The following is a 57,012-nucleotide window of genomic DNA, read 5'->3' on the forward strand; positions in this document are numbered from 1 at the left end:
AACGACTATCTCGGCCTCGCGAGCGATCCGCGCATCGCCGCCGCCGCGAGCGCCGCGCTGGCGACGTCCGGCACCGGCAGCGGCGCTGCTGCCCTGGTCTCCGGCTACAACCGCGAACACCGCGCGCTGGAAGAAGCGCTCGCGGCATTCACCGGACGTCCGCGTGCCTTGCTGTTTTCCAGCGGCTGGGCGGTCAACCTCGGTGTGTTGCGTGCGCTGCTCGGCAAGGGCGACACGCTGATCGCCGATGAACTCAATCATGCGTCGCTCATCGACGGCGGGCGCCTTTGCGGCGCGAACTATCGGCGCGTTGCGCATGCGAGTGTCGACCATTACGCCGAAGCGCTCGCGCAGCCGCGCAGTGGCGAGACGCTGGTCGTCACCGACGGCGTGTTCAGCATGGACGGCGATATCGCGCCGCTGCCGGAATTGGCCGCGCTGTGTGCGGCGGGCGGCGCGAGTCTGATGATCGACGACGCGCACGGCTTCGGCGTGCTCGGTCGGCAGGGGCGTGGCGCCTTGGAAGCGGTCGGGCTTGGCAATGACGATGTGCCGGTCTACGTCGCCACCCTGGGTAAGTCGCTCGGTGCTGCCGGCGCCTTCGTGGCCGGCAGCGACAACCTGATCGAGTACCTGATCCAGCGCGCGCGCAGCTGGGTCTTCTCGACCGCGCCGCCGCCGTCCATCGCGGCCGCTGCACGCGCCGCGTTGGCGATCGTCGCCGGCGAAGAAGGTGCACAGCGCCGCGCGCGCCTGCAGCACAACATCCGGCGCTTGCGCAGTGCCTGCGCGCAGCTGGCGATTCCGCTCGGCGATTCGAACACCGCGATCCAGCCGCTGATCATCGGTCCGGAAGAGCCCACGCTCGCGCTGTCGCGCAAGCTGCTCGACGCCGGCATCTGGGTCGCGGCTATCCGTCCGCCGACGGTGCCGCTGGGGACTTCGCGTCTGCGCATCACGCTGTCTGCCGCGCACGACGACGAGCAGATCGATCGCCTCGTCGAGGCGCTTGCCGCGGCGCTGCGTGGCTAAGTCGGATTTCAATGCGGCTGCCGTCGCGAGCAGCACGCTGTTCGTGACCGGCACCGATACCGGCGTCGGCAAGACCCTGATCAGCTGCGCGTTGCTGCGGCAGGCGCGTGCGCGCGGATTCAGCGCAGCGGGATACAAACCGGTTGCTTCCGGCTGTGAGCGCAGCAGCGAGGGTTTGCGCAACGACGATGCGCGGGCCTTGCTCGCCGAATCGAGTCCGGGACTGGCGTATGCGGCGGTCAATCCGGTCGCGCTGGAGCCGGCCATTGCACCACACCTCGCCGCACGGCAGATCGGTCTTTCGATCGATCCGCTGATGCTGACCGGAGGGTACGTTGCACTTGCGCAGCAGCATCAACGCATCGTGGTCGAAGGTGCCGGCGGCTGGCGCGTGCCGCTGGGCGATCAGCTGGGTTTCGATGACTGGGTCGCCGCCCGCCAGTGGCCGGTGCTGCTGGTCGTCGGCATGCGTCTGGGCTGCATCAACCATGCCTTGCTGAGCGCGGATGCGATCCTGCGTCGTACGCGGCTCGCGGGCTGGGTCGCCAACGTCCTGCCGCCGCAGCAGGAGAACTGGCAGGACAACGTCGAGACGTTGAAGGCGCGGATGCCGGCACCCTTGTGCGGCATTGTGCCTGCAGGCGCGGATGTCAGCGCCGCCGCCGCGGCGCTGAGCGTTGCGGATTTCCTGTAGCGCTTACTTCGGTGCCGCGCCCGCAGCGGGCAGCTGCGGAATCATCACGAACTCTTCGCGCTTGTAGCCGGCAGCTTCCAGGCGCTTGAACATCGCCTCGAGCCGTTCCGCGTCGATCTGCGGCGTGCGTGCGTAGATCCAGCCTAGCCCGCGATCCGGATGGCCGACCAGCGCAGTCTGGTAGTCGGCATCGACGTAGAGGATGTTGAAGCCGAACCACAGCGGCCACAGGAACTGCGCACGCCAGGCGGCGCCGGTTTTCTTGTCGACCACTTCGGCAACGCCCTCGTTGCTCTCCAGCGGCGCGCTGAGTTCCTCGTCGCGATAGAAGTAGAGGTCCTGGATCCGACCGTCCTTGCGCGGGTGGTACTCGACGTAGGTGCCGACCTTGCCGCGCTCGAAGAAGTACGGAATGTTGGCGATCACATACCAGCGTCCGAGAAACCGTTCGACCTGCACGGGCGGGTCCGGCACCGGCAGTGGCTGCGTCGGCGCGCCGGCGCAGGCGCCGAGCACTGCGGTGGACAGCAGCAACGGCAACAGCCGAGTCCAGATCGAAACCCTGTTCGTCATTGATGCGCTCCTTGCCTGGCCATTCATCGAGGCGCCGATGGCGCCCGAAATTCTCAGGCCGCAACGATAGCGCAAGGGATTGCGCATCGCGTAGCGCGGAAGGCGCCTTATGAACGCAGCTGCGGCAGCGGCTCGCCGGCGGCGACAAACTGCAGCGCGACGCCGTTGTTGCAATAGCGCAGGCCGGTAGGCTGCGGGCCGTCATCGAATACATGTCCCTGGTGGCCGCCGCAGCGCGCACAGTGATACTCGGTGCGCGGGATGATCAGCTTGAAGTCGCGCTTCGTCGCGATGGCGCCGTCCAGCGGTTTCCAGAAGCTGGGCCAGCCGGTGCCGGAGTCGTATTTCGCCTTCGCGCTGAACAGCGGTTGCAGGCAGGCGGCGCAGAGGAAGCTGCCGTCGCGCTTCTCGCGATTGAGTGGACTGCTGCCGGCGCGTTCGGTGTCTTCGTTGAAGAGCACGCCGTAGGCCGCCTCGCTGACCAGCGGCTTCCAGTGGCCGGCCGGCAGTCCGAGCGCACCGAGCTTCTGTTCGCCGGCATGTGCCCAGCGAGGCGCGGCGAGGCCGAAGCCAGCGGCGGCGCCGAGGAGGGTGAGCAGTTGACGTCGGTTCATCGATCAGTCCTGGGGATTGCCAGCTGCAAAAGGTTCTGGCGTCAGACTCTATATGCAGTAATCCCGCGATTGGATGCGGGCGATCGGCGCCGTTCCCGTCACGGCCCAGAAAAATCCGGCGTCGCTACCCGAAATCGGCTTTGCGTGGCTTTCCAGCCATGGACTACAATTCCGCGGCTCTGACCGCCCCCTTTTGGCGGGTGCGTCGGGTCTCGTCGCCGGTCCAAGCTTCGCGTTGCAGCCAAGTACTTGTCTTGCCGCATGTTTTTGCGGCGGGGCCACTTTGCGATGCGACGTCGGCAAGGCGGTCTTGAGGATGCCGTGCAGCGCTGAAAAGCGCCGGGGCAGCGCAGCGGGGCAGGCTGGTGGTCAAGGCTTGACCAAATTGGAATGAGAGGATCGCGTGCGGTGGCTGGCGCGCGTTGGACTTTGCAGATACCTGCCGGCGGATCACGGGGCCGGTAGCGACGGGCAACTGCCCGTGTACGAGTTGCCTTTGGGAGATTGATGATGTCGATGAAGGGATGGCTGTCCAGGCTGGCGGCAGGTACCGGTGCAGCACTCGCGGCGATGGCTGCGCAGGCGTACACGGACACCAGCGGCGGCTACAACGTGCCGACCGGCGTGACCGAGATCAGCCGCGAAGTCCATGGCCTGCACATGGACATCTTCTGGATCTGCGTGGCGATCGCGGTGGTGGTGTTCGGCGTGATGATCTGGTCGATCATCTTCCATCGCCGTTCCAAGCACCCGAAGCCGGCCGACTTCCATGAGTCGACCCTGGTCGAAATCATCTGGACCACGCTGCCCTTCGTCATCCTGATCGCGATCGCGATTCCGGCCGCGAAGACGCTGATCCGCATGGAAGACACCCGCGGTGCCGACATGACCATCAAGATCACCGGCTACCAGTGGAAGTGGCAGTACGAATACATGGGCGAGGACGTCAGCTTCTTCTCGACGCTCTCCGCCGAATCGAACAAGGCGCGTCAGCTGAAGTCCGGCGTCGACGTGACCCAGGTGCCGAACTATCTGGTCGACGTCGACAATCCGCTGGTGCTGCCGGTCGGCAAGCGCATCCGCTTCCTGCTGACCTCGAACGACGTGATCCACGCCTGGTGGGTTGCCGAACTGGCGGTGAAGAAGGACGCGATCCCGGGCTACATCAACGAAATGTGGACCAAGATCGACCAGCCGGGCACCTACCGCGGCGTCTGCGCCGAACTCTGCGGCCGCGACCACGGCTACATGCCGATCGTCGTCAAGGCGCTGCCGGAAGCCGAATACAACGCCTGGCTTGCCCAGCAGAAGGGTGGCGAAGCCGCTCCGGCGACCGCTGCCGCCGCACCGGCTGCCGTTGAAGCCGCCGCTCCCGCCGAAGCTGCCCCGGCTGCCGCTGAAGAAGCCAAGCCGGCCGAAGCCGCCGCTGCCGGCCTCAGCAAGGAGGAGCTGATCGCCAAGGGCGAGACCGCCTACAAGGCCAACTGCGCCGCCTGCCACCAGGCCAACGGCGAAGGCCTGGCGCCGACGTTCCCGTCGCTGGTCAAGAGCCAGTGGGTCACGAACAGCGATCCGGCCCACCAGATCGATCAAGTGCTCAAGGGCAAGAATCTGATGCCGCCGCTGAGCCAGCTGTCAGATGTCGAAATCGCCGCGGCCATCACCTATACCCGCAACGCTTGGGGCCATAGCAGTGGTGTTGTTCAACCCGCCCAGGTCGCCGCTCGGCGCTGAAACAGCAGATTCCGGAGTTCATTCAAATGGCCCACACGCACGCACACGCCGACCACGCCGACCACGCTGACCACCACGGTCACGACGATCACCATGGCCCCGACAAGGGGATCATGCGCTGGATCAAGACGACCAACCACAAGGACCTGGGTACGCTGTACCTGTTCTTCTCGTTCACGATGTTCTTCATCGGCGGCCTGATGTCGCTGGTGATCCGTGCCGAGCTGTTCCATCCGGGCCTGCAGTTCGTCGATCCTGAGTTCTTCAACCAGATGACGACGATGCACGCGCTGGTGATGATCTTCGGCGGCGTCATGCCGGGCTTCGTCGGCCTTGCGAACTGGATGGTGCCGATGATGATCGGCTGCTCCGACCTCGCGCTGCCGCGCGTCAACAACTGGGGCTTCTGGATCCTGCCGTTCGCCTTCACGATGCTGATCGGTACGCTGCTGATGCCGGGCGGCGCGCCGGCCGGCGGCTGGACGATGTATCCGCCCCTCGTGCTGCAGACCGGCAATGCCTTCCCGTTCCTGATCTTCGCCGTGCACTTGATGGGTATCTCGTCGATCACCGGCGCGATCAACGTCGTCGTGACGATCCTCAACATGCGCACGCCGGGCATGTCGCTGCTGAAGATGCCGCTGTTCGTCTGGACCTGGCTGATCACGGCGTACCTGCTGATCGCGGTCATGCCGGTGCTCGCCGGCGCGGTGACGATGCTGCTGACCGACAAGTACTTCCACACCAGCTTCTTCTCGGCGGCGGGTGGCGGCGACCCGGTGATGTTCCAGCACATCTTCTGGTTCTTCGGTCACCCCGAGGTCTACATCATGATTCTGCCGGCGTTCGGTATCGTCAGCACGATCATCCCGACCTTCGCCCGCAAGTCGCTGTTCGGCTATGACTCGATGGTGTACGCCACCGCGTCGATTGCGTTCCTGTCGTTCATCGTCTGGGCGCACCACATGTTCACGGTCGGCATGCCGCTCGCCGGCGAGCTGTTCTTCATGTTCGCGACGATGCTGATCGCGGTGCCGACCGGCGTGAAGGTGTTCAACTGGGTTGCGACGATGTGGCGCGGCTCGATGACCTTCGAGACGCCGATGCTGTTCGCGCTCGGCTTTGTGTTCCTGTTCTCGATCGGCGGCTTCTCGGGTCTGATGCTCGCGATCACCCCGGTCGACTTCCAGTACCACGACACCTACTTCGTCGTTGCGCACTTCCACTACGTGCTGGTGCCGGGCGCGGTGTTCTCGATCATCGCCGCCGTGTACTACTGGATCCCGAAGTGGACCGGTCGCATGTACAACGAATTCCTCGGCAAGACCCACTTCTGGCTGTCGACGATCTTCATCAACCTGACGTTCTTCCCGCAGCACTTCTCGGGTTTGGCCGGCATGCAGCGCCGCGTTCCCGACTACGCGGTGCAGTTCACCGACTTCAACGTCTGGTCGACGGTCGGCGCGTTCGGCTTCTTCCTCGCGCAGTTCATCTTCATCTACAACATGCTCGCCAGCTGCTACGGCTGGGGCGGTCGCAAGCGCGATCTACCGAACCGTGTCTGGGAAGGCGCGCACGGTCTGGAATGGACGGTTGCCTCGCCGGCGCCGTACCACACCTTCGAAGATCCGCCGCCGCTGCCGGAGTCCGAGTCGACCGCGGTGCATGACGAGCACAAGAAGCACTAAGTTCTTTGCATGAGCGAAGCCATGAACGCACCCGCCAAGATTGACGAGCAGCAGCGCAGCCGCAACAACCGCATCCTGTTCGCGGTGCATGTGCTGCTGGCGTTCATCATTCTTGGCGGTTTCGTCTACAAGGTGACGCACTCGTGATCGGCCGCAGCAAGCTGCATCTGGTGCAGCTGCTGGCGCTGACGGCGGGGATGTTCGGCTTCGGCTTCGCGCTGGTGCCGCTGTACGAAATGATGTGCGAGGCCTTCGGCCTCAACGGCAAGGTCGCACTGGAGGCTGTTTCGGCAGAAGCCGCTGCGATGACGGTGGATACCAGCCGCACCGTGACGGTCGAGTTCACGACGACGGTCAACGGCGGCAGGAACTGGAAATTTCATCCGGAGCAGTCGAGTGTCGCGGTGCATCCGGGACAGATGACGACGGTGAATTTTTTCGCGACCAACACCGAAGGTCACGATCTGGTTGCACAGGCGGTTCCGCAGGTGGCGCCCTGGGATGCCGCGAAGTATCTGAAGAAGACCGAATGCTTCTGCTTCAACAACCAGACCTTCAAGGCTGGTGAGGAAAAGAAGATGCCGGTGGTGTTCACGATAGACCCGGAACTGCCGACGTTTATCGATCGCGTCACGTTGTCCTATACGTTTTTCGGCGTCTCGGACGTCGCCATGAAGCAGAATTGATTAAGGCTTTAGGAGCAGAAAATGGGTAGCCCCGCCGCTCATAGCAATGACCGCTACTTTGTCCCGGCCCCGAGCGTCTGGCCGTTCGCACTGACCGTCTTCCTGGTCGCGCTGCTGGTCGGCGTGTCCGGCTTCCTCGAGGACAACCACGTCGGCCCGGCGCCGATCTGGATCGGTGCGCTCGGTTCGTTCGTCATCATCTACCTGTGGTTCCGCGGCATTGCCCGCGAGAGCGAAGGCGGCCTCTACGGCGCGCAGGTCGATCGGACCTACCGCTGGGGCATGTCCTGGTTCATCTTCTCCGAGGTCATGTTCTTCGCCGCCTTCTTCGGCGCGCTGTTCTATGCCCGTGGCCTGTCGCTGCCCTGGCTCGCCGGTGAGGGCGCCAAGCTGTCGACCCATATCAACCTGTGGCCGGCCTTTGAAGCCGTGTGGCCGTCAAACGGTCCGGCGGCGCTCGGCGGCGACTTCGAAACCATCCCGGCGTTCAGCGTCCCGCTCGTCAACACGCTGCTGCTGCTGACCTCGGGCGTCACGATCACGCTTGCCCACCACGCCCTGAAAGAAGGCAAGCGCACGGCTTGCATCGTCTGGATGTGGGCCACCGTCGCCCTCGGCGCGACCTTCCTGTACTTCCAGGTCCATGAGTACATGGAGGCCTACAACGAGCTGAACCTGACCATGGGTTCGGGCATCTACGGTTCGACGTTCTTCATGCTCACCGGCTTCCACGGCATGCACGTGACGCTCGGTACGCTGATGCTGATCATCATCACGCTGCGTCTGATGAAGGGCCACTTCAAGCCGGAATCGCATTTCGGTTTCGAAGGCGTGGCCTGGTACTGGCACTTCGTGGACGTGGTCTGGATCGGCCTGTTCATCGTCGTCTACTGGATCTAAGCCAGGCAGACGAAAAAAGGCGGCCACTGGCCGCCTTTTTTATTGCCTCAATTTCGGCCTACGGTGCCGCTGAAGGCGTCGGCAGCGGTGTGCGCATCATCGCGTGAGGTTGGATCCAGCCCTGATGCCAGGACAGCAGCACGAACAGGATCAGCGTGATCGACAGCGCGACGCGAACCTTGAGCCCGGTCAGCGTGCGCTTGCGATCCGAACGGTCGCGGACCAGGAATACCATGCTGGTCATCAGCGAGGTCAGAATTGCAAGCAGAAGAACGACGATGATGACTTTGGCGAACATGCGGCAGCGGCGACAGGGCAGGAATTTGGGTGCATCATAGCCTCCGGGACGGGGCGGCGGCCGGTGAGAGCGCCGGTAACGTGTGCGAATCGGGGGATTTGAAATGAGCGACAAGGCATTCAAGCCGAACCTTTGGGCGGCGATCGGAACCTTGGTGATCTGCGGTCTGTTCTGCACGCTCGGCGCCTGGCAGCTGCAGCGCGGCATGGAAAAAGCCGAAATCATTCAGCGCTTCGACAAGGCAGCCGCCAAGACGCCGCGCGCGATTTCCGCCGGCAGCTGGGCTGAGGAAGGCGTGGTCGAGACCGCGCAGACCAGCGGCACCTACGAAGCGGAAAAGCAGTTGCTGCTCGATGGGCAAAGCCACGACAGCACGCCCGGTTATCGCGTCTGGACGCCGATGCGGCTCGCCGAGGGCGGCGGAATCCTGATGGTCGATCGCGGCTGGATTCCGGCCAGCGGCGACCGTTCGCAGCTGCCGCCGCTGCCGGCTCCGGCCGGTGTGCAGAACGTCAGCGGGTATTTCCGGACCTTCCCGGTGCCGGGCATGCGTACCGATGTGAACAATTGCGCCGAAGGTCCCTGGCCGCGCATCGTCCAGTATCCGACGATCGAGGATCTGCGCTGCCTGTATGGGCAGTCGACCACGGTCGGTTTGCTGCTGCTGTCGGCCGAAGCCGAGGGCGGCTTTGTGCGTGAGTGGTCGAGCGGGCCGGAGATGTCGCCGACCAAGCACTACGGTTATGCCGGGCAGTGGTTCCTGTTTGCAGTAGTATTGCTGGTGCTGTTCATACGCTTCAGTTTCAAACCTAAAACATGACTCAAACCCCTGGCCGCGGTCGCCTGCAGCTCGTGCTGCTGGCAGCCCTCTTCTTTGCGCCGCTGTTTGCCGCAATCGTCCTCTATTTCTTTGCGCCGGACTGGCGGCCTCAAGGGCACGTCAACTACGGCCAGCTGGTCGAGCCCGCGCGGCCGATTCCGACCGCGGAACTGTTCGATGTCGCGGGCCACAGCGCCGGTCCCGGCGCCCTGCGCGGCAAGTGGAGCTTCGTCTATCTGGGCAACGGCAGTTGCGACCCGACCTGCTCGGCGAAGCTGATCGAGATTCGCCAGATCCGCACCCTGCTCAACGAAAAGCGTCTGCGCGTGCAGCGCGTGTATATCGCGGCGACGCCAGCCGACGCTGCGGCGGCCGAGGCCGAGCTGAAGGCCAACCATCCCGATCTGGTCTTCCTGTCCGACACGGTCGAGGCGGACTACCGGCGCTTCTTCGGCGGCCAGGATGCGCAGGCGCTGTATCTGGTCGATCCCCTTGGCAACTGGCTGATGGTTTACCCGGCCGATGCCGAGTACAAGGGCATCCTCAAGGACATCAAGCGGCTGCTGCGCATCTCGCAGATCGGATAAAGCCGCGCTCGGCTAAAATGCGCGCGCGCTGAGGCCGCCCCTCCGCACCCTGCCGCTGCCGTCCCGGATGCCATGCCCCTGTTCCGTACTCTCAACCTGCTGACGCTGCTGCTGTGCTTCTGCGTCATTGTGTTCGGCGCCTACGTGCGTCTGTCCGACGCCGGCCTCGGCTGTCCCGACTGGCCGGGCTGCTATGGCCATCTGACGGTGCCCAGCGACGAGCAGCATGTCGCTGCTGCGAACGCCGCTTATCCCGAGCGTCCGGTCGAGGCGCACAAGGGCTGGAAGGAGATGATCCACCGCTATCTGGCATCGACGCTCGGCTTGCTGATCGTCGCGCTCGCGGTGCTGTCGCTGCGCCTGCGCAAGCAGGGCGTGCCGCGATTCCTGCCATGGCTGCTGGTTGCCATGGTGATCTTCCAGGGCATTCTCGGCATGTGGACGGTGACCTGGCAGCTCAAGCCGCTGGTGGTGACCGGGCATCTGCTCGGCGGCATGACGACGTTTGCGATGCTGCTGTGGCTGTACTGGTCGTCGCGCGCCGTCGCCGCGGCGAAGCCAGACACCCCAACCGTTTCGGAACGCGCTTATCGCAGCGAGCGTCACGCGTCGTTTGCCTTCCAGAACGATCTGCGCACCGACGCAGCCGACGATGTCGCCGCCGCGCCGCCGCGCATCCGTCTGTTCGCCACGCTGGGCCTGCTGTTGCTGGTGCTGCAGATCTTCCTCGGCGGCTGGACCAGCACCAACTACGCGGCGCTGGCCTGCCCGGATCTGCCGACCTGTCATGGCAGCTTCTGGCCGCAGACCGATATCCCGACTGCCTATACGCTGTGGCACGGGCTGGGCATCAACTACGAGTACGGCATTCTCGATGCGCGTGCGCGCGTGACGATTCACCACTTCCATCGCGTCGGTGCCGTCGTCGTGACCGTTGCGCTGCTGCTGCTTGGGATCTCTCTGCTGAAGCGCGGACAGTCGCGACGCTGGCGCCTGTTCGGCGTTGCCGTGATCGCGGCATTAGCGCTGCAGGTCACGATCGGCATCAGCGTCGTGTTCTTCCAGCTGCCGCTGCTGCTGGCTGCCGCGCACAACGCCGGAGCGGCCATCCTGCTCGCGGTGATGATCTCGCTGAACCATGCCGCATGGAGTCGACGCTGACGTGAGCAAGACCAAGACGCCAGGCGAGCAGCCCAGCTCATTGCTCAACGAGTACTACGAGCTGTGCAAGCCGCGCGTGGTCATGCTGATCGTGTTCACCGCGGTTGTCGGCATGTTCCTCGCGGTCCCCGGCCTGCCGCCGCTTGCTGCGCTGCTGTGGGGCACGCTCGGCATCGCCCTGCAGGCTGCTTCCGCAGCCGCGGTGAATCAGATCATTGATCGCAACATCGATGCGCGCATGGCGCGCACCTGCGGCCGTCCGCTGGTCACCGGGCGTTTGTCGATGACCGAATCGATTGCCTTCGCGACCCTCCTCGGGCTTGTCGGCTTTGCGGTGCTGTGGTTCCTCGTCAACCCGCTGACCGCGGTGCTGACGCAGTTCACGCTTATCGGCTATGCCGGCATCTATACGCTTTACCTGAAGCGTGCGACGCCGCAGAACATCGTCATCGGCGGCGCCGCCGGTGCAGCGCCGCCGGTACTCGGCTGGGTCGCCGTGACCGGCGAAATTCACGCCCATGCACTGATCCTGTTCGCGATCATCTTCATCTGGACGCCGCCGCATTTCTGGGCGCTGGCGATCGACCGTCGCGACGACTACGCGAAGGCCGATATCCCGATGCTGCCGGTCACGCACGGCATCGAGTTCACGCGCACGCAGGTGCTGCTGTACACCGTGCTGCTGACGGCCGTGACCGTGCTGCCGTTCGCGATGGGCATGTCCGGCTGGCTGTATCTGGTCGGCGCGCTGATCCTTGACGGTGTGTTCCTGTACTACGCACTGCGCCTGAAATGGTGGCCGGTTGCCGGCCTGCCGATGCGCACCTTCGGCTATTCGATTGTTTATCTGATGGGGATATTCACGCTGCTGCTGGTCGATCACTATGTCGCGCCGCTGATCGGTTTTTAATCGGGCAGCGCCCATGAAAAAGCCCGCTTGCGCGGGCTTTTTTGTTGCAGCGGCCAATCAGGCTTCGACTTCGATCGCCTTGCGCAGCTTCTTCATCGCGGCGGCTTCGATCTGGCGGATGCGTTCGGCAGACACGCCGTACTCGTCGGCGAGTTCCTGCAGACCGGTCTTCTCGCCGTCGCTGAGCCAGCGACGCTGAAGGATGTCGCGAGCGCGATCGTCGAGCGACAGCAGTGCCTCGCGCATCAGCGCTTCGCGCGAATCCTGCCACTCGGCCTGTTCGATATCGGCGATCTCGTCATGCCCGTCGCTGAGATAATCCTCAGGCATGTAGTGACCGTCGTCGTCGTCGCTCGGCGTCGCGCTGAACGACACGTCGTGGCCGCTGAGGCGGGCTTCCATCTGCAGCACTTCTTCCGGCTTGACCTTGAGATCGGCGGCGATGGCGTTGGCCTGCTCTAGGTTGAGCCAGCCGAGGCCGCGCTTGGCCGAGCGCAGGTTGAAGAACAGCTTGCGCTGCGCCTTGGTCGTCGCGATCTTCACGATGCGCCAGTTCTTCAGCACGTACTCGTGAATTTCCGCCTTGATCCAATGCACCGCGAAGGAAATCAGGCGCACGCCGACGCCGGGGTCGAAGCGCTTGACCGCCTTCATCAGGCCGATGTTGCCTTCCTGGATGAGGTCGGCCAGCGGCAGGCCGTAGCCCATGTAGCCACGGGCGATATGAACGACGTGGCGCAGGTTGGACAGCACCAGCTTCTGGGCGGCGCCCAGATCCTGCTCGGCCGTCAGCTTCTCGGCCAGCTCGCGCTCGGCATCGGCGTCCAGGGCGGGAATCTGATTGACGTGCGCGATGTAGGCATCCAGGTTTCCGGTGAGGGGAACCAGGCCCGTCGGCTGTCGCAGCGCCAAGCTCGTCGCGGTACTCATCTTTACGTCTCCCATGTGCAAAATATTAGCACTCGGGTAAATGGAGTGCTAAGTATTGCGCAAAGTTCCGTGCCGATGGGGCTTGCTTGAAACTGCCATAAGGATATGCCTGAACCTCCGCTATCCTTGTCCAGCAAACATAAATAAAACAATAAGTTGCTTTACTTGGGTTCGATCTGGGCGAGACGCCGGCTGACGGTCAGAAACGCCCCGGCCCAGCCGAGGACGATACCGGCGCCCACCAGGGACAAACCGTCCCGAAGACTCAGGCCGCTGATCCGGTAATCGCTGCCATAGAGAGCGGCCAGTTGGGCACTGGGTTCCGCCAGCATGCCGGTGCCGACGCCGACCAGAATCCAGGCCAGCACGCCACCGCCGAGACCGAACCAGAAGCCGCTGTAGAGGAAAGGCCGCCGCACGAAGCTGCCGGGCGCGCCGATCAGCTTCATGACCTCGATCTCCTCGCGCCGGCTTTCGATGTCGAGGCGGATCGTGTTGCCGATGATCACCATCACCGCGAGGCCGAGCAGCAGCGCGATGATGCCGACCGCGCGTTCGGCGATCGCCAGCAGGGCGTATAGGCGTTCCAGCCATTGCTGGTCGAGCTTCGCGAGTTCGACTTCGCTGAGCTTGGACAGACGGTCCAGCAAGGTCTGCACTTCTGCCTTGGACTGGCCGCGCTGCGGACTGACCGAAATCACCGCCGGCAGCGGATTGCCCTGCAGCAGATCCAATGCATCGCCGAAACCGGACAGCTCGCGGAATTCGGCGAGCGACTGTTCGCGCGAGATGAACTGGGTCCGCGCGACGCCCGGCTCGTTGCCGATGTCGCGCGCCAGCGCCGCGCCGCGTTCGGCCGACACCGTGTCCTTGAGGAACAGCGACAGCTGCAGCGACTCCTGCCAGGAGTAGCTGACCGTCGACAGATTGTTGACCGCGACATAAAGCCCGGCGGGTAACGCGAGCGCAATGCCGATGACCATCGCCGTCAGCATTGCCGCCAACGGCGTGCGCACGATCTTGCCGAGCGAGAACAGCAGCACGCGCAGATGCTCCTGCACCCAGCGCGTCAGCCAGTTCGGCCGGTCGAGCCCCGCTTCAACGAAGGCCATGCGGGTGGCCTCCCTTCAGGTGCGAGGCGGCGGTCGGGCGCTTGTCGGTGATGTGGCCGTGTTCGAGGTGAATGATCCGATGCGGCAGCGCATCGATCAGGTCGATCGCGTGCGTCGCGATCATCACGGTGACGCCGGCATCGTTGAAGCGCTGGAAGCCGCGCATGACCTCGAGCGCCATTTCCGGATCGAGATTGCCGGTCGGCTCGTCGGCGAGGATCAATGCCGGCTTGGTGACGATCGCGCGGGCGATGCCGACGCGCTGCTGCTCGCCGCCGGACAGCGTCAGCGGCAGCACGCGCTCCTTCTTCAGCAGGCCGACCGAGTCGAGGGCAGCGCGTACGCGACGGCCGACGTCCTCGTGCGAATAGCCGCGGATGACCAACGGCAGCGCGACGTTATCGAACACCGTGCGGTCGTGCAGCAGGTTGAAATTCTGGAACACCATGCCGATGCGCTGGCGAAACGCCGGCACGCGGCGCGGCTTGAGCGCCGACAGGTTCTGACCCATGACGAGAATCTGCCCGCGGTTGGCGCGGCACAGCACGGCGATCAGGCGCAGCAACGTGGTCTTGCCGGCGCCGCTGGGCCCGGTGACGTAGACCATCTCGCCCTGCGCGATCGAGAAGCCGACGTCGCTGAGGACGTCCTGGCCGCCGGGATAGCGGTAGCTGACCTGATCGAAGCGGATGAGCTCGGTCATCGCGCGCGCTCAGGTCCGCAGATGGATGTCGCCACAGCCTGACAGGTCACGAACGTCATCCCCCGATGAGTGCGTCTGCAAATGCTTCGGCGTCGAAGACCTGCAGATCTTCGACCGCTTCGCCGATGCCGATGAAGCGCACCGGCAGCGCCATGCGCCGCGCGATAGCCAGCAGGATACCGCCCTTGGCGGTGCCGTCCAACTTGGTGATCGCGATACCGGTCAGGCCGATGGCCTCGTGGAACTGTACGGCCTGCACCAGCGCATTGCCGCCGGTGGTCGCATCGACGACGAGCAGCACCTCATGCGGTGCGTAGGGATCATGCTTCTGGACGACACGCTTGATCTTGCGCAGCTCGTCCATCAGATGCGCCTGCGTATGCAGGCGCCCGGCGGTATCGGCGATGACGACGTCGATGCCGCGCGCCTTCGCCGACTGCACGGCGTCGAAGATCACGCTGGCGGAATCCGCGCCTTCGCCCTGCGACAGGATCGGCACGTCGGCGCGTTCGGACCAGGTGCGCAGCTGTTCGGTCGCGGCGGCGCGGAAGGTATCGCCGGCGGCGAGCAGCACGCTCTTGCCCTCGCGCTTGAGGCGCAGCGCCAGCTTGCCGATCGTCGTCGTCTTGCCGACGCCGTTCACGCCGGCAACGAACAGAATGTAGGGGCGGATGAAGTCGGGAATCTTCAGCGGCTTGGAGACCGGTGCCAGCAACTCCAGCAGCGCGGCCTTCAGCACGGCGCGCAGCTGCTGCGCATTGCGCACGCGGCCGGCGCCAACCTCCGACTGCAGGCGCTGCATCAGCCATGCGGTCGCTTCGACGCCAGCGTCCGCCATCAGCAGGCGCGTCTCGATCTCCTCCAGCGCATCGGGACCGAGCTGATCGCCGCGGAACAGCGTGCCGATGTCGCGCGTCAGCCAGGAGTCGCCCTTGTTCAGGCGAGCACGAAGTTTGCCAAGCATTCCGCTGTCGGACATGGAGCTACAGGACGTATGAGGCCGGGAAGATGAGGTCTGGGTGCTTTACGGTTGCACCGGCCGTGGTGCGAAGGATAACAGCCAGACCTCGCCGCGCCGGTTCCACTGGAGATTGGGCATCGCGGTCAGGGCCGTCTGCGGATCGGCGACCGGGGCAATGCCGATCGGATAACGGAACATCCGGTATACCGTGCGCGCCTCGACGCGGCTGATCGAGCCGAGCCATACGCGGCGGCCGTCATCAAGTTGCAGTCGCGTCGGCCACAGGCGCAGCAGCTCGGCGTGACTCTCGTCGCTGACATGGTAGAGACTCAGCGCCGGATGACGGCCGGCATGCACCTGCGGCAACACCGGCAGCTCGGCGACGCTGGTCGTGCCGGTCAGCCAGCGCAACGTATGAAGGGGGTTGAGGCTCGGCGGCGCAATCCAGCCTGCATCGAGCAGGCTCCTGGTGATTTCGTCGAGCGAGCCGGCCCATTGCACCGACAGCGGCTGCTTGTCGCGGCCGGCGATGTCGATGCGGCTGTGCGACATGTCGCGCCAGGCGCCGTCCATCCACTGCGCGGTGCTGATTTCGCGCGGCGGAGCCGCGCTTGCACGGCTGGGTTCCGGCACGGACCAGGCGAGACTCAACGACAGGACGAACACCGCAAGCAGCGGCAGCATCAGCTGGCGTCCCGGTAACAGCTCCTGTCCATGCCGGCGATAGCCGAGGCCGAGCAGCGCGGACCAGATCAGGCCGACGATGATCGAGAACACCGAGACGCTGGCCCATTGCACGCCGAGATAAAGCCGCGCCAGCAGGACCACGGTCAGGATGGTCACGGCGGCGGCGCGCAGCACGCTGCGCAGACGCGGCCTGCGATCGGGCGCCAGGAACATCGGCAGGAAGCTGTAGATCACCGTCGCAATCACCAGGTCGCGACCGATGTGGCCGTGCGGCGGCGTGGTGCCGAAGAAGGTGTAGGGCGCCGGCAGCGTCGGAACCAGGTACAGACCCAGCGACAGCAGCGCGCCGAAGGCAAGCGCGGCCGCCCAGTGCGCAGCGGCGCGTGTGCGGCGCAGGAACAGCAGATAGACCAGCATGACCAGCGACATCGGCCCGTAGACGGTCCAGTGGCCGAGCTGCAGCAGGTGATGCGCGAGTTCGAGGCCCCATGGCGTATGGAGATCGCGCATCCACTGGAAGATCGCGGCATCCAGTGCGGACGGATGTTCGTGCAACGCCGCGCCGGCCCATAGCCACAACCACAGCGCACTGATGACCAGCAACAGCAGCGCGAGGCCGGCCAATACCGGGGTTTCCGGCTGCTCCGGGTCGGCCAGCGCGGCGCCGAATTTGCCGAGGCGGCGATGGCGCCGGCTCCAGTCGAGCATCTGGCCAACCCAATCTTCGGCACGGTGCTGCACGGCGCGGCTGACGATGGCGGTCAGCCAGATCATGCAGGCGACGGTGACCAGCAGTGCGAGCAGCAACAAGGCGAGGCGGCCGGCGACTTCGGAGGCCAGACCCAGCGACGCACCGAATGCGACGCCCGGCAGGATGAAAGCGAAAGCCCACAGCGTCGCCGCGATGCTGTCGGCCACCAGAAAGCCGACAGTGCCCAGGCCCGAGGCGCCGCCGAGCGCCGGCACAATCGCGCGCATCGGCCCGAGGAAGCGCGCCATCGCGACGCTCATCGCGCCATAGCGGGCGAAGAACTTGCGGCCATTGGTCAGCAGATCGGGATAGCGGTTGAGCACGCGGTTGGCGAACAGGTGCTCGCCATAGCGCCGGCCCAGCCAGAACGACAGGCCGTCGCCGCCGACGGCACCGGCTGCGGCGGCAACGACCGCCTGCCACAGTTCGATCGATCCCAGCGCGACCAGTGCACCGCCGGCAAACAGCACGATGCCGGCCGGCACGAAGGCGCCGACGATGAAGATTGCATCGAGTAGCGCGGTCGCGAACAGCAGCAGCAGCGACCACTGCGGATGCAGCGTGATCCAGTCCAGGCAGGCCTGCAGCGCAGCGATCATGCGATCAGGGCGAAGGCTTCGCTGGCGGCGGCAAAGGTCAGGCGGATTTCCTCGGCGCCGTGCGCGGCGGAGACAAAGCCGGCTTCGAATGCCGACGGCGCGAGGTAGACGCCGCGATCGAGCATCGCGTGGAAGAAGCGGCCGAAGATCGCGGCGTCGCAACGCATCACTTCGGCGAAGGACTGCGGCGCGTCCGCGCGGGTGAAGTACAGGCCGAACATGCTGCCGACCTGCGTCGTCGTGAAACCGACGCCGGCCTGCGCCGCTGCGGTGCGCAGCCCGGCGAGCAATTCGGCGGTGGTCTTTTCCAGTGCCGCGTAGAGCGCGGGATTGTCGAGCTGACGCAGCAACGCGATGCCGGCCGACATGGCCAGCGGATTGCCGGACAGGGTGCCCGCCTGATAGACCGGACCGATCGGTGCGAGCTTGTTCATGATCGCGCGCCGGCCGCCGAAGGCCCCGACCGGCAGACCGCCGCCGATGATCTTGCCGAGTGTCGTCAGATCCGGCGTGACGCCGTACAGACCCGACGCGCCGCGCGGGCCGACGCGGAAGCCGGTCATCACTTCATCGAAAATCAGCACGCTGCCGTGCTCGTCGCAGAGGCTGCGCAGGCCTTCAAGAAAACCGGCGCTCGGCGGTACGCAGTTCATGTTGCCGGCGACCGGCTCGACGATGATCGCGGCGATCTGGTCGCGGTGTGCATCGAACAGTGCGCGCGCGGAATCCAGGTCGTTGAACTGCGCGGTCAGCGTGTACTTGGCGAGATCCGCGGGAACGCCCGGCGAAGTCGGCACGCCGAAGGTCAGCAGCCCCGAGCCGGCCTTGACCAGCAGCGCGTCGCCGTGGCCGTGGTAGCAGCCTTCGAATTTCAGGATGTAATCGCGACCGGTGTGGCCGCGGGCGAGGCGCAACGCCGACATCGTCGCTTCAGTGCCGCTGTTGCACATGCGCACCATGTCCATGCCTGGCACGCGCGCGCACAGCAGTTCCGCCATCTCGATCTCGAGCTCGGTCGGCGCGCCGTAGGACACGCCGATCTTCAGCTGCGCGCGCAGCGCCGCGGTGACCGCCTGCTGCTGGTGGCCGAGGATCATCGGTCCCCAGGACCCGACATAGTCGACGTAGCGCTTGCCGTCCGCGTCGGTCAGCCAGGCACCGTTCGCACCGGTGATGAAGCGCGGCGTGCCGCCCACTGCGCGAAACGCGCGCACCGGCGAATTTACGCCGCCGGGAATGGTCTGCTGCGCACGCGCAAATAGCTCTTCGGAACGCTGGCTCATCGTGGTGTTCTTTATGGGGCGCGGAAGATGACGGGAGTGAGACAAGGGTTCAGACAATGATCACGGCGCCCGCGTTCGCTCATTATGCCGACTCGAAGCAGCGGCCATACGCATGCACCGCGGCTGCCACGTCATGCACGGTATCGCCGGCATGGCCGAAAACGCCGCCGATCGCGGCGATCAGATCGGCACCGGCGGCAATCAGTTCCGCGGCGTTGGCAGGCGTGACGCCGCCGATGGCGCAGACCGGCACGGCCAGCGTTCTGCGCGCCGACTGCAAGGTCTGCAGATCGGCCGGCGGCGCATCCGGCTTGCTGCGGGAGACAAAGAAACGTCCGAAGGCGACATAGCTGGCGCCCGAGTCGATGGCGCCCTGGGCGCGTTCGACGGAGTTGCCGCAGGTGGCGCCGATCAGCGCGGCCGGGCCCAGCAGCGTGCGTGCCGCGTCGATGGCGCCGTCGCTATGGCCCAGATGCACGCCGGCGGCGCCGACCCGCGCCGCGAGCGCGCTGTCGTCGTTGATGATCAGCGGTGTGGCGAACTCGCGACACAATGCCAGCAACTCGCGCGCCTGCGCTTCGCGTTGCGCCGGCGGATTCCACTTGTCGCGATACTGCAGCAGCGCGATGCCGGCGCCCAGCGCAGCGCGCACCGCGGGCAGTAGGCGTTCGGGGGCGCGGACCAGATGTTCCGGCGTGATGGCGTACAGCCCGCGCAACGGCGGGGTTTGGAGGCTGCCGCTCATGCAATCGGGCGGGACTCGATACGCCCGGGAATCGCCCGGCCCTGGCCGACGCGCAGCGCGCGTTGCAGAGACGCCTGCACGTAACGCTGCGCATTGAGCACCGCGGTTTCATCGCGCTCGCCCAGCGCGAGCCGGGCGGCCAGTGTTGATGCCAGCGTGCAGCCGGCGCCGTGGAAGCCCATCGGAATACGCGCCCAGCGAAACACCTGCGGCGGCGCGTCCGCCCGGTACCAGCGGTTCTCGACCTCAGCAGTCTGCTCGTCGCCGCCGGTGATCAGCACCTGCGCGCAGCCGGTCGCCAGCAGGCCCTGGCCGGCCTCGTCGAGGGTCCGCGCCGCGGGTACCAGCGCGCGCGCCTCGGCGGCGTTGGGTGTGATGACGGTGGCGAGCGCGAGCAGGTGATCGAGCAGTGCGACCGTGGTTTCCGCGCTGGCCAGCGAGGCGCCGCCGCCGGCGCGCAGCACCGGGTCGATGACCACCGGCACGCGGCACTGCTCGATGATCCAGCGGATCGGCCGGACCTGTTCGGCACTACCCAGCAGGCCGAGCTTGATCGCGTGGATCGGACAGTCTTCGAGCAGGGTTTCGAGCTGTTCCTGCAGCAGGCTGGGCGCAATCGGTTTGACCCGCGACACGTTGCGGGTGTTCTGCGTCGTCAGGGACGTGATGACCCCCAGCGCATGTGCGCCCTGCGCCGCCACCGCTTCGATGTCGGCCTGGATGCCGGCGCCCCCTGAGGGATCGTGTCCGGAAATGCACAGAACCTGGGGGCGGCTGCCGGGGACAGCGGACGAATCGTGGCTGGAAATCATGGCGCGAATTGTACGGCGCACCGTGCGGCACGAGGTTGGCCTGGAGAATTTCTGCGGCTAGGGCGTGCTTGACTTTCGCGCGCAAGCATCATGCGGGTCCAGCGCTTATGCACAACGCTGGTGCGTGTACCTGCGGAATCCTTGCTGCAGCAATGTTTTTCCGAAGAAAGCTTGTACTCAGAGAATAATGCATTGATTTAAAACGATAAATCAGAGTGGTCACAAAACCGTAGAAACGCTGAAACCCGCGTCGTTGCTGGGTTTTGCCGGCCTCGAGGGCCTGCTGTGCACACAGTTATCCACAGTGATTGTGTGCAAGTTCGTCTTTCTCTTTTTAAAGCAGTGCTTAGAGGATTTACTTAATGTAGAAACTCGAAAATGGTAACGAACATTGTCCTATAAAAAATCACAGCTTTTGCGCAGCCTCTGCGCTCGCAATGGAGCAGGGAGGGCTTTTCGGGGCTTTTGATGCGTTTGCAGGCCTGCTTGGCCCTCAAGACGGCGGCGATCGATGCCGGTCGAGATTCCGGTGCAACTCGGCAACATGTCGATGCGCGCTGCTCGTTGCGCCGTCCACCTTGAGGGTCTGCGCTTTCGCGCGCCATGCCCCTGCAACCCTGGAGCAGGCGCCGCTGACGATGTATCGGTAGCTCCAGGCCGCGGCGAAGCCGCCGCAACCGGCGAACGCGCTGTCCAGATTCGCTTGGCGCCTTCGCTCAGGGCGTCGGCGAAGGCTCTGTCGGCGCGCTGCCCGGCAGCGGCGTGTTTTCATCGATCGGCACCGGCTTGGCGCTCCACTCGTCGCTGGACTTCAGCGCGCGCGTGCGCACATCAGCGTCGTCGCCCTTGGTGTTGATGCGATCGCCGACCGTCTTGCCGCTGTAGATTTCCGGTTCGGCTTCGGTCGGCTCCGCCGGTTCTTCGTCCAGCGGGTCGCCGATGTACACATCGTCGGAGTCCGGATCCAGTTCGGGCGGCAGCTCGGGCTCGGGATCGCCGGCCGGCATCTCGGTGCCCGGCGGCAGCGACGGATCGCCCTCGGTGATCGCGGGGCGGCGTCCGCCGGCGCCCATCTGACGCAGGATCCACTGGGCGCGCTTGCTGACATAGGGGCCGGGATTGGTGACATTCCAGCGCCGCGGGCTCGGCAGCACGGCGGCAAGTCGCGCGCACTGGTCGGCCGTCAGGTAGAGCGCCGGCTTGCCGAAGAAACGCTGCGCGGCGGCTTCGACGCCGTACACGCCGGGGCCGAATTCGGCGACGTTGAGATAGACCTCGAGAATGCGATCCTTCGACCACAGCGTCTCGATGACGACCGTCATGCCGGCTTCGATGCCCTTGCGGAAATAGCCGCCGCCCGACCACAGGAACAGGTTCTTCGCAGTCTGCTGGCTGATCGACGATGCGCCGCGCTTCTTGCTGCTGCGCTGGTTGTGCTCGCGCGCCTTGTCGATCGCTTCGAGATCGAAGCCGCGATGCTGGAAGAATTTCTGGTCCTCGGCGGCGACGACGGCTTTGCGCATCGCGGGCGCAATGAGCTCGGCCGGCACCCAGTCGTAATGCACCGGCTTGCTCGGGCTTTGCAACATGAATGCCGTTGTCGGCACGGGGGCCCAGCGCAGGATCAGCACCGGCACGATGATCAGCGCCAGCGGGATGACGATGATCCACAGCAGGATGCTGGCGAACGAGCGCGGCGGCCGCGGCGGCTTCGCTGCTTTCGCGGACTTCGGCGGTTTGGGCGGCTCCGGTGCCAGGAAGGATTCGGACTGCGGCTTGCGCTCGCGTTGAGGTGCGAACAGATCGGGCGCGCGCGGCGTCGTCGATGTCGGCTCAAGGCTGGGGGGCTGGCGCGGCGGTTGCGGATTCATCGGCGGTCGGGCGGTTCGGTCAACGAAAAAACGGGCAGGGACAAATTCCAGACGATGGCGGCGAGACGCAGCGTAACGATGATCAGCATACCGGTGCCGGCCGCCCAGGTGCGCGCGATGCCCGCATCCTGCAGCACAACGTAGGCCGAGCAGCCGGCAATCGCGGCGGTGGCGTAGATGTTGCCCTTGCGCAGGATCATCGGAATCTCTGCGCAAAGAACGTCGCGCAGCACGCCGCCGAAGACGCCGGTGATCGTGCCCATGACAACGGCGATCAGGTTTCCCGCGCCGCTCGATTCAGCGATCTGCGCTCCGGCCATGGCGAACAGCGCGAGCCCGAGTGCGTCGGCGAACTGCAGCGCCTTGTCGGGCGGCCGCCGGTAGCGCGTGTAGATCACCGTCAGCAGCGAGGCGACGATGATTGTGACCAGATAGCCCGGATCGGTGATCCAGAACACCGTGCGGTCGAGCAGCAGATCGCGCAGCGTGCCGCCGCCGGTCGCGGTGACGATGCCAATGACGACGACGCCGAGCAGATCCAGCGATTTGCGCCCGGCCGCCAGTGCGCCCGACACGCCGAACACGGCGACGCCGGCGTAGTCGAGCAGGTGCAGCAGCGTGGCGGGGCTCATCTGCATCGTAAAAAGCCAAGCTCCCTCAATTGATCTGCTGGCCGAGCATTCTGCCGTAGACCAGCAGCGTCGGCGCCTGGAAACAGAGCAGCAGCAGGTCGTAGAGATCCTGCCGGCGGGTCGGGTCTTCGACCGCGCGTGTCAGCAGCCACGACGCGAGCATCGCAATGGTGCTCAGCACGGCCAGCGTCATCCATTGCCCGGTGCTTGGCAGCAGCCGAGCGTGCACTTGCAGGGTCTGGGCGAGCCAGGAGAACAGCATGGCCACGCCGGCCATGCCCTGCAGCGGCAGCACGAGGCCGGCGAGCTTGCGCGCGCCGGGGATCGCCGGCAGCAGCAGGCCGGCGATGAACAGGACATTGATCAGATGATCGAAGCGTCCATCGACACCAAACACGATCTCCTGCAGCGGCGGCAGATCGGTGCGACCGAACAGGCTCGGGTAGGCGAGCAGCATCAACAGCATCAGCGCGAAGACCCGGCACAGCGGCAGCAGGAAAGACTCGACCCAGACCTGCGCGATATCGCTGTACGTCAGATGATGCAGGCGCTCCTCCAGCCAGAAGAGCGCGAAGGCCGCGCCGGCAAAGCAGGCGAGCGCGACGAGGATCACCTCAGTTTCCGCCGAGCTGCAGCGGCAGCGACAGGTTCTTCCACAGACGCAGCGTCGGCTCGGCCTGGTTCAGCGTGTAGAAGTGCAGGCCGGGCGCACCGCCGTCGAGCAGCGTGCGGCACAGGCGCGACACGACGTCGACGCCGAAATCCTGCAGCGCCTGCTTGTCGTCCTGGTACTGCTCGAGGCGCAGACGGATCCAGCGCGGAATCTCCGCGCCGCAGGCTGCCGAGAAGCGCGTCAGCTGGGCGTGATTGGTGATCGGCATGATGCCGGCGACGATCGGCACGCTGATGCCGGTTTTCGTGCAGCGCTCGACGAAATCGAAATAGCTGTCGGCGTTGTAGAAGTACTGCGTCACGGCGCCGTGCGCACCGGCCTCGACCTTGCGCTTGAAGGCCTCGAAATCGGCGTCGGGATTGGCAGCCTGCGGATGGGTTTCCGGATACGCCGCGACCTCGATCTTGAAATGATCGCCATGCGTTTCGCGGATGAACGACACCAGCTCGTTCGCGTAGCGCAGCTCGCCCGGCGCGCCGGTGCTGATCGCCGTCGCCGGCAGATCGCCGCGCAGCGTGACGATGCGGCGCACGCCGGCGTCGCGGTAGCGCTGCAGCAGCTCGGCGATCTTCGCCCGCGTCGAGCCGATGCAGGTCAGGTGCGGCGCGGCTTCGATGCCGGTGGTGCGCGCCGTCATCGAGACGGTTTCATAGGTGCCGTCCTGGTCCGAGCCGCCGGCGCCGTAAGTCACCGAGAAGAACGACGGCTGTGCCGCCGCCAGCTGGGCAACGATGGCGGGCAGCTTTTCGACGCCAGCGGGAGTGCGCGGCGGAAACAGTTCGAAGGAAAACGTGACGGTCTGAGCGTTCATGAAGTCCGGCCCGTGGCGCGGGCGAGTTCGTGCGGGCAGTGCGCACTGTTGAGCGTGATCCCGCCCTGCGCGTTGAGCGCGACGAGGCGGGCCTGATTGTTCTTGCGCGCCGTATTGTCGACGGCGAGCAGCGTTTGAAACACATTGAGGCCGGGCGGGCAGTGTGGCTCGGCCTCGACTTCGGTGTGAAAGAAGTAGGCGTCGCCGCAGTGCAGGCGCCAGCCGTCGCCATCCTTCGCGGCCACGCCGGTATGTCCGCGCGTGTGACCCTTGAGCGGCACGAGCAGGATTTCATCGTCGCCGTCGCCCAGCGCGCGCACCGCATCGAAGCCGTTCCAGCGTTCGCCGGCGGTCGTGTGGGTTTGCCATTTCGGCCCATGCGCCCACAGGCGAGCTTCGTAACGCTGCTTCTCGATCAGGGTCTCGGGTGACTGCGCCGCGGCGAGTTCGGGAGCGTGCACATGCACCGTGGCCTGCGCAAAGTCGGCGAGCGCGCCGGCGTGATCGAAATCCAGATGCGTCAGCACGATGTTGCGCACGTCGGCAGCAGCGAAACCCAACGCCTCGATCTGTGCCAGCGCGGTTTCCGCGTAGCTCAGCGTCGGGCGCATCAGTGCCTTGAGATGGCCATGCACCATGCCCGCAACCTGCGCGGTGCCGAGGCCGGTATCGACCAGCGTGAGCCCGTTGCGGCCTTCGATCAGCCAGCAATGGCAGACGATCCGTGCGGATTCGAGCCAGCCGCCTTCACCCTGCATCAGGCGTCGGCCATGCGGGCACATCGAGCCGCAGTTGAGGTGATGGATTTTCATCGCGGTCCTTCAAAAAAGGCGGCGGGAACCGATGCTCCCGCCGCCCTGATAGCACAGCTACATGCCGCTTAGTAGCGGTAGTGGTCCGGCTTGTACGGGCCTTCGACCGGCACGCCGAGGTATGCGGCCTGGTCGGCGGTCAGCTTGGTCAGCTTCACGCCGATCTGCGCCAGATGCAGCGCAGCCACTTCTTCGTCGAGCTTCTTCGGCAGACGGTAGACCGTCTTCTCGTATTTGTCCTTGTTCTTCCACAGGTCGATCTGCGCGAGCGTCTGGTTCGAGAACGAGTTGCTCATCACGAACGCCGGATGGCCGTTGGCGCAACCGAGGTTCACCAGGCGGCCTTCGGCGAGGATGTAGATGCTCTTGCCGTTGGCGAAGGTGTAGTGGTCGACCTGCGGCTTGATGTTCATCTTGACGACGCCTTCGGCGCTGTTCAGACGATCCATCTGGATCTCGTTGTCGAAGTGGCCGATGTTGCAGACCAGCGCGTTGTGCTTCATCGCCTTCATGTGCTCGAGGGTGATGATGTCCTTGTTGCCGGTCGTCGTGACGTAGATGTCGGCGAGGCCGAGCGTGTCTTCGACGGTGTCGACCTGGAAGCCTTCCATCGCCGCCTGCAGCGCGTTGATGGGGTCGATTTCCGTGACGATCACACGGGCGCCGAGGCCGCGCAGCGAGTGCGCCGAGCCCTTGCCGACGTCGCCGTAGCCGCAGACCACAGCAACCTTGCCGGCGATCATCAGATCGGTGGCGCGCTTGATACCGTCGGCCAGCGATTCGCGGCAGCCGTAGAGGTTGTCAAACTTGGACTTGGTGACCGAGTCGTTGACGTTGATGGCGGGCACCAGCAGCTTGCCGGCTTCCATCATCTGGTACAGGCGATGCACGCCCGTGGTCGTCTCCTCCGAGACGCCGCGCCAGTCCTTGACCACGCGGGTCCAGAAGCCCGGACGCTCCTTGGCGACGCGCTTGAGCAGATCCTTGATGACCTTGACTTCGTGGTTGTCGGACGGCGTGTTGACCCAGTCCGAACCGAGTTCCAGCTCGTAACCCTTGTGGATCAGCAGCGTGACGTCGCCGCCGTCGTCGACGACCAGCTCGGGGCCGGTCAGCGTGCCATCCGGCAGGGTGTGGGTGACGCTGTCCAGCGCCAGATCCCAGTACTCCTCGAGCGTCTCGCCCTTCCAGGCGAACACCGGCGTGCCGGCGGCGGCGACTGCGGCCGCGGCATCGTCGGAGGTCGAGAAGATGTTGCACGAGGCCCAACGCACCGAGGCGCCCAGCGCGCCGAGCGTCTCGAGCAGCACGGCGGTTTCCTTGGTCATGTGCAGCGAGCCGGTCAGGCGCACGCCCTTGAGCGGCTGCAGCGGCGCGTACTTGGCGCGGATGCTCATCAGGCCGGGCATTTCTTCTTCGGCCATGCGGATGCGCTTGCGGCCGAACTCGGCCAGCGAGATATCACGGACCTTGTAATCGGTCGTCGTCGGTTTCAGAACAGCGTTCATGCGATCGCTCCTAGTGTGAATGTCAGGAACGGGCGCCGTTGCAGATTGAACAACCAGCGAGCCTGGCCGTCCTGGATCGACGGTCGCAGCGCCCCTCGCGGGCTTTGACCTGATTATATCCGCTTATGCGGATATAGGGATATGCCTCAGGACGCCAGAAATTGACGCTTCGGCAGCTCGTTAACAATAATGATTCTCGATAACGGGCGTGGCGATCGTCCGCCCGTTTCGACCGCAACTTCAAGCGTCGCCGTCGCTGACACAATGGAGGTGCTTGAACGAGGCTGGAGCCGTTCAAAGCCAAGCAGGTCGAAGTCGGCGGCAAGTACGGCCAGCTCGGCGCGACATTGGCGCTGTTCCGCACTACGCAGTCGAGCTCACGCTTTGACGGCAGCACCGTGAACTCGGATGGTGAGCAGCGCAATCAGGGTGTCGAAGTCAGCGCCTCCGGTGAGCCCGTCGGCGGACTGCGCGTGCTGGGCGGCGTAACCCTGCTGGATGCTGAGCTGGTGAAGACCCAGGGCGGCACCAACGACGGCAATGAAGCCGTCGGCGTGCCGGAGTTGCAGGCCAATGTCGGAGTGGCGTTACGCTCTCGTTCGCGATGGACTTCTGATTCAGATGCGGATTCATGAAAGGCCGCCGTTATCGGCGGCTTTTTTGGACCGAATGAAGTTACGCGAAGGCAGGGCATCGCCCGCTGCACCGCCTGCATGCGACCATGGCGCCATGACTTTCCCGCCTACAGCCCGCCGCTGGTGCGGACTATGAGCGCCGCGACGCTCACCGAGCGCCTGCTGGCCGAGTTGATCCGTCAGCGCGAGGAAGCTGCCGGCCACCCGCCGTACACGCCGGAAGCCGATGCCGCAGCGCGTGGTGCGGGCGGCAGTTTGGCGCAGCGCATCGTGACCCGAGCGAGTGCGCTACCCGAAGCGCCTGCACTGCGTCTGGCGCTGCTGCGCTCGTTGCGCAGCGTACGGCTGGTGGCGTTCGTGCTGTTGCTGTTCAGCGTGCTGTCCGGCATCGCCGCGACATCGGCCGCACTGGCCGCCACGACGCCCGCCAGTTTGCCGCTGGTACTGGTCGCTCTGGTTGGCGCCAATCTGCTGACCTTGTTGCTGTGGCTGCTGCTGCAGCTGGGCTTCGCGCGTCTGGCGCCCGGCCTCGCCGCACACCTGCGCGATGCTTGGCGATGGCTGGCCCTGCGAATGTCGCGTCGCGGGCCGGGGGGCTTCGAGGCAGATGCGCATTCCTCCGCGCAAGCGATGGGCGAAGCCATGAGTCTGCTGGCCGGCGGCCGCATTGGCCGCTGGCTGCTGGCTGCGTTGGCTCACGGCGCCTGGCTGAGCTTCAGCCTCAGCGCACTGGCGACGCTGGCGGTGTTGCTGAGCGTTCGCGCCTACGAGTTGAGCTGGGCCACGACGCTGCTCAGTGCCGACACCGTTGCCCATGTCGCGCATCTTCTGTCGACAGTGCCAGCCGCGTTCGGTGTGCCGCTGGACGGCCTGCACGCCGACGCCATCGTCAGCGCCAGTGATCGCCAGCATTGGTCGCAGTGGCTGCTTGCGGCGGTGTTCGGCTACGCCGTCGTGCCGCGCGTGTTCGCGCTCATGGTCTGCCTGCTGTTGCTGCTGCGCGCGCTGGCCGCGTTGACGCCCGATCCGCGTCGGCCTGGCTATGCGCGACTGCGCCAACGCCTGATGCCTGAACACCGCGCGCTCGGGGTGATCGATGCCGCGCCAGCCACAGATCACGCAAAGGCTGAATCGCTGCCGCCGTCGCCAGCGAACTGGCCGCAAGGCCGGGTGCACGCAGGCTGGATTGATGGTCGCAGCGCGGCACCTCCGGCACCGGCTGGTGTCGAATGGATCTGGCTTGGCAATGCCGACGATGCGGCAACCCGCGCAGCGCAGCTTGAGGCTCTGCGGGAAGAGGCGGCGCAGGCGCTGGTGGTGCTGGTGCGTGCGACGATGTCGCCGGATCGTGGCGTCGAGCGTCATCTGACAGCGCTGCATGCCGCGGCCGAGGCGCCGACGTTCCTGGTGCTCACGGGCTACAGCCAACTCCATGCGCGCGGCACGCTGGAATGCGAACAGCGCCTGATCGACTGGCGCGCGCTCGCTGCGCGCGCTCAGGCGCAGGTGCTGACCTGGGACCCGCCGGCGGAGTCGTCATGAGAATCCCGCGATGAATGCAGCAGGCAAAGCGGTGCCGCCGAGCGGCCCGGTTCAGATCGCCGTGGTTGGTCATACCAACACCGGCAAGACCTCGCTGCTGCGCACGCTGACGCGCGATGCGGAGTTCGGTGAGGTCTCGCCGCGTTCGGCAACCACGCGCGATGTGCGCGGCGTTGCCTTGCTCGCCGAAGGGGCGGAGCGTCTTGCGCTCTACGACACGCCGGGGCTGGAAGACGCGAGCGGACTTACCGAGCTGATTGACGCGCAATATGCCGATGCCCCGGATCCGGTGGCGAGGATCGAAGCATTTCTCGCCGGCGATCACGGACAGGGTCGCTACGAGCAGGAAGCCAAGGTGTTGCGTCAGCTGTTGAGGAGCGACGCCGCGCTGTATGTGATCGACGCGCGTGAGCCGGTGCTGGCCAAGCACCGCGATGAGTTGCGACTGCTCGGCGCCTGTGGCCGCCCCTTGATGCCGGTACTCAACTTCATTGCCGACGCAGGAGCCGACGCAGCGCAGTGGAAGCAGCATCTGGCGCGAGTGGGCCTGCATGTGCTCGCTGAGTTCGACACGGTGGTGTTCGATTATGCGGCCGAGCGCCGGGTATTCGAGAAACTTGCGGTGTTGCTCGAAGCGCGCCGCAATGACATTGCCATCCTGCAACGAGAACGTCGCAACCAGCGCGAGGCGTTGATCGACGCCGCCTGCCGGCGCATTGCTGCGTTGCTGGTCGATGCCGCCGGTTTGCGCGTGCAGGCGGCGCTTGAAGCGCCGGTGGAAGCGCCTGCGGCCCAGCTGCGCGCGCGCATCGCCGCTGCCGAGCAGCGCTGCATAGATGATCTGCTCGAGCTGTTCCATTTTGACTTGCAGACCTGGCAGCCGCCGGCGCTGCCGCTTGAGCAGCGGCGTTGGGGGGCGGATTTGTTCGACCCGGAAACCCTGCGCCATTTCGGCGTCCGCGCCGGTTCCGCTGCCATTGCCGGCGGCGCCGCCGGTCTTGCCGTCGATGCCGCAGTCGGCGGCATGAGTCTGGGGGCGGCGACTTTGCTCGGTGCCACGCTGGGCGCCGGCTGGAGCGGCGTGCGCAGCTTCGGCCGGCCCTGGCTCGATCGGCTGCGGGGTTATCAGGAGCACGCGCTGGAAGAGGTCACCCTGGCTCTGCTCGCCGCGCGTCAGCTGCAATTGCTTAACGCACTGCTGCGCCGAGGGCACGCCAGTCGCGCACCGCTGCGTCCGGCTGATGCGCGAGGCGTCGTCCAGGGTTGGCCGTCGGCAGCATTGCGCAGCGCCGTGCTGCGTTGTCGAGCACAGCCGGAATGGTCGGCGCTCAACGACGCCGGCTCGACCGTCAGCGATGTGCCTGGTGCGGCAGCGGTCGTCGCTGCGCTGCGCGAGATGCTGGGCAGCGAATCCTGAGCTGACATTGCCTCGGCCCGGTACGGGCCGTCCTATAGAATCCAGCGACTATGCGCCGGCCCAATATTGTTCTGTTCATGACCGACCAGCAGCGATCCGACCAGCTCGGATTCGCCAGCGGTGGCTACTACCAGACGCCGACTCTCGATGCGCTCGCCCAACGCGGCGTCGTATTCGACAACGCCTATAGCGCAGCCACGGTCTGCGTGCCGGCGCGGACTTCGCTGCTCACAGGGCTGGCACCGCATCGCGCCGAGACGCAGGTCGGCATGTCGCTCAAGGAAGGGCATTGGACGATCGCGAGAGCCTTGCGCGCCGCCGGTTACGACACGGCGCTGATCGGCAAGATGCATCTCAATCCGATCCGTTCCGAGCATGGCTTCACGACCATGCGGACCTGCGAACATCTGCCGAGCTACGGCTGGAATCACGGTCGCAACGCGATTGACGACTACCACACCTGGCTGCTCTGGCAGGGCTACGCCGACTATCATGTGACGCATATGTTCGGGCCGAGCCTGACGAAGGAGGCGCGCGCATTTACCGCCGCCAACACGGCGGTGGCGTTTCCGCTGGAAGAGCGCTATCACCCGACGGGCTGGGTTCGCGATCAGACGGTCGAGTACCTGAAGAACCGATCGCAGGATCGGCCGCTGCTGTTGATCGTGTCCTTTCCGCACCCGCATGCGCCCTACGATCCGCCCGAGCCGTACGCGTCGATGTACGCGAACGACGAGGCCAGACTGCCGACCGGGGACTATCGCGAAACGGAAAACCTGGCGCCCTTCCTGCGCCGCTCCGAGTACAAGGGGCGCTTCCGTCCGCGGCTGGCGTCCGCTGTCGATCCGCAGGCGGTGCGGCGCACGCATGACCATATCCGCGCGTTGATCCATCAGATCGACCGCGCAATGGGTGAGATTCTTTCGCACGTCGATCTCGACGACAGCCTCGTCTTCTTCACGTCGGATCATGGCGACTACGGCGGCCATCGCGGTCTGCTTGGCAAGGTGCCTTGGGTGCCCTTCGACGATCTGGCGAAGGTCCCTTTCATCTGCGCCGGAAGCGGTGTGGCTGGACCGCGCCGCATCTCCGAGCCCACGCAGAGCTTCGATTGGGTTGCGACGGCGCTCAGCGCGGCAGGTGTTTCTGGCCATGCCGGGCTGGACTCCTTCGATCTATCTCCAACCTTGCGCGGAGATGCCCACGCGCGGGGCAGGGCGGTGTATTGCGGCGCCTCGATCGGCTATCCGTCGATTCGCCAGGGGCCGTACAAGTACATTCGTCATCCGCACAGCGATGCCGAAATGCTGTTTGACCTGGAAGCGGATCCCGGCGAAGTGCGCAACCTCGCCGCTGAGCCGAGCCTGAGCGGCGAACGCGCGGCGCTGCGGGATTTGCTGGACCGCCATCTCGCAGCAAGGCCGCCGGAATTGCCGACGAATCTTGGCGAGGGCTAGCGCTCGCTGACGAGCGCCCACAAAAAAGCCGTCTTGCGACGGCTTTTTTGCCGATGCGGAAAAGCTTACTTGAGCTTCTTCGCAGCGCTCTTCAGCAGCTCGGCCTTGTCGGTCTTTTCCCACGAGAACGCGGTGAAGGACTCGCCGTTGGCGAGCTTGACGTCGTAAGGCGCGCGGCCGAAGTGGCCGTAGCTGGCGGTGGCCTGGTACATCGGGTGGATCAGGTCGAGCATCTTGATGATGCCGCCCGGACGCAGGTCGAAGTTCTTGCGAACCAGCTGTTCCAGCGCGGCATCGCTGACGGTGCCGGTACCGAAGCTGGTGACGAAGATCGAGGTCGGTTCGGCAACGCCGATCGCGTAGCTGACCTGCACTTCGATGCGCTTCGCCAGACCCGCGGCGACGAGGTTCTTTGCGACGTAGCGCGCAGCGTACGCAGCGCTGCGATCAACCTTGGACGGATCCTTGCCGGAGAACGCGCCGCCACCGTGACGGGCCCAGCCGCCGTACGAGTCGACGATGATCTTGCGACCGGTCAGGCCGCAGTCGCCGACCGGGCCGCCGATGACGAAGTTGCCGGTCGGGTTGATGTGGAACTTGGTGGTCTTGGTGATCCACTTCGCCGGGATCACTGGCTTGATGATGGATTCCATCACCGCTTCGCGCAGATCCTTGAGCTTGATGTCCGGCGAGTGCTGGGTCGACAGCACGACGGCATCGACGCCGACCGCGACGTTGTTCTCGTAGCGCAGCGTGACCTGCGACTTCGCATCCGGACGCAGCCAGGGCAGGCCGCCCTTCTTGGCCTTGCGGATCTTGGCCTGCTGCTCGACGAGGCGATGGCTGTAGTAGATCGGCGCCGGCATCAGTTCCTTGGTCTCGTCGCAGGCGTAGCCGAACATCAGGCCCTGGTCGCCGGCGCCGATGTCTTCGGCAGCCTTTTCCTTCTTCTTCGTGCCGTCGACGCCCATCGCGATGTCGGGCGACTGCTTGCCGATGATGTTGAGGATGCCGCAGGTGGCGCCGTCGAAGCCGACGTCGCTGTTGTCGTAGCCGATGTCGACAATCACCTTGCGGACCAGCTGCTCGAGGTCGACCCAGGCATTCGTCGTGATTTCGCCGGCGACGATCGCAACGCCGGTCTTCACCATGGTTTCGCAGGCAACGCGGGCCTTCTTGTCCTGCGCGATGATCGCGTCGAGAACGGCGTCGGAAATCTGGTCGGCAACCTTGTCCGGATGGCCTTCGGAAACGGACTCGGAGGTAAACAGGTACTGGCTCACGGCGTGGCCCTCAAGATGGACGAAACAAGGATTGGACGGGGGACGGGCAGCTTAAAGGGCAGGGGCGCCGCCCGCTTGGCGGGTAAGCACCTATCTGTCCATACGGATAGACGGATATTGTAAACAAGCTGGTCCCGGACAGCCAGCGGCCGGGTGCCACGGCGGACCTGCCCGACTACACTGCTCCGATCTACCCGACGGCAGACACTCATGGCTCTGATGGCTTCAAAGATGGTCGCCCTTGGCACGATGGCGCCGGATTTCACCCTCCCCGACGTCGTCAGCGGTCACAGCATCAGCTTGGTGCAGCTGGCGGTGGATAAGCCGCTGGTCTTGATGTTCATCTGCAATCATTGCCCTTATGTGAAGCACATCAATGCCGAATTGGTGCGTCTGGCCAAGGCCTACCAGCCGCGCGGCGTCGGGTTTGTGGCCATCTCCAGCAATGACGCGGTCCGCTATCCGGAAGACGGTCCGGAGCACATGCTTGAGGTTGCGTTGGAGCTGCAGTACCCCTTTCCCTATCTGTACGACCGGACCCAGGCCGTTGCCAAGGACTACGAAGCGTCCTGCACGCCGGACTTTTACCTGTTCGACGGCCTGCACCAGCTGCGCTACCGCGGCCGCTTCGATGGCGCGACCCCGGGCAACGACGTGCCGGTGACCGGCGAAGATCTGCGTGCGGCGCTCGATGCCCTGCTGGGCGGCGATCTGCCCAACAAGAAGCAGCGGCCAAGCATGGGCTGCGGCATCAAATGGGCCTGACCCCTTGGACTCGCACTGGTTGCTGACCGATTCGTTCTGGCTGCGTTTCCTCGCCGCGCTGGCGATGGTGGCGCCGGCAATTCTGATCCTGTTTTCGCGGCGCGCTTCGCGGATCAAACGCCTGCTGTGGGCTGCGTCCACCCAGCTGCAGTGGGGGTTCATCGCGGCGTTCGTCTGGATCTGGCAGCAGCGCTACGACGAACTCAGGGAAGCCTTGCCTCTGGGCGAGGCGATGGGCTGGTGGATGCTGGCTTTCCCTTGGGCCGTGTATCTGCTCTATCGGGCAACCCGGACACACTTTTCCGGCGAGCAAGGCGAGCCGTAACGCCAGTCAGGCCCTACAGAATAACTACAGCGCTGCGTAGGTCATCGTGCTGTAATAAACGCTGAAAAAACGGCAGGCATCGGACATGAATCCGGCGCCGGACTCGGAACAGCGATCTGGGGGATCAGATGAAAAGCAGGCATTCCTTGCAGCTTCTGGCTGCGGCGGCATTCAGTGCATTGGCGCTGGCAGGCTGCGGCAGCAGCGAGCCGGTCAACGGCAGTGCAGGTGGCGGCGGTAGCGGCACGACCAGCAACCCGGTCGACGCCGATTTCCATACGTTGAAGACACCGGCCCTCGCGAGCGGCGAGTTCGAGATCATCACGCTCTCGACGCTGCCGGACACTGTGACCGATGGAGACGTCCTCGTCGCGCTGCGCGGCCTTTCCGACAGCGACAGCTACGCGGTGACGCGCAACGGCGTCGATATCAGCGCCGTCTTCCAGCGCGTCGAAGGCGGGGATATCCGCGGTCTGGTGACCGGCCTGAGGCTGGGTCGCAACCAGCTCTCCGCGACGGTGACGGGCGATGCGGGCGTGCGCACGGCCAATCTCGCGGTCACCAATTACCCGATTTCCGGTCCGGTGATCTCTGGTCCGCACCAGACGCCGTTCATTTGCCGCAGCGTCGATGCAGGGCTGGGCGAGCCGCTCGACGAGAACTGCACATTCGAGACGCAGTACAAGTGGTACTACCGCTCGCTGCAGACGCTTGGTTTCGTCGAGCTTGCGGATCCCTACGCGCCGTATCCGTCAGACGTGATCATGACGGAGACCAAGGACGGTCGCGCCGTGCCGTTCGTCGTGCGCGTGGAGTCCGCGACGATCAACCGCGGCATCGCGCGCATGTCGGTGCTGGACGACCCGGCCGCCCGCGGTCCGGATGCGCCGTTTGCGGCGACGCAGTGGGATCGCAGCGTGTACTACGTCTTCGGCGAGTCCTGCGGCGTCGGTTACCAGCAGGGCAAGAGCGATCCGAACATCGTGCTTGGTGCGCTGGAACTCGCGGAATTCTCGGCCGACAACCTGCTGGTCAACCTGGTCGGCATCGCCGATCGTCTCGGCAAGGGCGATCTGATCGTCCACAATACGCTCAGCGCCTACGGCAATCACTGCAATCCGATGATCAGCATGGAAACCACCATGCTGACCAAGGAATACATCACCGATCACTACGGGCCGGTGCGTTTCGTCATTGGCACCAACGGCTCCGGCGCCGCGCTGCAGCAGTACAACGCCGCCAACAGCGCGCCGGGCCTGCTCGACGGTGCGATGCCGACCGCCTCCTTCGCGGACATCCTGACGACGGCGATGACAGTGGCGGACTGCGGCCTGCTGCAGCACTACTACGAGAACAGCCCGCTCAACTGGAGCGTCGGCAAGCGGGCGGCGGTCAACGGCCATAACCTCCTGGTTGGCAACCCGCTCAACGCGATCTGCCAGTCCTGGGTCGATGCCTTCCTCGATCTGCTGAACCCGGAAGTTGGCTGTGGCGCCGTCCCCGAAGAGATGCGCTACCGCGGTCCGGAAACGACCGACGAACGCGGCCCGAATCTGAAGGGTGTGCGCTGCACGGTGCAGGACGCCAACATCAACATCTTCGGCAAGGACAGCCGCACCGGCTTTGCGAAGCGGCCGCTCGACAACACCGGCGTGCAGTATGGCCTCGACGCTCTGCGTAGCGGCGAGATCAGCGCCGAGGAATTTCTTGACGTCAATCGCAACATCGGCGGCTTCAGCATCGACGGCAAGTACATCAACGAACGCATGCGCATGGACAGCGAACTGGCGCGCGTCGGCTACCTGATCGGCGGTGTGCTCGGTCGCGGTGCGCTCGCCGAGACGCCGGTGCTCGACCACGCGCCGTACCTCGACCTGATCCCGGTCGCCAACATCCATGAGGCGGTACGCCCCTTCATCATTCGCTCGCGCCTGGAGCAGCACAGTGGGCAGAAGGACACGCAGGGCCTGTGGCGCGGCGTCGTGACCCAGGCCGACGGCTATCCGGTCATGGAGCAGTGGCTGGAAAGTCTGGAGGCCATCCAGCCCGAGTACGGCGGCGACCATACGCAGGCCGTGATTGCCGCCAAGCCTGCGGCTGCAGCGGACCGCTGCGTCTTCGGCACCATCGGCGGCCGTCTGGAGCTGCCCGATGCCATCCTGCTGCCGCTGGGTCTCGCCCAGCTGCCGTTGCTGCCCCAGCTGGGCCCGCTCTACGACGCTTTCCCGGCCTTCGACATCGATGTGCCGCTGCGCGTTGACCTGCCCGAGTTCTATAACAACGACGGCAGCGGTATTGGCGTCTGCTCGCTGGCGCTGCCGGTTACCCGCACGCCGCGCATGGTCGCCGGCATGCCGATGACCGACGACAACATCCGTTGCCAGCTGCGCCCGATCGATCCGGCCGAATACGCCGGCGCGCTCAACGAAGGGCAGCTGGCCGCGCTGGCCGAAATCTTCCCGGACGGCGTCTGCGACTACAGCAAGCCGGCCGCCGAGGACGTCGAGCACAGCCTGATCTGGCCCAGCATCGGCGGAGAGCGCCGCCGCGAACCTTTCGAGCTGAAGTGGCGTGTCGCCCGGTCGCAAGCCGCGGCTCGGTAAGGGTTGCGTGCCTGCCCATGCTTCAAGCTGGCGCAGGCACGATCCTTGCGAATGCACTGTCGTGGTACTTGGGTGGTCGATGCTTTGGCGGGCAGCCGCAGGGGCCTCAAACAGGGGGTATGCGCAAGGGCGGATGTGCGCCAGTGCGCATCAACTTCACAAACGACACGAGATGTGCTTGACAGCAAAACAGTGCCAGCGTACTTTCCAGCCCGGCGCTTGCCGCATTCGTCGCGGGGCCTCGATGCATGGTTCTGAAAAGCTGTCTCGCAGGGAGGGGTAGACGCAACGTTTTAAGACAGATGCAAGCTTCCGGCATTACGGGATTTCTATCCGTGTGGATAGCAGTCTCTGCGTTTCGGTGGTAAAATTCGCTGTGGATGCTCTGTAAGCGGTTACCCTGGCACCTGCGGCTAGTTGGAACGATCATCCAGGCTCATCAACCTTTGGGAGTTACTAAGTCATGAGATTTCTTCGCAGCACAGCAGCAGTAGCTGCCGTCGCGGGTGCGCTCTTCTCGCACAACGCCTCGGCAGTGAATCTGTCGACGGATGGCATCGGCGAAGTCGCCATTGCCCCGTATTACACCAGCCGTGACGGCTGGCAGACGCTGATCAATCTGGTTAACACCCAGAACGTTCCGGTCGTCGTCAAGGTCCGCTTCCACGAAGCCCTGAACAGCCGCGACGTGTTCGACTTCACGGTTGCCCTGTCGGCCCTCGACACCTTCGTCGGCGTCGTCCGTGAAAACGCGAACGGCACCCCGGAATTCGTCAACGTTGACTCGCCGAACAACGACGGCCTGATCACCTGCACCATCCCGAACATCGCTGCCGGCCAGGCCGTCTCGATGGGCGGTGGCGTCGGTGGCTTCAGCGGCCTCGACTATGCTGGCGACAGCAACGATGACGGCGGTATCCAGACCGTTGACCGTCTCAAGGAAGGCTACATCGAGTTCATCGTCGAAGGTTATGCTGACGACACTCTGAACGACTTCGCAGATGCGGCCGCCTACAACGCTGCTGGCATTACCGCTCGCCGCGCCAACGACGTTGGTTACGCCATCGAAAATCACGACTGCCCGACGGTTCGTTCGGCATTCCTCGATGCCAACATCGCGAACACCGCACGTCAGTTCGGTGAGCCGATCAACGCGCTGAAGTTCAACTTCGCCCTGCTCAACATCGACAAGGGCGTGGAAGTCGGCTACTCGGCAACGACCTGGGCTAACTTCTACAACCCGGGCAATGGTACGGGCACGTTCCCGAACCAGCTCCAGGGTCTGGTCCAGCCGTTCGATGACGATCTCTGCACGCTGCATCGCGGCATTGAGCGTGATTCCGACCTTCTGGGTACGGGCACGCTGACCAACTGGTGCCCGGATGGTGAATCGGGTGACGATTGCAACGCTGGTGATGATCCGGTCGCAGGTCTTGGCGTCGCTGGCGGCAGCTGCCGCAACCTGATCACCGCTCAGCAGCCGGATGCCTTCTTGGAACCGACGCTGAACGATGCCTACCCGGCCGTTGCCAATGGCTGGTATGACCCGCAGGACATTTCGGCCAGCGTCAACCCGATCGTTCCGAACTGGCGCTTCGCCCAGTACGGCAACACCACGGAAGGTCTGCGCGGCGTAGATGCCCTCAGCCTGACGATTCAGCGTTCGGCCATCATCAACGACTGGTCGGTCAACCCGGCTCTGGGCGTGTCGACGGATTGGGTTGTGACCCAGCCGACGAAGGCGTTCTACGTCGATCAGGGTGTTGGCGCTCAGTTCCAGGTCATCACGAAGGACGTTGCCCCGGGTGCGCTGGACATCAACATCATCCCGGTCAAGGGTCGTGATGAGGCTGTCTACGGCGTTGCTGACGACACCGGCGACAACGGCGTCGACTTCGATACCGATGCTAACGTTGATAACGTTCCGTACGCTCCGTACCAGACGCGCTTTGCGCAGACCACGCCGAACAGCCGCCCGACGGCCAAGGCTTGCAACCAGGTTGCTTTCGACCTGCGTGACCGCGCTGAGCAGGGCAACGAAGGTGCAGACGAGGAAGAGCCGGTGTTCTCGCCGAGCCTGCCGGTCCCGACCGTTGTTGACCAGCTCTGCTACGAAACGACCGTCATCAACTTCGAAGATCGCGCGGGCAACATCCCGACGGTCCTCGGCGATGCGCTGAACCGCCTGGTCGTGCCGACCAAGAACCTGATCACGACCGACGCGAAGGGTCAGACCTTCGGCTGGATGTCGCTGAACCTCGACACCTTCTCGGGTGCGGTTCTCGGCCTCGGCAACGCGCCGGATCCGTCGGTCATCGGTCTGCGTGGTCTGCCGGTCATCGGCGTGAACTTCAAGTCGCTCGTCCTGCCGGACAACGCGCAGAAGAACTACGCTGCTGCCGCCGATCACTCGTACGCTCGTACGATCCAGCAGTAAGCTGAAGCTGCTGTGTGCCCCTCGGGGCGCACCAGTGAGAGTCAAGAACATGCCCCGGGAAACCGGGGCATGTTTTTTATGGGCCGTTTTTTGTGGAACGAATCTCATGGCGAGCGTTCTACTTGTTGTCCCGAGGAGGCGTTTGCTAGTGTGCCGCCTCGGTTTTTCCGCCACTTTTGTTATTGACTCGATGAAACCTCAGAAATCTCATTCGCGGACCGGCAGCATTGTTCAGTGTGTTGTTGCCGTAGCAACCGGACTCACCCTTTCCGCCTGTGCGGGAATGTCACCTAAAAGTGATGTCGTGGTGAGCCAGTCGAAAGGATTGACCATGGAACAAGGCGAATACGCATTGTTCCTCCAGACCAAAACGCCTCAGGATTTGCTCGAGCTAAAGGCAGATCCGGGCAAGCGCTTGGATTTGGCAATGAATCTGCACGCCACTTCCGAGCTGACCGAACAGGCCGTTGCGGAAGGGCTCGAAAAGGATCCGGTGGTCGCAGCTACCTTGGTTGAAGCCCGGCGCCGGGTTCTGACCACCGCACTGATGGAGCGGGTCGGCAGCGCGGTCGAAGCGCCGGATGCCGAAACCCTAAAGACCCTCGCGCAAGAGCGCTACGAACGCGACAAAAAGAAGCTGGTCACGCCGGAGCGTCGTCGCCTGGCTCATGTGCTCCTGACCAAGATGCAAGGCTGTCCTTGCAAGGTGAAGCTCCTCCCGGAGCGCGTCGAGGACGCCTTGAAGACGCTCAGGTCGGGAAGCGATTTCGCAAAGTTTGCGCGTGAAAATTCGCAGGACCAGGGCAGCGCCAAGAAGGGAGGCGATCTGGGCTGGGTGGTTCGTGATGGCAAACTTGTGCGCGACTTCGAGGATGCCGGCTTTGCGCTGAAGGCTGTCGGCGATATTAGTGAGCCGGTGACTACGGAATATGGAGTGCACCTGATCAAGCTGACAGGACTGGAGCCGTCCCGGCAATTGAACTACGAGGAAGTCGAGGAGCAGCTGAAAGCCAAGATCGTCGCGGAGATGCGTTTCAGCGCCCTGCAGACTCGCCGTGGTCTGGCCTATCCGGATCCGGACACGGTGAATGTCGACGAGATCGGCAAGCTGGTGCAGCAGCGCATTGATGAATTGGCGCCGACCGGCGTCTTCAAGCCCGTTGGACCCACGCCTGGGCGTGTGATGGAGACGCCGGCTGGTGCGGCCTCTGCCGCGCCAAGTCCTGAGGCAGCTCCCAACCCCGAGCCCACTCCGCAGCCATGACGTTGGTGGTGCGTCAGGAACCGGCAGCCTCCCCGACTGTCTGACTACTTTCAAGCTGCAGTCCCCCTGCCCCAGAAATCCGAACAGACGAGAATTGAAACATGCTGAAGCTGTCCTCTTTCACCCGACGCCTTCAAGTCACTGCTGCGCTATCGATCCTGGCGCTTGGAGCCGTCATTGGCACGTCGACCGCTGCCAACGCTGCGCCAAGCCCGGCGCCGAAAGCGACGCCGGCCGGGAAGAAAAGTAGCGGTCCTGTCGACGATGTCGGTATGTATACCCTGCCGATCTCGACCGATACCTCCAAGAAAATCGACGAGTCGACGCTGAGTCCAGAGCAGAAAGCAGTGCTGAAGCGCTCGCAGGAACGCTGGCTGGGCTTGATCGAATTCGATCTCCCTAAGGTCTATTCGTTTGCGACGCCTGCGTATCGGAAGACGCACGACCAGCGACATCTGAATGGTCAGTATGCGATGCAGATTTCGCGCAATCGGGCAGAAGCCCAGGAAATCAAGATTGCCGCAGATGATCCGAACACAGCCAAGGTAACGACGCTGCTTTTCATCACGAGCCGGGCGCTGGCAGGCGCTGCAGGCATCGAGCTGTCCAGCTGGCAGCACGAAACCTGGGTCAAGGTCGACGGCCAGTGGTGGTTCGTCGAGCCGAAGTAAGTTTCTCCGGCTTTGATGGATAATGTGGCCCCGGTTTCCGGGGCCATTTCGTTTATTGAGCCTGCTTCCATGGAAAAGCACATCAACAAGTACTACGACGCGAGCAAGGCGCATGAGGCCGTGCAAAAGGGCCAGCACCGCGCCTGGGTCGGTGGAATGTGGGACGAGATCGGCAAGCTGCAGCTGGATTTCCTGTTGCGGCAGGGCCTGCCGCGCGGCGCGGCCTTTGTCGATGTTGGCTGCGGCTGTTTCCGCGCTGGCGTTCACCTGGTGAACTATCTCGATAGCGCGGGCTATTACGGCATCGACATTTCGCAGGAGCTGCTGGATACCGGCTATGAACGGGAAATCATTCCGGCCGGCCTGCAGGGCAAGCTGCCTCTCGCTAATCTTGCCGCGAACGGCGACTTCGACATCGGTGGTTTCGGCCGCAAGTTCGATGTTGGCATCGCGCAGTCGGTGTTCACTCATCTGCCGCTGAATCACATCCGCCTGTGTCTGGAGCGCCTCGCGCCGCACTTTGCCGTCGGCGGTGTGTTCTATGCGACGACTTTCATCGTTCCGCCCGGTCATGACTGGAGCGCGCCGCTGGTCCACGAACGTGGCGGCATCCGCACCACACCGACGGAAGATCCGTACCACTATCGTGTTGAGGACTTCAGCTTCTGCGTGGCTTCCGCCCCTTGGAAGTTCGAGTTCATCGGCGATTGGGATCATCCGCGCAATCAGCAGATGCTGAAATTCACGCGGACCGCCTGAGATCCATCAACACAAAGTGCCTCAGCGAAAGAGGCCAGAACGGGCTCGCAATGACGACTGAAACACCGCGTGCCGCGGCACCGATTGCCATCCTTGGCATGCACCGCAGTGGCACCAGCTGCCTCGCTGGCTGCTTGCAGGAAGCCGGACTCCACCTCGGCGACGTCAACACCGCCGCGCCCGCCAACGCGCGCGGCAATCGCGAAAATCGCGCGATCATGGATCTGCATGACCTCGTGCTGCGCGACAACGGCGGGAGCTGGGACATGCCGCCCGCGGCGCCAACGTGGAGTGCGGAGCAGCAACAGCAGCGCGAGTCGCTGATTGCCGGCTTCCCGGCCAATGAAGCCTGGGGCTTCAAGGATCCACGCAGCCTGCTGGTCCTCGATGGCTGGCGCGAGTCGCTGCCGGGCCTGCGTTTTGTCGGCACCTTCCGTCATCCTGCTGCGGTCGCCGCTTCGCTGCGCGCCCGCAATGGGTTCACGATGGAGCGTGGCTACGAAATCTGGCGCGAGTACAACACGCGCTTGCTTCGCTACCAGCGCGAGCTGGGCTTTGCCCTGCTCAGTTTCGACTGGGAGCCTGATCGCTACCGCGCGGCGCTGGAAGCCAACGCGACGCGCCTGGGGCTGAAAGCGCCGCAGAATGGCTTCAAGTTCTTCGCAGGGTCCTTGCGCAGCCACCAGGCCAGTGCAGCCGATGGCCTCGGCGCGAAGGACATCGCGCTCTATGCGCAACTGCAGGAAATTGCGGAATGAGTCAGACGGAAGCCAGGCAGCCGAAGCTGTCCATTGTCGCGGTGTTCTACAACATGCATCGCGAAGCACCGCGGACACTGCATTCGCTGTCGTTGGCGTACCAGCGCGATCTGAGTGCCGGCGACCTCGAAGTCATTGCGGTCGACAATGGCTCCACGCAGCCGCTGGACCCGGCGATGGTCGCGGGCTTTGGCGAGAATTTTCACTACCTGCGGATCGACAAGGCGCCGCCGTCGCCGGCGCATGCGATCAACCGCGGCGTCGCGCGTTCGCGCGGTAAGCACATCGGCATCCTGATCGATGGCGCACGCATTGCATCTCCGGGCGTTGCCAAGCTCGCGCTTGAATGTCTGGAGGCGTTCCCGCGCGCAGTGGCGGGGACGATTGGCTTTCACCTCGGGCCGGACATCCAGACCAAGTCACCCGCGAAAGGTTACTGCCAGGCCGTCGAAGACGAGTTGCTGGACAAGGCGCAGTGGCAGCAGGACGGCTATCGGTTGTTCGGCATCAGCGCGCCCGCCGGCTCGAGCCAGGGTGGTTGGCTCTCGCCGATGGCGGAAAGCAATCTGCTTTTCATGTCGCGCGCCTTGTATGACGAGCTTGGCGGCTACGACGAGCGCTTCGATCTTCCGGGGGGCGGCTTCCTCAATCTGGATTTCTACAAGCGCGCCCTGGATTTGCCGGACACGACTCAGCTGACTTTGCTCGGCGAAGCGAGTTTCCACCAGATTCACGGCGGCATCATGACCAATCGCCCGGCGGCCGATGTGCCGAACGAGATTCAGGTCTACCGGCAGCAATACGAAAAGATTCTCGGCGTTCCGTATGCGCCGTCCGCAGTTCAACCGCGCCTGTATGGACAGGTCAGCAAGGAAGCTCAGAAATGGCTTTCCAAGGGGGCATCAGTGACTCGGGATTCCGCGGAGAATGATTTGCCGAAGGTCAGCGCGAAGGACATCGAGACAGCGAGAGCAACGGCACGCGGACGGATGGTCGAACATCGCGCCGCTGTTGCGCCCGAGGTTGGCGACCATCGATCGTACGTAGGGCCTGACGATTACTACGATAAGGTTGCCGCCCTGCAGTTCAGCTTGCTGACGATGCTCGGGATGCGCGAGCAGCACTATCTGCTCGATATCGGCTGTGGCGCCCTGCGTGGCGGTCGCCTGTTCATGCCGTACCTCGCGCCGGAGCACTACTGCGGCATCGAGCCGAATCCCTGGCTGATCGAGAGTGCGATCGACAAGGAAGTCGGCCGCGACCAGATTGCGCTGAAGAAGCCGCAGTTCCGGCATAACGACAACTTCGACCTGACTGGATTCGGGCGTCAGTTCGATTACATGATGGCGCATTCGATTTTCAGCCATACCGGCTACACGCAGCTGGCGGCGTGCATGAAATCAGTCGCGCAGGCGCTCGACGAGAACGGTCTGTTGATTGCGACGTTCGTCGACGCCAAGGCCGACGCATACCAGGATGAATGGGTCTACCCAGGCTTCAATCGTTTCAGCTGGGCGACGATGGAGAAGGCGATTCACGCGGCCGGGCTGGTGGGCTGCAAGCTGGACTGGCCGCATCCTTTGCAGTCCTGGATCGCAGTGGGCCGCAAGCAGGAACGCCTGGACGCGATCCCCGTCGCTGGCGTCGATATCCTGCCGTCGGATCTGATTCTGACTGGCCATCGCTATCTGGAGCGCGGTGCCGGGCGGTTCCTCAGCTTCTACCGGCACTTCCGCCAGCAGACCTAGACGCGCGCTTAGGGGTTGATGTTCAGAAAGCGCTGCGCGGATTCCGGCATCTGTCCGAAGTAGGACGGCGCGCGCCATTGCTTGCGGAAGGGATGGCCGACGATGCGCTCGTACTCGGCGGCGAATCGCGAGAAGGGCGACTGGGCTGAGGGCGTGTTTGTCGCCACGCCACCGTGAAACTGGTGAAAGGTGGCTTCTCCCAGCAGCATGACCGGTCGCAGCTGGGGATGCATGGCGAGCAGGTTGTGAAGATGCAGATTGACCAGGCCGCCGCCGGGCTCGACGAACCGCTCGTCGAAGCCGCCCAGTTCAAGCAAGGCCCGCTTCGGTGCGGCGAAGCAATTCGTCTCGGCAACCGGCTGGAAATAGCCGCCTTGAGAGGACACGGCCGCGGTCGAAATGCGGAACAGCTCGTAGCCATCCGCCTGCCAGTCCACCGTGGCGAGCAGCGCGTCCTCGACAGTCTGGTTGTATCCATCCGAGACCGACTCGTTCTGTGTCTTGGGGCCCAGGTGCATGCCCAAGGACATCACGTAAGCAGGCGCAAAGGCATCGCTTGCCCGCAGCATGCCGGCGACGATGCCGGGCGACGGGATGCGGGCGCCGTCGATCATGCAGCAAACCAACCTTGCCCTTGCCATGTCGATGCCGATGTTCATCGCCCGGTTGGGTGTCGGGCTTGTGGACTCGACAAAGCGGTAGCGAAAGTTGCTCTGCAGCGATTCGACCCACTGAGAATCCAGCGGTTCGGTCGACTGGCTGTCGACGACGATGACTTCGTAATCGGCGATGCGCACATCGCGTTGATACGCTACGGTCAGGGCTTGCAGCGTACGTCGCGCCTCGCGACGCATGTTGTGGAATGCGACGACGACGCTGAGACGCGGGCGCGTGCGCAGCAGGTCAGCGATCGGCACGGCGGAGCTTCTCCTCTTTGGAGCCGACGCCTGCCTGATCCTCGTGGGCAGCCAATTTGAGCATGAGTTGATCCCGCTCTATGCGCTCCGCGATGAACTGCTCCTTGGCGGCGATGAGTAGGCTTTCGCGCTCATCAAGCTGCTTCTTGGCTTGGGCGAGCGCGAATTCCTGATAGGCAATGATGTTGCCCATCTTGACGAGTTCGAGGCGCGATTCGATGTTGCCGTGGCGTGCCTGGACATAGCTGCGCGAAATGCTCGTCAGCACGCGCGAATCCGCTGCCATGGCTCCGCGCAGCGCCCGATGCAGCGCCGCGGCGTCGGGCGACGGATCAAGGAGCGCCCGGTATGCGCCTACATAAGGGGCAAACTCGTCGTCGACGTTGGACACAGCAGCGCTGTGGCGTTGCAGAGTTTCGTCGAGGAACCCGTCGACAAATTCGCGAATGGTCGGTTCCGGCAGGTCTGCACTCAGCGCACTACCGAGTGCACGCAGCGCGGACTCGGGTTCCGCCACGAAGTCGGCGTAGGCGGCCATGACGAAGCGCTTTCCCGCGAGGAATCCGAGCGCAGCCTGCGTGTAATTGGCCCAGAGCAGAACGCCTTCGGCGATGTTCGCGCCGACATGATGAAAGAGAGGATCCTTGATGTAACGGCTGCGCTGCGATTCCGCGGCTTCCACCGGGTGGCGTGCAACCAGGACATACTTCACGTCGAAGCCTGCCGCCTCCAGCACCCGGTCCCAGAACGCCGCAAGCAAGCAGAGTCGCGGATCCTTGATGGCGATATCCGTCGTCGCGGAGAACTGCGTCTGAACCAGCTCGGCGGCCTCATCAAGCCACTCATGACCGATGCCGGCCATGTAGTCGTCCCACTCGACGGGCGCCACATAATCCCAACAACGATCCAGCTGCTTCAGCAGCCTGTCGTTGAATCCGACGATCCTGGCATTCTCAAAGAACCCTTTCGGGTTGTCGGCATTCGGCTCCAGCAAATGCTGGCCAAGATCGACCCCCGAACAAAGTAACGCGCGGGTAATGACGCTGGTGCCCGATCGATGAGGCCCAAGAACCATGATGGCCTTGCGGCGCGAAGCACCGGGCCGTGGCATGACTTCGGTTGCTTGCTCGGCTGGCGTCGCTGGGTTCATTTTTCCATTAGACGTTTCAGCTCGTTGATCTGCAACTGCAGGTTCGCGATGCGCTGCTGTTGCGTGCCGAACAATACGGCGACCATGCGTGCAAAACGTTCGACTTCCAGTCCCGTGTACGGCCGGTCTTGCGAATCTTGCTTGATGTTCAAGTTCGTAAACAGAACGCCATCCTTGCGGCCAAGGAACTTGCGCGCCACGGCTGCATTGGAATCCCGGAAGCGTTCTATCAGGCGCTTTCTGAGTGCGGTGGACATCATCGTGCCCGGCGCATACCGGCCCTCGGCGCCGATGGTTTCCGACAGCTGGGTCAAGGCAACCTGCAGCACGAATTTCTGGTTCTTGCCGATCTCGGGGCTCGCGTTGACGATCTTGATGAAGTCGAGCACATCGCGTGCCGGGCTGGGATTGAGCCTGCGCTCGAGCGGCGCCATGCCAGAAGAGTCGACTCCGATGACCGACAGGAAATCCTCGAAAATGGAAGCCTTGTGCAGCTGCTGCTTCTCGAACACGCGGACGACGATATTCTCGGTGCCGAACGTGTCCGCCCAAGCATCGAGAACCGGCCCGTAGTCGAGCCAAGTCAGCTGCAGCGGTTGTTTGGCGTACTCCTCGATATCGGCATCACCGGGGATCAAGCCCGTCTTGAGCTCCTGTACGTAGCTCGACAGCAGGACCTCATCCTGGCGGCGTACATAGCAGACGATCTTGGTTTTGCAGCCGCTGGGGAGCTGTTTCGCAACTTTCTTGGGGTCGACGGTGAAGAGATTTTCGGAGGAAGCGATGATCCGCTGCAGGCCGCGGCGATCGGCCTCCTCGAACATCGCCGAGTAAACCTTCTCGGCGCTGGTGCCATTCACATGCCGGTAGTCATGCAGGTCTGGCTGGAATACCAGCGCCAGCTTGTGCGACGCGTTGTGCACCATCGGTGTCTCTGGATAGAGGACGCCTCGCTGCGCGAGCAATTCGCGATTGGCCCAAAGAAAGTGCTGGAGGGCAGTGGAACTTACCTTGGCGCGACCGATATGCAGATGAAGCTGGGTTGTCGTCATTGCGTTGCAGAATGAGGAAGAGAAGCCAGGGTGCTCAGGATTCCGGACAGTTGCGCGGCCTGGTCATCCAGCGTGGTGATGGCTGATTTGTGGGGATTCCGATAATCCGCCCAATCGGTGCGCTGCATGCAGGCGTCGATCGCTTCGGCAAGGAGGCGATGCTGGCCATCCAGCGGGATCAGCGTCGCGTTTTCACCGTCGCGGAGATCTTCGGCGGCACCGCCGGCATCCGTTGCAATGACCCAGACGTCGCGCAGCAATGCCTCGCGGACCGTAAGGCCAAAGCTCTCCTTGGCTTGTGACGGGAACAGAAGAACGTCTATCGATCCAAAGAACTGGTCAATGCTGTCTTGCTTGTAAGCGGGGACATTCTCGACCGTGCACGGAACATTCCAGTAGCCTGCGTTTACCCAGGTGGAGCCGATATTCTGCGCGGCATCCACGACCTTGAGATGGACGTCCTTGCGGCCTAGCAGCTGTAGCGCACGGACGATGAGATCGCCGCCCTTCACAGCGCCCGGGCCGCCGATGAAGCCGAACACTGGAGCGCCGCCGGCTTGCCGGCGTTGGTAGCCGGCAGCGGGAGGCAACACACCGTTCTTGTTGACCACGCAGCGTTCCGGTGCCGCGGCGTTGTTGATGTAATGGTCGCGTTGGAAATTGCTCGGGAACAGCAGCGCATCCGCCCGGCCTAGCTGCCCGCGCAGATACTCGCTGCGAATCCGGCTTTCCCGGTGGTCGTTGACACAGTAGTGGCAGCGCTCCTGCGAAATCGTCCGCTGCAAGCAGTGCTGACCGTGGCGATCGATCATGAACTGGCGATCGCACAGCCACCAGCTGTCGTGCAAAGTCACCGCGAGCGGAATATTGCGTTCAGTAACGGCATCCAGCAGATCTGCTCCGAGCGTCTGTACGCAGTGCACGTGAACAACGTCCGGCGCGAAGGCTTCCAGCACTTCGACAAACCGAGCCCGTACGTGGGGATTCCGATATTCCTCGGTGTATCGCAGCGCGCCCGGCAGGCTGATGGCGACCACATCGGTGGCGCGCGCACGGTAGCGGCGGATGACGTAGTCGGGCAGCGCAGGGGCGCGCATGGACGTGAAGCCGCTGACCGACCAGCCATGCTGTTCGGCGAGTCGCTGCGCCATCTCCTCGGCGACGACGGTGGCACCGCCGAAGCTGTTGGGCGCGAAATAAACGTTGACGAGCAGTACGCGTTTAGACACGGGCTGCACCTGTGATCGTCTGCAACAAGTTTGGGTCCAGTCCCGCCGAGATTGCATCTGAGGTCTGTCGGGCGAGAACATCCTGGCGCGCGGCGAGGCCCATGCTGCGGCGCCGGTCCTCCGATTCGATCAGATTTCCAAGGTTGGCAATCCAGTCGGCCTCGGATTCCGCCAGATATCCGGTCCTGCCATGCTCGACGAGATTCAGAAAGTCACCGACGGTGCTCGCCACGCAGGGCTTCTCCATGATCGCCGCCTCAAGGTAGCGGATGGCACTCTTGCAGGCATTGAAGGGGTCTCCCAGCAAGGGAATGACCACGATGTCGACCTCGGAGAGCGTTTGAAAATAGCCCCTGTAATTGGAGAAAGGACGAACATCGATTCTCGGGCCAAAGGCCTGCAGCGGTTCGGGAACGCTGGAATGCCCTGCGATCACGAGTTGAACATGCGGATAGTCGCTGAGAACGCGTGCCAGCGCGCCGGAGATCACCTTGAAATCGAGGTCGTGCGCGCGCGACCCCGACATGTAACCGATCCGGAGCAGACCATCGCCGTTGCGAACTCCACCCTCCAGGACGTCCTTGCTGATGGAGCGGGTTTCAGCATCGAGCGCATTGCGCCAGAGATAGACCGGCTTGCCGTCCAGGTACGACGCCGCCACGGCTACCAGGCCGGGCGTGCTGACGATGGCGGCATCGCAACGCCGCATTGCCGACAGGTAATGGCTGCAATCGTTGACCAGCTGCGTGCGCTCGGCCGGAGACAGAGTCAGCAGATTGGCATTGGTCGTATAGACGGGTTTGCAGAACAGCGGGTCATCAATGTCGTAGGCCATCGGCAGCCCGAGACGTGCGGCTTCATCGGCGTAGGCCTGAAACAGAGGGCCATCCGGAACGCGATAGAAAATGACAGCCGTGGCGAGTTGAAGTGCGTCGAAACTGCGCGGGACGTCGAAATAGCTGGAAATGACTGCCCGGCAGCCGTGAGCGGCCAGTTCCTCGGCCTTCTGCAGAACCCTGTACTTCCGACACTGATGGAGATCCAGCGCGCCAATGATGGCGACCGAGGGGTGGTGCAGGCCTTGCGGTCCAACCCGTGGGCGCAGCGAAGGTTCAGAGGCATTGTTGAGCCAGCGGTTTGCATCCACAATGCCGCCGCGGTTGCGACCCCGTAGCACCTCGTCGAACGCGCGGAGCAGGGTCAGACGCAGGCCATGTACGCGGAGATAGGTTCTAACGGCGGGCAGGCGGCCCAACAGGGCCTTGGCGGACGTCAGGCGGGTCTTCAGCAGGGACATGGCGGGTTCGATAGCGTGGGCGCGTATACTAGTCCAAGCGACGCTCTGCGCCTGTTTATTCTAGCGATATTTTTGCCCGCTCATGCCTGTGCCGAACCCTTACTCCAAAGTGCGCTTCCAAGGCACACCGTGAGCTGCTGATGGCAGATACCCCGCCGACGCCCGTCCCGCTGATACCCCCGCTGCCGCCACGACGCTACGGGCGGTCGAGCTGGGAGGTGTTCCTGACTTCGGTCAATGCCTTCCTCCTGCGTGAGCTGAAGGTCCGCTACGGTCGCGCGCGCCTGGGCTATTTCTGGGCGCTGGTCGAGCCTGCCGCGACGGTCTCCATCCTGGTCGGCCTGCACACGATTGTGGGCGGCGGCGGGCAAACGATTTACGGCGAAAGTCCGGTTATTTTCTTCGTCTTTGGAACCGTACCCTACTTCCTGTTTTCGAACGCGCTGAGCGGTGTCCAGGGCGTCTGCCTCAACCAGAAAGGACTGTTCAACTACCGGCAGATCAAGCCGATCGACATCATGCTTGCCCGCGCGATGATCGACGGGCTAATGATGACCGGAGTGCTGCTGGTTTTCCTCGGCGGCTGGTGGTGGTTCGGTCAGGCGATGCCGCGGATGCATCTTCTGGAGCTGGCACTGTCGATGCTGTCGCTGTTTGTGCTTGGTATCAGCCTGGGCCTGGTTTTCGACGTGTTCGGCACGGTTTTCCCTGATGTGCGCAGGGTGCTCTCGATTCTGACCCGCCCGCTGTTTTTCGTGTCGGGGGCGTTTTTCACCATGACGATGATTCCGTCCAGTGCCCGCTGGCTGTTGTCACTGAACCCCATCCTGCATGGGATCGACTTGGCGCGTGATGCCGTCATGTCCGGCTATACCTCTCCGGCCAGCTGGGTCTTTTTGTGGGGTTCGATCCTCGTGCTGCAGTTCATCGGCTTTGCGGCCTATCGGCGCTATCTGCACCTCCTGATTTAGCGATGATCACGATCGAAGGCGTTTCAAAGTCCTACCCGCTGGAGGGCTTCACCCGCTATCACGTATTCCGTGATCTCAATCTGAAGCTGCCGGCGAGAACGCATGTCGGCATTGTCGGGCGCAACGGCGTCGGCAAGTCGACGCTGCTGCGCTTGATCGGCGGCATGGAACTGCCGGACGCCGGGCGCATCCGCGCCGACGGAACCATTTCGCCGCCGCTCGGGCTTAGCGGCGGATTCGCTGTCGCGATCTCCGGTCGCGACAACGCGCGCTTCGTCTGCCGGATCAACGGCGACGACCCCGCGACTTCAGCGGAGCGCATGAAGTTCATCATCGATTTCGCGGAGCTCGGTCCGTTCATCGAGCAGCCGGTGCAAACCTACTCATCCGGCATGCGCGCACGCCTGGCATTTGCCATCAGCATGGCCTTTGAATACGACTACTATCTGATCGACGAGCTGACGGCGGTAGGCGATCAGAAGTTTCGCGCCAAGGCCGAGGCGGCTTTCAATCAGAAGAAAGGGCGGGCGAGCATCGTGATGGTGAGCCACAACCTCGAGCAATTGAGGCGCGACTGCGAGGTGGGTGTGTATATGAAGCGAAGCGGACCGGTGTTCTACGATTCGATCGGCCAGGCGTTGGACGAGTACCAGAGAGATCAAAAGGCAGCATGAAATACATTCCCAATGCGCTGACCGGCCGGACCGGGCGCTACGCCAGCCTGGTGCTGGCGCCCACGTTGCTTGCGTGGCTTTACCTGGCGTTGATTTCAACAAACGGATACATCAGCCGTGCTCACGTGATGGTGGAGCAGGACTCGCAGATGGTGAGTGCGGGTGCCGAACTGGCACTCGGTCTGCTCAGCATGGGCGGCGGCAAGAGTAAGCAGGATGCCCTGCTGGTCGAGGACTTCATGAAGTCCAGAACGATGCTCGAGTACCTGGACGCCGAGCTTGACCTGCGTGGGCATTTCAGTGCGCCGACTTTCGACGTGGTCGGCCGGCTTGCGAGTGACGCTTCGAAGGAAGATTTTCTGGAGTACTACAACGACCATCTGACGGTGACGATTGACGATCAGTCGTTGATCCTGTCCGTCGAGTTCGCGGCGTTCGACCCGGAATATGCGCAGAACATCGCCAACAAGCTGGTGTCGCGCAGCGAGGAGTTTGTCAACGAAGTCAGCATGGAGCTCGCGCGGCAGCAGCTCAAGTTTGTCGAGGAACAGGTCGAGCAGGCCAATGAGCGCCTGAAGCAGGCATCGAAGGACATGATCGTCCTGCAGCGCGACAACGATGTGCTGAGTCCGGAGAAGGAAGCCGAGGCGGCGAGCGTCATTGTCGCCCAGCTGGAAGGCGAGCTGGTCACCCAGCGCACTCAGCTCAAGACCCTGTCGGCATTTCTCAATCCCGCCGCCCCGGACGTGATCGCGGTCCAGCAGCGCATTCGTGCGCTGGAGGCGCAGCTTGAGCAGGAGCGCGGCCGCATCGTCGGGCGCAAGGGCAGCGGTCTGAACGACCTCATGCTCAAGTATCAGGATGCGGATGTCGCGGTGCGGTTGGCGACTGAGGTCTACAAGACGGCCTTGGCCACCCTGGAGGCAACGCGACTGGAGTCGGTGCGCAAGGTAAAATCGCTGGTCTCGATCGATCGTCCAAGTCTGTCGGACGAAGCGGAGTATCCGCGCATTCTGTATTGGACGCTGACCGTGTTCCTGTTTCTGAATCTGGGCTATTTCGTGGTCAGTCTGATTATTGCAACCATTGAGGATCATCGGGAATGAGCGCCGTGATTAGGTATTTTGCGGTTGCCACCCTGTCGGCCGCCGCCGGCATTGCAGCGGCTCAGGATGCGGCGTTTGCTGCAGCCACTGGTGCGCGGCCGCCCATGGCGGGAATGAGCACGCAGCTGTCCCGTCCTTCGCAGGAGGCTTCGACGCCTGCGCCGAGCGCGACCCCGGCCCCGGCCAAAGTCGACGGCGAGCGCGACGTCGATGAAACCGTGTTCGGTGCGACCCTGTTCAGGGGCCACTTCGCCCAGCAGTCCTATCGGGGATTCAACCCGGACTACCTGGTCAGCGTCGGCGATGTGATCGACCTCAAGCTGTGGGGTGCATTCGATCTCGTCGTGCGCCTGGAAGTCGATTCGCACGGCAATATTTTCGTCCCGAAAGTCGGCCCGGTCAGTGTCAGCAACACGCGCAACGAAAACCTCAATGCCGTCGTCACGGAGCAGGTCAAGAGAGTTTTCCGCGACAGCGTCGGCGTTTACGCGTCGCTTGCCAACGCAGAGCCCGTCAAGGTCTTTGTGACGGGCAACGTCAACGCACCGGGCCTGTACGGCGCCTGGGCATCGGACTCGATTCTGCATTTCCTCGACCGCGCCGGCGGTATCGACACCCGGACGGGCAGCTTCCTGGATATCGCAGTGCGCCGCGGCGACCAGATTGTGCTGAACGTCAATCTTTACGACTTCCTCATTCGCGGCGCACTGCCGCTGATGCAGTTCCGCGATGGCGATACGATCGTTGTCGGTTCCCGCAAGTCGACGGCAACGGTCAGCGGTCTGGTCAAGCACGCCACGCAGTTCGAGTTCGAGCGATCGACAACCCTGAGTGCGTTGCTACAGCTGGCGGCGCCGGACGGCACGGCGACGCATGTGCGCGTCATCAAGAACCAGGGAGCTGCGCGCGAGGCCAGCTATTACGCGCTGGCCGACGGAATCGACGAGGTGGTGATCAACTCGGGAGACGAGGTGATCGTCTCGGCCGATCGTCCGGTCGGCAGCATCATTGCCAGCGTCGAAGGCGAGTATCAAGGCGTCGGGCAGTATGTGTTTCCGTATGAGTCGACCCTGGATGACCTGCTGAAGCAGGTGAAGCTGACGTCTCTGTCGAATGCATCGGGCGTGCGCCTGTATCGTCGCAGCCTCGCGGCTCGTCAGAAAGAAGTGCTTGAAGAAATGCTGCGTCGTCTGGAGCAGGCCGCGCTGACTGCCCGTTCCGGCACGCTTGAAGAATCCGAATTGCGCGTGCGCGAGGCTGAGCTGGTTCTCAAGTTCGTCGACCGGGCGCGTCAGATCGAGCCGCTCGGCCGCCTGGTCATGCACGAAGGGTTCGATCCGAAGTCCGTCGACCTTGAGGATCGCGACGTCATCGAGATTCCGCGCAAGTCGAACATCGTTGCGGTGCAGGGCGAGGTGTTCTTCCCCAATTCGTTTGTGTACCAGGAAGGGAAGTCCGTCGGCTACTACGTGCAGCAGGCGGGCGGTGTCACGCAGACCGGCGGCGGAAGCCGCATCTTCCTGGTCCGGCCGAGCGGCGAAATGATCGATACCAGCGGCAGCTGGCTGATGTCAGCCCGGGTCATGCCGGGAGACGAGATCATGGTGCTGCCCAAGGTCGATTCGAAGAACTTCCAGTTCTCGAAGGAAATCGTCCAGGTCATCTACCAGCTGGCACTGTCGGCCGGCGTGGTATTGCGCCTGTAAGGTGGCGCAAGCAGGCGAAGTTCTTTAGCGGCTGAGCCGCGCCGTCACGATTTGGCGGCGCGGTACGCAGGCGAGCGCCATAGCCTTAGCAGGCTGGCAACGTGCCATGACAGGTGCCGTGGCCGTTTGAGGGTTTTGCGATTGGCATCGTGCGTGATGCGCAGATCGCAGCGTTGCTGGATCGTCAGGCCCAGCTGGCGCGCGCGCAGGCAGAGGTCGACGTCCTCGCAGTACATGAAATAGCGCTCGTCGAATCCGCTCAGGGCGTCGAAGGTCTCGGCTCGCATGGCGAGGAACAGGCCGGCGAGCCAGTCGACTTCTCGACTTGCCCTGCAGTCGGCCGGCGGAAGATCGCCATGACGACCAAAGATCGCGCGCGACAGAACGGCCCACGGTGTTGCGAGCCGCCGGCCGTTGTCGTCGGCGCGTCCTTCCGAGGTGTATGCCAAAGGCGCGACGATGCCGCACGTCGGCCGCTGCAGTTCGGATTGCAGCGCGTTGAAGATGTCCTGCTCGATGGCGAGATCGGGATCCGCGGCCAGCACGAACAGAGAGCCTGCGCCCTTGAGCGCGGCGTTGTGATTGGCGGCGAAGCCGCGCGGCATTTTGTTTCGAATGATCCTGACACTGGAGCGAACTGAATCCGGCAGCTGATCCAGAAACCCGACGTCCTCTCCGGCGTTGAAGGTCAGCACGAACTGATGCGCGGTGCCTCGCAGCAGGCGATGAATGTCCTCGACACATCGCAGGATGCCGGCGCCGTGACCATGGCTGATGACGGAGATGGTCCAGATCGGCGGAGAGGTCGATGCGGTCATTTCCGCGAAGGAATGGGGCCGGAGCGTCCGCGCAGGCCGTCGGCAGTTCCGCGAATCATGTGGCGTAGCTTGCCAGGGCGATCGGCTTCAAACAGCAGCACCTTGATCGCAAGCTTGATCGCGCCCAGAAGCTCGTAGGCCATCCAGCCTGGAAATTCGCGGGCATAGCGTCGCGCCAGCGTGATCCGGTTGCGGTTGATGTAGTAGTGACGAGTGGCGCTGTGATGGGTTGGAAATGTCCGCAGTCCGAGCAACCGGCGCTGCGTGACGGCGCCCAGCTCGTGCTGCAGCGCTGTGCCCGGAGCCGCAATGATCTGATACCCCTGCCTGCGTGCGCGCAGGCAGAACTCGGTATCGACCAGATCGATGAACAGACTCTCGTCAAAGCGGCCCAGTCGTTCCCAAGCTTCCACGTCCACCAGCATGCCGGATCCGATCGCCAGATCGACCGCGGTTGGCGCGCTGAGCCGGGAGGCGTAGACGAAATGAAAGAACGGCCCCCAGTGCCCCGAGGAACACGGCCAGCGGCATGCGATGTTCGGGTGGGCATATCGAATCGCCGGCACTAGCGCCGCAACCTTGGTATTGGATGGAAGCCCGGATTCCGCCGCGCAAAGCGCTTTGACCAAGCCTGGTCCGAGTGTGCTGTCGTGATCAAGCAGCAGGGCTCGAGAAGCGCCGAGTTCGATGCAACGCAGAATGCCCTGATTGAGCGCGGCGGCCAGCCCGACGTTGTGCGCATTGCGGAGGACCTGCACGCGATCGGACAGGCTGGGCGGCAGGGTGGCGAGGTCGGGTGCGCCTGCGGACCCGTTGTCGACAATCACCGCGAAATCGGTTTGCTCGAGTACCGAGCAAACGCGATCGGTCAAGCCGCTCGGCGGGTTGTAGGTGACGATTACGCTGGCTAGCCTCATCTACTGCGGCGTCGGTCGGTTATGCAAACACGCTGATTATGTCGCTGCTCAGGCGAAGCCGCTGGCCGGTAATCAGCCTTGCTTCCTGCGCCGTGCGCCGAGGTTTCGAGACTCTACGGCCGGCTCTGGATATGCGCGGCTGAGTGCGAAGTACGCAACACCATAGACGGCGACGAACGCGGCGGCCAAGCCGATCATCGCGGCGGTGTTGGCGAGCACATACGGTGCCGCCAGCACAAACGGAGCGACGAGAAGAATCACCGGCAGCGCCGCATAGGATCGTCCGCTTGAGGCGAATTGACGCAATGAGCGCGCCGCGAGGTGGTGCAGATGCCGATCGTCCGCGACATAGAACGGTCTGCCGGCATGCCAACGGCGCGCCATCGAGAAGAGCGTTTCCCATACCGGATAAATCAGCAGCAGGATGGCAAGCCAAGGTGAGGCGCCGCCGGCACCCTGGACGACGAACACGGTGATGACGGCCGCGATCGCGCCGTTGAAGTAGGCGCCGCCATCACCGATGAAGATGCGTCCGAAGGGAAAATTGAAAATCAGGAAGCCAAGATTCGCCGTAGCCATGATCCAGCTCAACTGGGCCAGGGGCGGTTGCCCGGTTTTTTGCGCAGTGATGGCGAGGGCCACGAACGTGAGAATGCTCACTCCGGCGCACAGGCCGTTCTGACCGTCGATCAAGTTGAAGGCGTGCGAGAGGCTGGCGACCGCGAATGCAAAGAATCCGATCCTGATCCAGGAGAGATTCAACGGTGTGTCCAGCGGCGTGATGCCAACCGAGGAGATGCCGTATCCATCGTGGGCGATGCTGAACAGCAGTGCAGCGCCGAGCGCAGCGATATAGCGCAGCGCAGGCGATACCGCGCGGGTCAGATCTTCGATCAGGCCGGTGACGAACACGATCGTCAGACA

Annotated in this window: 53 protein-coding genes, 1 pseudogene and 1 riboswitch (2 of these 55 cut by a window edge); of the genes and pseudogenes, 28 read left to right on the forward strand and 26 right to left on the reverse strand. The window is 63.9% G+C overall.

What is annotated here, in order from left to right:
• Positions 1-1,032, forward strand: the 3' portion of a protein-coding gene (bioF, locus tag AC3WUF_RS03995) for an 8-amino-7-oxononanoate synthase (protein ID WP_492422645.1). The gene continues 174 nt to the left of window position 1, outside the view; only the last 1,032 of its 1,206 coding nucleotides appear in the window; the start codon falls outside the window, past its left edge; it ends in the stop codon at positions 1,030-1,032.
• Positions 1,025-1,726, forward strand: coding sequence for a dethiobiotin synthase (bioD, locus tag AC3WUF_RS04000; protein ID WP_492422647.1), 702 nt, complete (start codon positions 1,025-1,027; stop codon positions 1,724-1,726). Before bioF ends, bioD begins: the two co-directional genes overlap by 8 nt.
• Before the next feature lie 3 nt (positions 1,727-1,729).
• Here the strand turns inward: bioD and AC3WUF_RS04005 are convergent, their stop codons facing one another.
• Together AC3WUF_RS04005 and msrB are read right to left on the reverse strand one after the other, a co-directional pair.
• Positions 1,730-2,299, reverse strand: coding sequence for a lipocalin family protein (locus AC3WUF_RS04005; RefSeq protein ID WP_492422649.1), 570 nt, complete (start codon positions 2,297-2,299; stop codon positions 1,730-1,732).
• Positions 2,300-2,406: 107 nt separating this feature from the next.
• Entirely contained in the window at positions 2,407-2,913 is a 507-nt protein-coding gene (gene msrB, locus AC3WUF_RS04010; RefSeq protein ID WP_492422651.1) for a peptide-methionine (R)-S-oxide reductase MsrB, read from the reverse strand.
• 510 nt (positions 2,914-3,423) lie between these two features.
• On the opposite strand from msrB, the gene coxB reads away from it, so the two are divergent.
• The 5 genes from coxB to AC3WUF_RS04035 are packed head-to-tail and all read left to right on the forward strand — an operon-like array spanning position 3,424 to position 7,921.
• Complete coding sequence (gene coxB, locus AC3WUF_RS04015) at positions 3,424-4,647, forward strand: cytochrome c oxidase subunit II (RefSeq protein ID WP_492422653.1); 1,224 nt, start codon at positions 3,424-3,426, stop codon at positions 4,645-4,647.
• 26 nt (positions 4,648-4,673) lie between these two features.
• Complete coding sequence (gene ctaD / locus AC3WUF_RS04020) at positions 4,674-6,335, forward strand: cytochrome c oxidase subunit I (protein ID WP_492422655.1); 1,662 nt, start codon at positions 4,674-4,676, stop codon at positions 6,333-6,335.
• Between the two features lie 21 nt (positions 6,336-6,356).
• Entirely contained in the window at positions 6,357-6,482 is a 126-nt protein-coding gene (locus tag AC3WUF_RS04025; protein WP_492422657.1) for a hypothetical protein, read from the forward strand.
• Positions 6,479-7,021 carry a cytochrome c oxidase assembly protein gene (locus tag AC3WUF_RS04030; RefSeq protein ID WP_492422659.1) on the forward strand — a complete coding sequence of 181 codons (543 nt, stop codon included), beginning with the start codon at positions 6,479-6,481 and terminating at the stop codon, positions 7,019-7,021. The genes AC3WUF_RS04025 and AC3WUF_RS04030 overlap by 4 nt, the downstream gene beginning before the upstream one ends.
• 21 nt (positions 7,022-7,042) lie before the next feature.
• Positions 7,043-7,921, forward strand: a complete 879-nt coding sequence (locus tag AC3WUF_RS04035) for a cytochrome c oxidase subunit 3 (protein ID WP_492422661.1) — start codon at positions 7,043-7,045, stop codon at positions 7,919-7,921.
• A gap of 58 nt (positions 7,922-7,979) precedes the next feature.
• Here AC3WUF_RS04035 and AC3WUF_RS04040 read toward each other — a convergent pair whose 3' ends face one another.
• Complete coding sequence (locus AC3WUF_RS04040) at positions 7,980-8,219, reverse strand: DUF2909 domain-containing protein (protein ID WP_492422663.1); 240 nt, start codon at positions 8,217-8,219, stop codon at positions 7,980-7,982.
• A 103-nt stretch (positions 8,220-8,322) separates the two neighbouring features.
• Here AC3WUF_RS04040 and AC3WUF_RS04045 point away from each other — a divergent pair, with 103 nt between their 5' ends.
• The 4 genes from AC3WUF_RS04045 to cyoE all read left to right on the forward strand — a co-directional run bounded on the left by AC3WUF_RS04045 (position 8,323) and on the right by cyoE (position 11,697).
• Positions 8,323-9,039, forward strand: a complete 717-nt coding sequence (locus tag AC3WUF_RS04045) for an SURF1 family protein (protein WP_492422665.1) — start codon at positions 8,323-8,325, stop codon at positions 9,037-9,039.
• Positions 9,036-9,626 (forward strand): SCO family protein, encoded by a 591-nt coding sequence (locus AC3WUF_RS04050; protein WP_492422667.1) that lies wholly within the window; start codon positions 9,036-9,038, stop codon positions 9,624-9,626. Before AC3WUF_RS04045 ends, AC3WUF_RS04050 begins: the two co-directional genes overlap by 4 nt.
• 72 nt (positions 9,627-9,698) lie before the next feature.
• Complete coding sequence (locus AC3WUF_RS04055; RefSeq protein ID WP_492422669.1) at positions 9,699-10,787, forward strand: COX15/CtaA family protein; 1,089 nt, start codon at positions 9,699-9,701, stop codon at positions 10,785-10,787.
• A 1-nt stretch (position 10,788) separates the two neighbouring features.
• Positions 10,789-11,697 carry a heme o synthase gene (gene cyoE, locus AC3WUF_RS04060; protein ID WP_492422671.1) on the forward strand — a complete coding sequence of 303 codons (909 nt, stop codon included), beginning with the start codon at positions 10,789-10,791 and terminating at the stop codon, positions 11,695-11,697.
• Positions 11,698-11,754: 57 nt separating this feature from the next.
• On the opposite strand, the gene rpoH is transcribed toward cyoE, so the two are convergent.
• From rpoH to ahcY, 14 genes and pseudogenes are all read right to left on the reverse strand, one after another.
• Positions 11,755-12,627 carry an RNA polymerase sigma factor RpoH gene (rpoH, locus tag AC3WUF_RS04065; protein WP_492422673.1) on the reverse strand — a complete coding sequence of 291 codons (873 nt, stop codon included), beginning with the start codon at positions 12,625-12,627 and terminating at the stop codon, positions 11,755-11,757.
• Between the two features lie 161 nt (positions 12,628-12,788).
• Complete coding sequence (gene ftsX / locus AC3WUF_RS04070) at positions 12,789-13,739, reverse strand: permease-like cell division protein FtsX (RefSeq protein ID WP_492422675.1); 951 nt, start codon at positions 13,737-13,739, stop codon at positions 12,789-12,791.
• Positions 13,726-14,442, reverse strand: coding sequence for a cell division ATP-binding protein FtsE (ftsE, locus tag AC3WUF_RS04075; protein WP_492422677.1), 717 nt, complete (start codon positions 14,440-14,442; stop codon positions 13,726-13,728). The genes ftsX and ftsE overlap by 14 nt, the downstream gene beginning before the upstream one ends.
• A 55-nt stretch (positions 14,443-14,497) precedes the next feature.
• Positions 14,498-15,406, reverse strand: a complete 909-nt coding sequence (gene ftsY / locus AC3WUF_RS04080; protein WP_492422679.1) for a signal recognition particle-docking protein FtsY — start codon at positions 15,404-15,406, stop codon at positions 14,498-14,500.
• Between the two features lie 60 nt (positions 15,407-15,466).
• Complete coding sequence (locus tag AC3WUF_RS04085; RefSeq protein WP_492422681.1) at positions 15,467-17,440, reverse strand: LssY C-terminal domain-containing protein; 1,974 nt, start codon at positions 17,438-17,440, stop codon at positions 15,467-15,469.
• A complete protein-coding gene (gene hemL, locus AC3WUF_RS04090; RefSeq protein WP_492422683.1) occupies positions 17,437-18,723 on the reverse strand; it encodes a glutamate-1-semialdehyde 2,1-aminomutase in 1,287 nt (428 codons plus the stop codon). Before hemL ends, AC3WUF_RS04085 begins: the two co-directional genes overlap by 4 nt.
• An 82-nt stretch (positions 18,724-18,805) precedes the next feature.
• Positions 18,806-19,468, reverse strand: coding sequence for a thiamine phosphate synthase (thiE, locus tag AC3WUF_RS04095; RefSeq protein ID WP_492422685.1), 663 nt, complete (start codon positions 19,466-19,468; stop codon positions 18,806-18,808).
• Positions 19,465-20,280, reverse strand: coding sequence for a bifunctional hydroxymethylpyrimidine kinase/phosphomethylpyrimidine kinase (gene thiD / locus AC3WUF_RS04100; RefSeq protein ID WP_492422687.1), 816 nt, complete (start codon positions 20,278-20,280; stop codon positions 19,465-19,467). The genes thiE and thiD overlap by 4 nt, the downstream gene beginning before the upstream one ends.
• 1,073 nt (positions 20,281-21,353) lie before the next feature.
• Positions 21,354-22,037 (reverse strand): annotated as a pseudogene (gene mtgA / locus AC3WUF_RS04105) (monofunctional biosynthetic peptidoglycan transglycosylase); the annotation flags it as partial.
• 110 nt (positions 22,038-22,147) lie between these two features.
• Positions 22,148-22,789 carry a trimeric intracellular cation channel family protein gene (locus AC3WUF_RS04110; protein WP_492422689.1) on the reverse strand — a complete coding sequence of 214 codons (642 nt, stop codon included), beginning with the start codon at positions 22,787-22,789 and terminating at the stop codon, positions 22,148-22,150.
• A 19-nt stretch (positions 22,790-22,808) separates the two neighbouring features.
• On the reverse strand, positions 22,809-23,396 hold the full coding sequence (locus AC3WUF_RS04115) for a hypothetical protein (RefSeq protein WP_492422691.1): 588 nt from the start codon (positions 23,394-23,396) through the stop codon (positions 22,809-22,811).
• Position 23,397: 1 nt separating this feature from the next.
• On the reverse strand, positions 23,398-24,267 hold the full coding sequence (gene metF / locus AC3WUF_RS04120; protein ID WP_492422693.1) for a methylenetetrahydrofolate reductase [NAD(P)H]: 870 nt from the start codon (positions 24,265-24,267) through the stop codon (positions 23,398-23,400).
• Positions 24,264-25,079, reverse strand: coding sequence for an MBL fold metallo-hydrolase (locus AC3WUF_RS04125; RefSeq protein WP_492422695.1), 816 nt, complete (start codon positions 25,077-25,079; stop codon positions 24,264-24,266). Before AC3WUF_RS04125 ends, metF begins: the two co-directional genes overlap by 4 nt.
• 68 nt (positions 25,080-25,147) lie before the next feature.
• Positions 25,148-26,587, reverse strand: a complete 1,440-nt coding sequence (gene ahcY / locus AC3WUF_RS04130) for an adenosylhomocysteinase (RefSeq protein ID WP_492422697.1) — start codon at positions 26,585-26,587, stop codon at positions 25,148-25,150.
• 23 nt (positions 26,588-26,610) lie between these two features.
• Positions 26,611-26,690, reverse strand: a riboswitch (S-adenosyl-L-homocysteine riboswitch).
• Positions 26,691-26,871: 181 nt separating this feature from the next.
• On the opposite strand from ahcY, the gene AC3WUF_RS04135 reads away from it, so the two are divergent.
• The 4 genes from AC3WUF_RS04135 (at position 26,872) to AC3WUF_RS04150 (ending at position 31,638) form a co-directional block, all read left to right on the forward strand.
• On the forward strand, positions 26,872-27,222 hold the full coding sequence (locus AC3WUF_RS04135) for a TonB-dependent receptor domain-containing protein (protein WP_492423555.1): 351 nt from the start codon (positions 26,872-26,874) through the stop codon (positions 27,220-27,222).
• 132 nt (positions 27,223-27,354) lie between these two features.
• Positions 27,355-28,764 carry a DUF2868 domain-containing protein gene (locus tag AC3WUF_RS04140; protein ID WP_492422699.1) on the forward strand — a complete coding sequence of 470 codons (1,410 nt, stop codon included), beginning with the start codon at positions 27,355-27,357 and terminating at the stop codon, positions 28,762-28,764.
• 10 nt (positions 28,765-28,774) lie between these two features.
• On the forward strand, positions 28,775-30,181 hold the full coding sequence (locus AC3WUF_RS04145; protein WP_492422701.1) for a GTPase/DUF3482 domain-containing protein: 1,407 nt from the start codon (positions 28,775-28,777) through the stop codon (positions 30,179-30,181).
• A gap of 50 nt (positions 30,182-30,231) precedes the next feature.
• Positions 30,232-31,638 carry a sulfatase family protein gene (locus tag AC3WUF_RS04150; protein WP_492422703.1) on the forward strand — a complete coding sequence of 469 codons (1,407 nt, stop codon included), beginning with the start codon at positions 30,232-30,234 and terminating at the stop codon, positions 31,636-31,638.
• 65 nt (positions 31,639-31,703) lie between these two features.
• Here AC3WUF_RS04150 and metK read toward each other — a convergent pair whose 3' ends face one another.
• Positions 31,704-32,921, reverse strand: a complete 1,218-nt coding sequence (metK, locus tag AC3WUF_RS04155) for a methionine adenosyltransferase (RefSeq protein ID WP_492422705.1) — start codon at positions 32,919-32,921, stop codon at positions 31,704-31,706.
• Between the two features lie 210 nt (positions 32,922-33,131).
• Here metK and AC3WUF_RS04160 point away from each other — a divergent pair, with 210 nt between their 5' ends.
• From AC3WUF_RS04160 to AC3WUF_RS04200, 9 genes are all read left to right on the forward strand, one after another.
• Positions 33,132-33,686: a thioredoxin family protein gene (locus AC3WUF_RS04160; protein WP_492422707.1), complete on the forward strand. Its 555-nt coding sequence runs from the start codon at positions 33,132-33,134 to the stop codon at positions 33,684-33,686.
• A gap of 4 nt (positions 33,687-33,690) precedes the next feature.
• A complete protein-coding gene (locus AC3WUF_RS04165; RefSeq protein ID WP_492422709.1) occupies positions 33,691-34,011 on the forward strand; it encodes a hypothetical protein in 321 nt (106 codons plus the stop codon).
• A gap of 128 nt (positions 34,012-34,139) precedes the next feature.
• Positions 34,140-36,614, forward strand: a complete 2,475-nt coding sequence (locus AC3WUF_RS04170; protein ID WP_492422711.1) for a DUF6351 family protein — start codon at positions 34,140-34,142, stop codon at positions 36,612-36,614.
• Between the two features lie 463 nt (positions 36,615-37,077).
• On the forward strand, positions 37,078-39,051 hold the full coding sequence (locus AC3WUF_RS04175) for a hypothetical protein (protein ID WP_492422713.1): 1,974 nt from the start codon (positions 37,078-37,080) through the stop codon (positions 39,049-39,051).
• Positions 39,052-39,382: 331 nt separating this feature from the next.
• The gene (locus AC3WUF_RS04180) at positions 39,383-40,315 is read left to right on the forward strand and encodes a peptidylprolyl isomerase (protein ID WP_492422715.1); all 933 of its coding nucleotides are present in this window, start codon (positions 39,383-39,385) and stop codon (positions 40,313-40,315) included.
• 101 nt (positions 40,316-40,416) lie between these two features.
• A complete protein-coding gene (locus AC3WUF_RS04185; protein WP_492422717.1) occupies positions 40,417-40,986 on the forward strand; it encodes a hypothetical protein in 570 nt (189 codons plus the stop codon).
• A gap of 69 nt (positions 40,987-41,055) precedes the next feature.
• Positions 41,056-41,745, forward strand: coding sequence for a class I SAM-dependent methyltransferase (locus AC3WUF_RS04190; protein WP_492422719.1), 690 nt, complete (start codon positions 41,056-41,058; stop codon positions 41,743-41,745).
• A gap of 50 nt (positions 41,746-41,795) precedes the next feature.
• Positions 41,796-42,503, forward strand: a complete 708-nt coding sequence (locus AC3WUF_RS04195; RefSeq protein WP_492422721.1) for a sulfotransferase — start codon at positions 41,796-41,798, stop codon at positions 42,501-42,503.
• Positions 42,500-44,251, forward strand: a complete 1,752-nt coding sequence (locus AC3WUF_RS04200) for a methyltransferase (protein ID WP_492422723.1) — start codon at positions 42,500-42,502, stop codon at positions 44,249-44,251. The genes AC3WUF_RS04195 and AC3WUF_RS04200 overlap by 4 nt, the downstream gene beginning before the upstream one ends.
• Positions 44,252-44,259: 8 nt before the next feature.
• Here the strand turns inward: AC3WUF_RS04200 and AC3WUF_RS04205 are convergent, their stop codons facing one another.
• From AC3WUF_RS04205 to AC3WUF_RS04225, 5 genes are read right to left on the reverse strand one after another with little or no spacing between them, the layout of a single operon-like run.
• A complete protein-coding gene (locus tag AC3WUF_RS04205; RefSeq protein ID WP_492422725.1) occupies positions 44,260-45,168 on the reverse strand; it encodes a glycosyltransferase in 909 nt (302 codons plus the stop codon).
• On the reverse strand, positions 45,155-46,318 hold the full coding sequence (locus AC3WUF_RS04210; protein ID WP_492422727.1) for a sulfotransferase family protein: 1,164 nt from the start codon (positions 46,316-46,318) through the stop codon (positions 45,155-45,157). Before AC3WUF_RS04210 ends, AC3WUF_RS04205 begins: the two co-directional genes overlap by 14 nt.
• Complete coding sequence (locus AC3WUF_RS04215; protein ID WP_492422729.1) at positions 46,315-47,370, reverse strand: hypothetical protein; 1,056 nt, start codon at positions 47,368-47,370, stop codon at positions 46,315-46,317. The genes AC3WUF_RS04210 and AC3WUF_RS04215 overlap by 4 nt, the downstream gene beginning before the upstream one ends.
• A complete protein-coding gene (locus AC3WUF_RS04220; protein ID WP_492422731.1) occupies positions 47,367-48,599 on the reverse strand; it encodes a glycosyltransferase family 4 protein in 1,233 nt (410 codons plus the stop codon). The genes AC3WUF_RS04215 and AC3WUF_RS04220 overlap by 4 nt, the downstream gene beginning before the upstream one ends.
• Positions 48,592-49,896, reverse strand: a complete 1,305-nt coding sequence (locus AC3WUF_RS04225; RefSeq protein WP_492422733.1) for a glycosyltransferase — start codon at positions 49,894-49,896, stop codon at positions 48,592-48,594. Before AC3WUF_RS04225 ends, AC3WUF_RS04220 begins: the two co-directional genes overlap by 8 nt.
• A 140-nt stretch (positions 49,897-50,036) precedes the next feature.
• Here AC3WUF_RS04225 and AC3WUF_RS04230 point away from each other — a divergent pair, with 140 nt between their 5' ends.
• From AC3WUF_RS04230 to AC3WUF_RS04245, 4 genes are read left to right on the forward strand one after another with little or no spacing between them, the layout of a single operon-like run.
• The gene (locus AC3WUF_RS04230; RefSeq protein ID WP_492422735.1) at positions 50,037-50,867 is read left to right on the forward strand and encodes an ABC transporter permease; all 831 of its coding nucleotides are present in this window, start codon (positions 50,037-50,039) and stop codon (positions 50,865-50,867) included.
• 2 nt (positions 50,868-50,869) lie between these two features.
• Positions 50,870-51,541, forward strand: a complete 672-nt coding sequence (locus AC3WUF_RS04235) for an ABC transporter ATP-binding protein (protein WP_492422737.1) — start codon at positions 50,870-50,872, stop codon at positions 51,539-51,541.
• Positions 51,538-52,647, forward strand: a complete 1,110-nt coding sequence (locus tag AC3WUF_RS04240; protein WP_492422739.1) for a KpsE/RkpR family capsule polysaccharide export protein — start codon at positions 51,538-51,540, stop codon at positions 52,645-52,647. The genes AC3WUF_RS04235 and AC3WUF_RS04240 overlap by 4 nt, the downstream gene beginning before the upstream one ends.
• The gene (locus tag AC3WUF_RS04245) at positions 52,644-54,353 is read left to right on the forward strand and encodes a polysaccharide biosynthesis/export family protein (RefSeq protein WP_492422741.1); all 1,710 of its coding nucleotides are present in this window, start codon (positions 52,644-52,646) and stop codon (positions 54,351-54,353) included. The genes AC3WUF_RS04240 and AC3WUF_RS04245 overlap by 4 nt, the downstream gene beginning before the upstream one ends.
• A gap of 44 nt (positions 54,354-54,397) precedes the next feature.
• Here AC3WUF_RS04245 and AC3WUF_RS04250 read toward each other — a convergent pair whose 3' ends face one another.
• From AC3WUF_RS04250 to AC3WUF_RS04260, 3 genes are all read right to left on the reverse strand, one after another.
• Positions 54,398-55,171: a glycosyltransferase gene (locus AC3WUF_RS04250; protein ID WP_492422743.1), complete on the reverse strand. Its 774-nt coding sequence runs from the start codon at positions 55,169-55,171 to the stop codon at positions 54,398-54,400.
• Entirely contained in the window at positions 55,168-56,088 is a 921-nt protein-coding gene (locus tag AC3WUF_RS04255; protein WP_492422745.1) for a glycosyltransferase family 2 protein, read from the reverse strand. The genes AC3WUF_RS04250 and AC3WUF_RS04255 overlap by 4 nt, the downstream gene beginning before the upstream one ends.
• 72 nt (positions 56,089-56,160) lie before the next feature.
• Positions 56,161-57,012 carry the 3' portion of an MraY family glycosyltransferase gene (locus AC3WUF_RS04260; protein ID WP_492422747.1) on the reverse strand. Its footprint extends 249 nt past the window's final position, so only the last 852 of its 1,101 coding nucleotides appear in the window; its start codon lies beyond the right edge, outside the window; its stop codon occupies positions 56,161-56,163.

It is taken from the genome of Fontimonas sp. FW305-C-3 (assembly GCF_058783185.1).

Bases quoted from the DNA above. Each gene is read 5' to 3' on its own strand.
- AC3WUF_RS04005 (WP_492422649.1), bottom strand. From the start codon at position 2,299: ATGACGAACAGGGTTTCGATCTGGACTCGGCTGTTGCCGTTGCTGCTG.
- msrB (WP_492422651.1), bottom strand. From the start codon at position 2,913: ATGAACCGACGTCAACTGCTCACCCTCCTCGGCGCCGCCGCTGGCTTC.
- coxB (WP_492422653.1), top strand. From the start codon at position 3,424: ATGTCGATGAAGGGATGGCTGTCCAGGCTGGCGGCAGGTACCGGTGCA.
- ctaD (WP_492422655.1), top strand. From the start codon at position 4,674: ATGGCCCACACGCACGCACACGCCGACCACGCCGACCACGCTGACCAC.
- AC3WUF_RS04025 (WP_492422657.1), top strand. From the start codon at position 6,357: ATGAACGCACCCGCCAAGATTGACGAGCAGCAGCGCAGCCGCAACAAC.
- AC3WUF_RS04035 (WP_492422661.1), top strand. From the start codon at position 7,043: ATGGGTAGCCCCGCCGCTCATAGCAATGACCGCTACTTTGTCCCGGCC.
- AC3WUF_RS04040 (WP_492422663.1), bottom strand. From the start codon at position 8,219: ATGTTCGCCAAAGTCATCATCGTCGTTCTTCTGCTTGCAATTCTGACC.
- AC3WUF_RS04045 (WP_492422665.1), top strand. From the start codon at position 8,323: ATGAGCGACAAGGCATTCAAGCCGAACCTTTGGGCGGCGATCGGAACC.
- AC3WUF_RS04050 (WP_492422667.1), top strand. From the start codon at position 9,036: ATGACTCAAACCCCTGGCCGCGGTCGCCTGCAGCTCGTGCTGCTGGCA.
- AC3WUF_RS04055 (WP_492422669.1), top strand. From the start codon at position 9,699: ATGCCCCTGTTCCGTACTCTCAACCTGCTGACGCTGCTGCTGTGCTTC.
- rpoH (WP_492422673.1), bottom strand. From the start codon at position 12,627: ATGAGTACCGCGACGAGCTTGGCGCTGCGACAGCCGACGGGCCTGGTT.
- ftsX (WP_492422675.1), bottom strand. From the start codon at position 13,739: ATGGCCTTCGTTGAAGCGGGGCTCGACCGGCCGAACTGGCTGACGCGC.
- ftsE (WP_492422677.1), bottom strand. From the start codon at position 14,442: ATGACCGAGCTCATCCGCTTCGATCAGGTCAGCTACCGCTATCCCGGC.
- ftsY (WP_492422679.1), bottom strand. From the start codon at position 15,406: ATGCTTGGCAAACTTCGTGCTCGCCTGAACAAGGGCGACTCCTGGCTG.
- AC3WUF_RS04085 (WP_492422681.1), bottom strand. From the start codon at position 17,440: ATGATCGCTGCGCTGCAGGCCTGCCTGGACTGGATCACGCTGCATCCG.
- hemL (WP_492422683.1), bottom strand. From the start codon at position 18,723: ATGAGCCAGCGTTCCGAAGAGCTATTTGCGCGTGCGCAGCAGACCATT.
- thiE (WP_492422685.1), bottom strand. From the start codon at position 19,468: ATGAGCGGCAGCCTCCAAACCCCGCCGTTGCGCGGGCTGTACGCCATC.
- thiD (WP_492422687.1), bottom strand. From the start codon at position 20,280: ATGATTTCCAGCCACGATTCGTCCGCTGTCCCCGGCAGCCGCCCCCAG.
- AC3WUF_RS04110 (WP_492422689.1), bottom strand. From the start codon at position 22,789: ATGCAGATGAGCCCCGCCACGCTGCTGCACCTGCTCGACTACGCCGGC.
- metF (WP_492422693.1), bottom strand. From the start codon at position 24,267: ATGAACGCTCAGACCGTCACGTTTTCCTTCGAACTGTTTCCGCCGCGC.
- AC3WUF_RS04125 (WP_492422695.1), bottom strand. From the start codon at position 25,079: ATGAAAATCCATCACCTCAACTGCGGCTCGATGTGCCCGCATGGCCGA.
- ahcY (WP_492422697.1), bottom strand. From the start codon at position 26,587: ATGAACGCTGTTCTGAAACCGACGACGACCGATTACAAGGTCCGTGAT.
- AC3WUF_RS04140 (WP_492422699.1), top strand. From the start codon at position 27,355: ATGAGCGCCGCGACGCTCACCGAGCGCCTGCTGGCCGAGTTGATCCGT.
- AC3WUF_RS04145 (WP_492422701.1), top strand. From the start codon at position 28,775: ATGAATGCAGCAGGCAAAGCGGTGCCGCCGAGCGGCCCGGTTCAGATC.
- AC3WUF_RS04150 (WP_492422703.1), top strand. From the start codon at position 30,232: ATGCGCCGGCCCAATATTGTTCTGTTCATGACCGACCAGCAGCGATCC.
- AC3WUF_RS04160 (WP_492422707.1), top strand. From the start codon at position 33,132: ATGGCTCTGATGGCTTCAAAGATGGTCGCCCTTGGCACGATGGCGCCG.
- AC3WUF_RS04170 (WP_492422711.1), top strand. From the start codon at position 34,140: ATGAAAAGCAGGCATTCCTTGCAGCTTCTGGCTGCGGCGGCATTCAGT.
- AC3WUF_RS04175 (WP_492422713.1), top strand. From the start codon at position 37,078: ATGAGATTTCTTCGCAGCACAGCAGCAGTAGCTGCCGTCGCGGGTGCG.
- AC3WUF_RS04180 (WP_492422715.1), top strand. From the start codon at position 39,383: ATGGAACAAGGCGAATACGCATTGTTCCTCCAGACCAAAACGCCTCAG.
- AC3WUF_RS04185 (WP_492422717.1), top strand. From the start codon at position 40,417: ATGCTGAAGCTGTCCTCTTTCACCCGACGCCTTCAAGTCACTGCTGCG.
- AC3WUF_RS04190 (WP_492422719.1), top strand. From the start codon at position 41,056: ATGGAAAAGCACATCAACAAGTACTACGACGCGAGCAAGGCGCATGAG.
- AC3WUF_RS04195 (WP_492422721.1), top strand. From the start codon at position 41,796: ATGACGACTGAAACACCGCGTGCCGCGGCACCGATTGCCATCCTTGGC.
- AC3WUF_RS04200 (WP_492422723.1), top strand. From the start codon at position 42,500: ATGAGTCAGACGGAAGCCAGGCAGCCGAAGCTGTCCATTGTCGCGGTG.
- AC3WUF_RS04210 (WP_492422727.1), bottom strand. From the start codon at position 46,318: ATGAACCCAGCGACGCCAGCCGAGCAAGCAACCGAAGTCATGCCACGG.
- AC3WUF_RS04215 (WP_492422729.1), bottom strand. From the start codon at position 47,370: ATGACGACAACCCAGCTTCATCTGCATATCGGTCGCGCCAAGGTAAGT.
- AC3WUF_RS04225 (WP_492422733.1), bottom strand. From the start codon at position 49,896: ATGTCCCTGCTGAAGACCCGCCTGACGTCCGCCAAGGCCCTGTTGGGC.
- AC3WUF_RS04230 (WP_492422735.1), top strand. From the start codon at position 50,037: ATGGCAGATACCCCGCCGACGCCCGTCCCGCTGATACCCCCGCTGCCG.
- AC3WUF_RS04235 (WP_492422737.1), top strand. From the start codon at position 50,870: ATGATCACGATCGAAGGCGTTTCAAAGTCCTACCCGCTGGAGGGCTTC.
- AC3WUF_RS04240 (WP_492422739.1), top strand. From the start codon at position 51,538: ATGAAATACATTCCCAATGCGCTGACCGGCCGGACCGGGCGCTACGCC.
- AC3WUF_RS04245 (WP_492422741.1), top strand. From the start codon at position 52,644: ATGAGCGCCGTGATTAGGTATTTTGCGGTTGCCACCCTGTCGGCCGCC.
- AC3WUF_RS04250 (WP_492422743.1), bottom strand. From the start codon at position 55,171: ATGACCGCATCGACCTCTCCGCCGATCTGGACCATCTCCGTCATCAGC.
- AC3WUF_RS04255 (WP_492422745.1), bottom strand. From the start codon at position 56,088: ATGAGGCTAGCCAGCGTAATCGTCACCTACAACCCGCCGAGCGGCTTG.